Source organism: Streptomyces sp. NPDC029152 (assembly GCF_055564355.1).
The window spans coordinates 1-57,671 of record NZ_JBVHWR010000019.1; the positions used below are offsets into that span (position 1 = coordinate 1).

The following is a 57,671-nucleotide window of genomic DNA, read 5'->3' on the forward strand; positions in this document are numbered from 1 at the left end:
GGCTCAAGCCGGGCCCACTGGCCATTCGTCAGATCCCCACGTCCCACAGGACGTGATCATCAACGAACAAGATCCACTTTCGCAACAGACCCTAGACCTGCTTCCACCGCACCGCCCTCGGCCTGGCCTCCACCACCGGCGTCGACACCGGATTCATCCGCGAACCGGCGGGCACCCTGAACTCCATGAGACCGGGGGAGTCCTCCTACTACCTCACCGACGCCACCGGGAGTGCCCTCGGCCTCGTCGACGACACCGGTGAGCGCACCCGCACCTATGCCTACGGGCCGACCGGTACGTCGAGGATGACGCCGATCGAGAGGGTGTCCCGGGCGTACTGCTACGCGGGCGCCCATGCCGACCCGACGGTCCTGTACAAGATGGGCCACCGTTCCTACGACCACGCTCTCGGCCGCTTCACCCAGCGCGGTCCCTCCGGGTGTTCGGAAAGCACTCGAAGTCCGCAGGTGTCACCGGGCTGGCCTGCTACATCAATCACTCGGTCGGAGAGGGCGACCTGGGGGATCTCACGTGAAGCAACCTCAAGCGTGAGGAGGGACAAACTCTGTCATGCCAGAGCAACTGGACGGCCTGGAAACGGCGGTCTGACACCTGGCAGGCTGTTCTGAACATCTGGTTACGGCCAGGGCCGGACGCCTCCCGTCTCTGACCGCCTTCGTGTCCCGCCTTTCGCACGACAAATGGCTGAAGGGAGCTGAATGAAGAGCGTCATTCGTGAACTCCCCGCGATCATCGGTGTGTCTGTCGGTTGGGGAATGGTCATCTTCTTCGTTGCCTGGTTACTTGCTGACTCCGATGCAAGCCAGTCAGCCACGCGCGGACTCGGTGCGGCCGCAATGTGGCTTGTCATCATTTTCTGCTGGCGGGCTCTGAAGGCAGCGGCTCGAGCGAGCCGTCCGAAGGATTGAGGGCCTTCGCAGGGCCACTCACCTTCTGGGGCAGTCGCTGAAGAAGCTCACTGAGGCTGAACTCGTGATGTCGCCGGGTTGCTCAGGTGGGTCGGATGGCCAGGCCGGTCCCGGCGGGGCTGCCGTCTGCGAGGTCGCTGCGGTACTGGATGTGCCGTAGGCCGCGTCGGATGCGCTGGACGAGGTTTTCGGGGGTGCTGAAGGCGGCGTTGGACAGCCAGGCGCGCCACAGGAGGGACCAGATCCCTACGACGGGATCGAGGCCGGGTGTATGGGGCGGCAGGTAATGGATGGTCAGCCACTCGTGGGTTGCCGCCCACTGCCGCAGGTCGGCGGCCTTGTGGACGTTCAGATCGTCCCGGACTAGCGCGATCGGGCCGCCGGGCCGCACACTGCTCAGGCCGCTGACGTCGGCCAGGGGTGCGGATTGCTGGGGGTGACTTCGTAGGTCGAGCAGCGAGTCGGTGGCGGGCCCGGTGGTTGCGCTGGTGCTCTTGGCCCAGACGGTAGGTCCAGTAGCGGTCGAAGTCGCCGTTGGCGAGCAGTGCGCGGAGTTCCAGGACGGATCCGGCGCTGGCGCTCCGCCCGGCCGTCGACGCGTTCGTCCGACGAATTCGCCACCGGCGGCCGGGGCGCCGTGATAGACAGCCGACGTGCAAAACATCTTGGAGTTCCCCGAGGTCCTGCGGTTGATCGAAGACCGCTCGGCCGCGTTCCGCGCCGCGATCGCGTCCGCCCCCGACCTTGACGTCCAGGTCCCGACCTGCCCGGACTGGACGCTGCGCGAACTGGCGCAGCACCTCGGCGACGGCCGCCGCCGCCAGGCCGCCATCGTCGCGGCGGGACCGGGCGCCGAGCCCCCGGCGAAGACGGACCCGAAGGGCGCCCCTACCGCGCCCCGCGACCGCGAGGCCCTGGACGCCTGGCTCGCCGAGTCGACCGAGCTCATGCTCGAGGCGATGCGCGAGGCCGGCCCGGACCGCGGCTGCTGGACCTGGTGGGGCCGCTCGCAGGCCCCGGGGACCAGCGGAGCCGTGGCCCGGCACCAGATCCAGGAGATCGCCGTCCACACCTACGACGTCCAGCTCACCCAGGGGGCCGCACAGCCGCTGCCGGCGGACGTCGCGGTCGAGGGCGTCGACGAGTTCCTGACGACCGTCTCGGCGACGACCGTCCCCTGGCCGTTCAAGCCGGCGACCATCGACCTGCACGCGACCGAGGGCCGCTCCTGGCGCCTGGCCCTGAACGCCGACGGCGTCCGCTGCGACGACCTCGCCGCCGATGCGGAGCCGGGCGACATGGCGATGCGAGGCGCAGCGAGCGAACTGGTCCTCTACTTCTACGAGCGCGTCCCGCTCGACGTCCTGGAGACCACCGGCGACACCGAGCCGATGGAGCAGCTCGCGGACTGGGACCCGAACGCGTAAAGCGCGCACTTGTGACGCATCTGTCGGTTGTGCGCGCGCTCCTGCGGGCGCCCCCGGGCCCGGGGTTGCGGACATGGCACGGCTGCGGGCCTGCTGTCCAAGGGCGAACGGTGCACCTGCGGGCGGCTGGCGCTCGACCGGGTACGTCGCCCGGCGGGTGCGGATTGCCGGGACTGACCTCGTGGACCAAGCAGCGAGTAGGTCGCGGGCCCGCTCGGCGGGAGGCTTCCGTCTCACGGTCGTCTCATTTCTCATGGCTGCGGGACGGGACGTCTTCCGCCCCGCAGCCATGAGAATCAGCTCCGCCCCGCGGGACTCCGCGTTCAGAGTGTCTTGATGGTGCCACCGTCGATGACGTAGTCGGCGCCAGTGATGTTGCCTGCGACGTCGGAGAGAAGGAACGCGATCAAGGCCGCCACTTCTTCAGGTTCGGTAATACGGCCGGTGGTGATGTCGAAGGCTTCGGGGATCTGCTGAAGGAACGCGGCGTGCTCCGCCCCTGCCCCGGCCGCCACCTTGCCCCCGAATCCGTCGGGGTCCTCCCAGATGGAGGTGCGGACCACTCCGGGGGAGACGGTGTTCACACGCACCCCCTGGGGTCCGAACTCCTCGGCCAGGGATTTGCCGAGTGCGGCCAGCGCCGCCTTGGCCGCGCTGTAGGCGACCGGGCCGGCGGCGGGCAGCCGGGAGTTGATGGACGAGACATTGACGATCGCCCCACGACGCTCCATCAGGCTCGGCAGGGCCGCGCGGGTGGCACGGACGGCACTGAGCAGGTTGAGGTCGAGGACGCGGATCCACTGGGAGTCCCCGGTGTCGAGGAAGCCGACGGGCTCCACGTCGTCCCCGGCTCCGACGTTGTTCACCAGCAGGTCGATCCCGCCCAACTCGGTGAGGGCACTGTCCATGAGGGTGGCGACGCCTTCAGCGGTGCTCAGGTCGGCCGACACCGTGTATGCGCCGGTTTCCTTCAACTCGGGCGTCACGGTGCGGGCAGCTCCGACGACGCGGACGCCCTCTGCCGTGAGAGTCCGGACGGTGGCGAGCCCGATGCCCCGGCTGGCGCCGGTGACGACGGCTGTCTTCGCGGTGAGGTTGAGGTGCACGACACTCCAATTTTTGAACTCGAAGTACAAAATTTGGGCAACAGTCGCATCAGGTGAAGCGAGTGCTGCTGTTCGGGTCAGAGGGAGTCGATCGTCGCGTCGATCACTCGGGCGAGCCGATCAGGGCTTTCGGCGACGCGCGCCATGAGGCGCAGGCCCACAAGCGTGTTCAGCAGCAGGCTTCCCAGGGCTGCGGGATCACGCTCCGGTGCGATCTCTCCCGAGCGTTGCCCTTCTTCGATCAGCGCGCGGAAGGCACCCTCGGTGCGGGCGAACATGTGCTGGACGAGTTCGGTTGCCACCTGGTCCGTGGCGGCGAGTTCTGCCGCCGTGTTCACGGCCATGCAGCCCCGACGGTCCGGGTCGGCGAGGTCCATATCGGCGAGGAACTCCAGCGTCTTGCGCAGACGCGCCTTGACCGGCCCGGGCTCGTCGCACATCTCGATGAGCGCAACGGCCTGGCTGTCGCGATAGCGGCGAAGTGCCCGCTCGAACAGAGCGTGTTTGCTGCCGAAGGCGTTGTAGAGGCTGCCCTTGCCGATGCCGATCGCGTCGACGAGGTCCTGCGGCGTGGTCGCGGCATACCCCTTCCGCCAGAACACCTCCATGGCGTGCTCAACGGCGACATCCGGATCGAACTGTTTGGGCCTTCCCATGGTCAGGACACTAGCATCTTTCTTGACCTCGAAGTCAAGAACTGGGCTTCCACAACTGCTGCACCGCCGTGACAACTCGTGCGCCGAACTGAGTCGCCCGCACGCTGCGGCCGTGCTGGGCGAGCCGAGGAGGTGGTTTGCGAGGTCACGTTCGAGGCGAGCGATCTTGGGCTGTCGGACATGACGACACTGATACGTCCTGAGCTGGGCTGTGCCAGGACGGTGAGACGGCCGTGTCCAGAGTTCTCACCGAAGGTGGCGGTTTCCGGGTCAGGTCGAGAGACAGAGGGCTCGGGCAACCCTGGAGCCGGTCCGGCTACCGGCCGTGCAACCAGACCCGCAGCGGTCCGACCGGCTCGAAGCCATGGCGGACGGCGGCCGCCAGGTCCTCGCCCTGCTCGTAGCCGACCACCGGCAGGGAGGGGAACAGCCTGTGCACCGCGTCCAGTACGACCGGCCAGGCCGCGTCAGGGCCACCGTCCAGCGCGAAGACATGGGAGATTCCGACCGCCTGGTCACTGCAGCTCGCCACCGCTCCGGCGACCACCCGACCGCCGGCGGACCGCCCGGTGAGCACGAAGATAGCCGGATCGTCGAGCAGTTCGGGCCGGAAGAGGTCCGCGTTGCCGTCCCCGTCGTCCCAGGCGAGCGCCCAGGCGCGCAGCGCGTCCGAATCGTCCGCCACACCCCAGGAAAGATCCGGCGCCAGGGCGGGCGCACCTGCCGGGCGGTGTATCCACTGCGCCTCGAACAGCACCTGGAAGCCGGCCTCCGTCAGATCGAGGTCGGCGAAGCTGTCCTTGACGGAGGCGCCGGGTGCGACGGTGTCGATCCGGGACACCAGCGCGTCCGGATCGGCGCCCGGCACCAGCGTCACCGCGTCGGGGTAATACAGCGGAGTACGAGACGGAACGGCCCAGGCATGCGCCCCGAACTCGCCCGCCAAGCCGTGCGATCGGCTCATCGCGGCGCACCACTCGGCATTGTTGCGGGCGGCGGCCCGGACCAGGAACTGCTTCGGAGTCGTCACGAGTGCGGATCATGACGACTCAGGCCCGGCCCGTCGAACGATTTTCCGCTGCCTGCAAGAGGGAGGCTCCGATCGGCATGGGCCAGCGCCGTGGAGGGGCGCCTCGGCGGACGATCCGCTGATGCCGACGGTCGGCCCGGAGAACCTCGGGCAGCCCTGGAAGGCTGTGCTGCTCGTCTCCGAGGAGTCGGCGATGGTGCCGGTAGCAGGCGCCTTCATGGTGCGGGGCACTGCGGACGACGAGACCGCGGATGCGGCGGCGAGCCGTGCGGAGGCGGCAGGCCGGGCGTCGCCGCGGCTCGATGACCTCCTCGGTGGCGGACAGCGGCAGCCGCCGGATCGGGTCGTCGATGCCGTGCGGAGGCATCGCGTGGATCAGGGAGGACGGGCTCCGGCCGGTCAGGGCGGCGAGCCGCACCAGACGGACGGAGACAAGAGCACGACCGGCTCGGAGAACGAGACCCGTGACGGCAGCGATGTGCCTCACGAGACACATCGAACCCGGAGACCGGACAGGGCCTGGCCGGAGGTGACGCCGAAGGTGGCGACGGCGACCGCGATGGCCGGCTCGGAGTCGTTGCCCGCCGCGGTGAACGCCGGCGTCGCGGTGCGGTCGTATACCAGGCCCAGGGCCTTGCCGAGCAGAAAGGTGCCGAAGCCGAGCAGAAAGGTGCCGAAGAGCGCGACCGCGAAGTACACCAGCAGCGGCAGCGCGATCCGGGCGACGTCCAGTGGCTGCGACGTAATCGTCTTGCCCTGCAGGGCGAAGAGGATGCTGATCGTGAACAGCAGTCCGTACGGCGCCCACGGGCCGATCTTCGGCAGGAACTTCTGCTCCTGCTCGGTGCGGCCCAGCTCCTGCTCCCCGATGCGGGGGGCGAGGAAGCCGGCCGGCAGCGGGATGCCGGGGAAGACCACTGGGAATTTCGGCCCGACTGAGTGCCGACCGGGGCAGCGCCTCTTTCCGGTCTCGGGTCCTGGCTGACCAGCCTCGTCGGCGAACTCCTTGCGGCGACACCCCGCGCTGCCTCGAAGCGCCGCCTACGCTGTAGACACGTGGTCGCTCTCGGGAAGCTGGGAGGCGTGTCGTGTCCCGTACTCTCCGTTACCACCTCGATGTGGACGGCCACTCGGTCACGGTGCTGACCCGCCACGCCGCTTCCGAAGCCGAGCTGCTGGTGGACGGCAAGGTGGTGGGCTACCAGCGTTCACCACACCGCAAAGACACGGTCGCGCTCACGGCCGAGCTGCCCGGCGACCCGCCCCGCCCGTTCGAAGTCACTCTCCACACCGGCGGGACCGCTGAGCGTGCCGCCATATGTGTGCTGGACCTCGCCGGACGCAGTCAGTCCGTGGCTGAGATGCCACTGGGCCGATCCGACAGCACCCCGCCCGCAGTGTCCCGGCCCTCACTGCGCTCGGCACGCAGATCCCTCCGCAGCCTCATGCGACACACCCACCGCCACTAGCCACCACCCGGTAGGAGTCCCCGGCCCCCGGAGCGGGCGGTGGACGCAGGAGCGGGGCAGGCCGCACCAGCGATGACGGCGCGGCCCGCGCACGTTGCGTCAGGCGCAGCCGCCGACGTGCGACCGCGCGCCGGTCTCCGCCTGGGCGAGCGGACCGAGCGCGGTTCGGTGTAAGGAGGAGACATGTCGCAAGGTCTCGACGGACTTCGCCGGCCGGGGCGTACGAGCCGGGCGCTGGTCGCCATCCCGATCGCGTGGATCATCGCGGTGTCCGTGATCGACTTTCTTGCGCCGCCTCACATCCACCTGGGGCCGCTGCTCGTCGCCGCCCCGGCGATCACCCCTCTGTTCGGCGGGCCCCGGACGGTGGGATTCGTGGCCGCGCTGGCGGTGATCGCGCAGACGGTCATCGGGGGGCTGCGCGATACCGACGAGTTCCTGTCCGCCAACCACGAGGCACAGCTGATCGCCCTGGTGCTGGTGGGAGCGAGCCTCGTCATCTTCTGCGTGGTGCGGGAGCATCGCGCGAAGGAGCTGACCCAGGTGCGGTACGTGTCCGAGACCGCCCAGCGCGTGGTCCTGCCGCCGCTGCCCAGCCGGCTCGGCCCGCTGCGCGCCGCCTCCCTCTACCTGGCCGCGGAGGCCGAGGCACGGATCGGCGGCGACCTGTACGCGGCGGTGCGCACCACCTCCGGCACCCGGCTGATCGTCGGCGACGTGCGGGGCAAGGGGATGACCGCGGTCAGTGACGCCGCACTGCTGCTCGGTGCGTTCCGCGTCGCGGCTCACCGCGAGACGAGCCTGGGCGAGCTGGTGGCCTACCTCGACCGGAGCGTGTGCTGGGACCTGATGGAGCCGGGCGAGACGGGCCGCTACGGGGAAACGTTCATCACCGCCACCGTCCTCGACATCCCCGACCAGGACGGCAGCGTCCGGATGGTCTCCTGCGGGCACCCTCCGCCCATCGTCCTGCGCGAGGGGAGACCGACGACGATGAACGCCCTCCGTCCCGCACCCCCGCTGGGACTGGGCGAACTGACGGACCCGGGCTACCACGTCGACAGCTTCCCGTTCGTCCCGGGAGACCTCCTGTTGCTGTACACGGACGGTGTCACCGAGGCCCGCGACCCCGGCGGCACCTTCTACCCGCTCGCCGAGCGCATCACCGGCTGGACCGAGAGCGACCCCGACGCCTTCCTCGGCCGCTTCCGCAGCGACCTGCTGCACCACGTCGGCGGACACCTCGACGACGACGCCGCCATGATCGTCCTCGAGCGCCCGGTCGCGTAGAGGGCGGGCGGCATGCCGAGCGGGCCACGAGCCGGCTGAGAGCTTCGAGGACCTGGACGGAACGGGCGTGACGGTACCGGCCGCCGTCAACGACGCGGTGACGGAGTTCGCAGCCAGCGGCAGCGGCGGGACATCGAAGAGGCGGTGCTGGGCGACGTGAGGCGGAGCCCCGGCGGGCAGGACGTCGGCCGGCGTCGCACTCCAGCCGCCGGTCCGGCGCCCACCGGGCGCTGGCTTCACGGACGTCTGAGCCGGTGTACCCCGCGGTCCGAGGAGACGATCTCGAGGCCGTTCAGTCCATGCTGTCCCAGGGCGTCGATGAGCGTGCCGGGTGTTCCGCACGGCCCGAAGCCGCCCACCGCGAGCGAGGCGCCGTCCTCCATGTCGGCCACCGCCTCCGCGGTGCTCGCGACTGTCTCGTCCGGACCCATACGGACCCTTTCCTCCAGGCGACCGGCGTGGCCTCGCTGGTCAGAGCCGATGGCCGATACAACCGATGGGCGGCGAGCCTAGGCACGCGGTTGGGGTGCGGCCATGGTTGCCATCCACCCACCATGTGGCGTCTTCATGTCGGCGAACCACTGTCTTCGGCGAGGCCGGACAGGGGTGAAACGGCACGCGGCCCCGGCGGACGCTATCCGGCCGGGGCCGCGCGGAGGGGGCTCAGGACCTAGCAGCCGGTGTCGGCGACGACGTAGTAGCCGGGTGCGGTCTGCTTCAGGGTGTGAGTGACGAACGTGTTGTACAGGCCCATGGCCTGACCGGAGCCCGTGGCGTAAGTCTGTCCGCCCCTTTGGTAGGCGCGACCGGCAGCGGTGTGCTGGTAATTGCTCGCCGTGTAGCAGGTGGGCGTGTAGCCGGTGGTGGTGGCGGTCACTGAAGAGGAGGACGCCCCCACCGCCCCGGCCGCGTCCACCGCAGCCACCGTGTAGGCGTACGAGGTACCGACGGTCAGGCCCGTGTCGGTGTAGGAGGGCGTCGTCGTGGTGCCCGCTTTCGTGCCGCCGCGATAGACGTTGTAGGAGGCCGCTCCGGGAACAGCGCTCCAGCTCAACGATACGGAGGTGTCGGTGGTGGCGCCGACGGTCAGACCCGTGGGCGCGGGCAGGTTGCCCGGGGCTTCCCCGCCGTTGCCGCCGCCGTCGAGTCCCCAGAAGCGGGCGGTGTGGTAGCTGGAGCAGATGGTGTCGAGGTAGTAGGTTCCGGCGGTGCCGCACTGTTCCGGGCCGCTGCCCGGGTCTACCGCGAGGCCGTGGGCCATGCCGGAGATGGAGTAGACCTGGACGGCGGGGGTGCCGGAGGCGTCGTCGTACTCACTCAGCGTGGTGCCGCCGGAGAGGTTCCCGGTGCGGGAGGGCGTCTGGCCGATGCCCCATGTGTTCGTCCACTGGTCGCGCAGTTCAGTGGCGTTGGCCGGTACGACGGTGGTGTCCGAGGTGCCCTGCCAGATCGCCACTCGGGGCCAGGAGGTGGTGCCGGCGGGTGCCGCGGCGCGGACCAGGTCGCCCCACTGGGCGGGCGTCTTGTTCGGCGGGCTGTACATGCAGGTGTACGCGGCGGACACGCTCGTCGCACAGTACGCGGGAAGACCGGAGTCGATGGAGCCGCCGGCGAAGACGTCCGGATAGGCGGCGAGCATGTTCGCGGTCATGCCGGCACCGGCCGACAGACCGGTGATGTAGACACGGCTGGTGTCGCTGCCGTAGCGGGCGACAGCGGCGTCGACCATCTGCTTGATCGACAGGGCCTCGCCCTTGCCGCGCGCGCTGTCGCCCGAGTCGAACCAGTTGAAACAGGAGTTTGCGTTGTTGGCGCTGGTTGTCTGGGGGAAGACGAGGGCGAACTTGTACTGGTCGGCGAACTTCGGCCAACCGGACTTCGCGTAGTAGTCGCTCGCGCTCTGCGTGCAGCCGTGCAGGGCGATGACGAGTGGCGCGCCCGCGGGGAGGCCGTCCGGCGCGTAGGTGTGCATGGACAGGTTGCCGGGATTGGAGCCGAATCCGGTGACCTGGGTCAGGGCGGCGGCGGACGCCGGCGGACTGACGGCCACCAGACCGGTGGTCAGGGCGAGGGAGCCTGTGGCGGCGGCGAGCCAGCGGCGGAGACCGCCGATGATGCGGCGTCCCCTCGCGGTGGGGAACGGGGAGTGCGGCTGTCCCATGGCTGATGCCTTCCGTGGAGAGGGGAGGGGAAGAGGCACCGTGGCGGCTGCGGCTCGAGCCACCGGTGTGTGGCGTGAATGATGTGGGCTGGATCACTTATGTTGGCATGGCTTGGACAACCAACTTTGACGAACGAGCAGTGTGTTGGCCATCCATGGTCCGACGCACGAAGGGCCCGGTAGCGAGGAGGAGACAGGGGCCGCGATGTCTTCGACCGCCCACTGGGATGGTGGGGAGATCCACCTTGCAGCCGCTGACAGTGGGGCTCAAGCCCATGTCTGGCGGTCGACCGACGTCGTAGCCTCCCGCAGGTCCTCATCCATGAGCCTTGGAGGCGCGCAGATGCGTCGTTCCCTCATCCGTTCCTCACCCCGCCTCTGGCGGCGAAGCGCGCCGGCGGCACTCGCCCTGGCCGCACTGACCCTCACCACCGCCCCGGCGGCCGCGGCGCCTTCGGCCCCCGCCGGACACTGCGCTCGCCTGACCCATCTCCGCGTCCCGGGCGTAGAACACCAGCGGGCGGCGTGTCTGAACGAACTGACCACGGCGGGCACGGTCGCCTCCGGCCACACCGACCCCACCGACTGGGCCGGGCTGACCCCCAAGGACCTGGCCGTCCCCAGCGGGGTCCCCGGCGTCCAGATCGACGGCTACTTCCCCGACACCTCCACCACCAACACCAACCACGGCTGGAACCACGACGCCCAGTTCGTCATCCGCATGCCCGACCGGTGGAACGGCGGCCTGGTCGTGGCCGGCACCCCCGGCAACCGCGAGCAGTACGCCAACGACCGGGCCATCGCGGACTGGGTGCTGGCCCAGGGCTACGCGTACGCCGCCACGGACAAGGGCAACACGGGCCTCGCCTTCTACCGGGACGGAGAGGCACCGGGCGACGCGATCGCGGAGTGGAACGACCGGGTCACCCAGCTCACCCGTGCGGCCCGCGCCACGATCACCCAGCGCTACCACCGACCTCCTTCCCGCACCCTGGTCACCGGCCTGTCCAATGCCGGCTACCTGGTGCGCTGGCAGTTGGAGAACCACCCCGAGCTCTACGACGGGGGAGTCGACTGGGAAGGCACTCTCTGGCGGGCCGATGGTCCCAACCTGCTGGACTTCCTGCCGAAGGCCTTGCGCGCCTATCCCGTGTACGCGGCGGGCGGCGAGGGCGCCGAGGAGGCGCGGCAGCAGATGCACGAGGCCGGCTTCCCGAAAGGGTCGGAGTTCCTGTGGCCGTACCACCACAAGGTCTACTGGGACCTGACCCAGCGCATCTACCGGGAGGAAGTGGACCCCGGCTTCGACGGCGCGACCGAAGCCGGAACCCCGTACTGCACGACAGGTACGCCGGCCTGCGACGCCGACTACGACTACGCCGCCCGGCCGGACGAGGCCCACGAGGCCGTAAGGAAGATCGCGCTGACCGGCCGGATCGGCAAGCCCCTGATCACCCTGCACGGAACCCTGGACGTCCTGCTGCCCATCAGCCAAGACTCCGACGTCTACGCACGGATGGTGCGCGAGGCCGGGCGCGGCTTCCTGCACCGCTACTACCGCATCGAGGGCGGTACCCACACCGACTCGCTCGTCGACGCCTTCCCGGAGCGGCTGCGCCCCCTCACCCCGTGCCACCACACCGCCTTCACGGCCCTGGAGGGCTGGCTGAGGACGGGCCACCGGCCGCCCGCCTCGGGCACCGTCGCTCTGCGCGCCGGCCAGGACACCGAGACCCTGGCCAACACCTGCTCCCTGGACGCGAGAAAGACCGTCGGCCCCTCTTCGTGAGCGTCACGGTGCTCCTTCCGGCGGGATCCCTCTGGCATTTCAATCCGTTGAACTGCCCAACACCATGGTTGATCCATCCGTATGCCGGACGGTAGGCCCTCCCTGACTGTTTCCCGCCATGACGAACACATTTCCTGCACCGGCACCTCTGCCGTCGCCCGTCGCCGACATCGACCTCAGCGGTCGTACGGCCCTGATGACGGGTGGCGGCAGCGGCAGCGGCCGGGCCTGTGTGCTCGCTCCGGCACAGGCGGGAGTCACCGTCCACGTGGTCGACCGGGACGCCTCGGCGGCGAACCGCACTCCGTCTCCACAGGGTTCCGCGCCTGGTGGGCCGAACGGACCGTCGTCGAACGCACCCGGAGCACCAAGCGGTTCACCCCCCCCCGTCGTCGGCCGCCTCGACATCACCCATGAAGCTCTCTCCCTGCCCGGCGTCCCCGACCGGATCCTCTTCGTCTACGCCGGCAAGACCGACGACGACCTCGAAGAGCCGCGCATCCTCGCCGGCTGGTACACCCAGGCCATCCCCCACGACACCGCCGGCAAGGGCACTGCCCAGCCGCAGCGGGGCCAGGCGGGCGAACAGGACTCCCGCCGCGCGCAGGCCCGCCGCGGCGCCCCACCCGGCCCGGCGGCCCCGACTCCCTCCCTCCCTGCAGCTAAGAGCTCAGGGACAAGGAGTCATCCCGTCCGCCACGCCCGCGAACCGACCGCTCGCCTTCCTCACCGGCGCCTCCGACGCCACCGACACCGACCTCGACGACGAACTCGGACTGATCGCCCCCGACGTCAACACGGTCGTCCACCTCGCCGAGCCGTCGAAGGCGAGCCCATGCCCTGAGGCTCTGACCAGCTCAGCAGCGTCTTTCGGCCTTTTCCGGCGAGGCCGCCCGGAGCAGGCTCTCCGCCCGCCCGGACAGCCATATGCTTCTACGCGTTTGTAGAAACAGGCCCGGGCGGCACCGGGCCACGCTCTCGTGGAGACAACTCATGGCTTCGATCGATCTGGACAAGGTGCTGGACAAGGCGTGGGCTGACAAGAGCCTGCCGGAGGTGCTCGCTGCCCCGGTCGCAGCGCTGAAAGGCGTCTCCGACCGTGACGGCGAGCTGCTCCAGGAGGCGTTCGGGGTCAAGACCGTGGCGGACCTGGCCGAATTGAAGTACGTCCGCTGGGCGCAGGCTCTCGCCGCTCTCGAGGCCGCGAAGTAACCCGTCGGCGGAAACGTCTGGTGCCGCCCGTCCGTCACCGGCCGGGCGGCACCGCCTCAAGCACACACGTACGTAAAAGGAGTGGACGCCACGATGGTGTTCAAGCGACTTCTCGGCTCGCTCGGCGTGGGCGCCCCCACGGTCGACACGGTCCTCGACCCGGCGCCCGTCCTGCCCGGCGGCACACTCGGTGGGCAGGTGCATATCAAGGGAGGCCAGGCCGACTTCGACATCGAGCACATCACGCTCGAGCTCGTGGCGCGGGTCGAGGCGGAGCACGAGGACGGGGAGAGCGAGGGCGTCGTCGTCTTCGACCGGTTCACCGTGGGCGGAGGCTTCCGCCTTGCCGCGGAGGAACTTCGCGGTGTGCCGTTCAGCGTCATGCTGCCCTGGGAGACGCCCATCACCGAGCTGCACGGTCAGCCTCTGGGCATCCCGCTCGGCGTGCGCACCGAACTCGCGGTCGCCGGCGCCCGGGACAAGGGCGACCTCGACCAGCTCACGGTCACGGCCCTGCCCTCCCAGGAAGCCGTCCTGGAAGCCTTCGGGCAGCTCGGTTTCGGCTTCAAGTCGGCCGACCTGGAGTACGGCCGCATCGGCGGCACCGGGCAGCAGCTTCCCTTCTACCAGGAGATCGAGCTCACCCCGGCCCCGCAGTACGCCCACCAGGTCAACGAGATCGAGCTGACCTTCCTGGCAAGTCCCGGCGGACTGGAGGTGATCCTGGAAGCCGACAAGCGCGGTGGCCTCTTCTCCCGGGGCCATGACGCGCTGACCCGCTTCACCGTCGGCCATCACGACGCCCGCGACTGGACTGCCGAGGTCGACGGCTGGATCCGTCAGTTGGTCGAGCACCGCGCCTCGTACGGTGGTCACGGCTCGTACGGCCACGGCGCCGTGCACCACGGCGACCACTACGGACGCGACGGCTTCTCCACCGCGTACGGCAGTCACGCCTACAAGGACGACCACAGCCACGGTGGCCATCACCATGGCGACGGCCACGGGCATCGCTCCGGGCCGGGCATGGGCACGGCGATTGCGGCCGGCGCGGCGGGACTTGCCGTCGGCGTGGTCGGCGGCATGGTCGCAGCCGAGGTCGTCGACGAAGTGGGAGACTTCTTCGAAGGCGACGACGAAGAGGGCGGCGAGGACTGAAGCCCGCGCGCTCGTGACGCTCCTGTCGGCTTCTCCGTCCATGTAGGAGTGCGTTTCGTCCGGGCCGCCGCCTTCGTCGGCCCGGACGGCGCCTGAGGCGTACGGAGTCGGCCACGGCCCTGTGGCCCGCATCGCGGACTCACCGATCATTGCAGAACGAGGTTCGAAGCCGTCTCGAGCGGATGGTGCTGCAGGCGAGTGGGAGCAGGCCGAGGCGGAACCCGCGGATGCGGGGGACCGCGTCCAGCGGTGGCACGAGCCGGGTGACGTCATGGCGGTTTCCGCCGGTCAGGGAGACGGCGGGAGCATCTGCTTGCGACGACTGCGAACTCCGTCCTGGAACGATCAGTGAGGACCGTGACCCGCAACCGGCACGGGGGACGGACGTCGGGGTCGCACCGGGCAGTGGTCCTGCTGGAGGCGGGGGCCACTGTGTCGGTCCGGATGCCGGTCGCGCGAGCTTCTGCCGCTCCGGTCACGGTGCCGGAGCTCGTAGTGGGTGACGGCGCTGCCGTCGGTGCGACGGAGGATCCGCCCGTTCGCTGCTCGCGACCGGTCTTGGCGGCTTCGCACTCCCGACGCCGGAAGATGCCTTCGAAGAGTGGGACGAGCCGCTCGGCCAGGACGAACTCGCTGTTGTCGAGAGCGCCTTCAAGCCACTTCCGGCAGGGGCGACATGCTTGGCCGATGCCTCCGGGACGTGCGGTGACGGCGTTCCCGCAACGCCGTCACGCGATGCCCGCCGCTGACGGCAGCCTCGCACGCGGCAAGGGCCCGAGCGGTACGCCGGTGTAATCCACGTCACTTCACGTTCACCTCGAGCCACTCTGGGGATCGTAGTTAGAGATGTCTCGGCGCTCCGACCGGTCCCCAACTGATCTCCGAATGTGCCGCATTGATGTTTCTGAGCACTGTGATACACATGAACGGAGCCGCGAAGCAGAAGAGCTGACCCGACCGCGTACAGGGCACCGCACCACCGCCACTGACCCGCTTACCCGTCCTCCTTCGAACTGGGTGACACCACCGCTTCGCCCCTGGTGACACGACCGTCTCAACCGGGCAGGGCCGGACAGCCCGCGCCTCGCCCGCCCCCACGACGACAGACGCACGCACGCCACGCCGCGAACCACCCCCCACCGAATCTTCGACAGCGAGGGAAGCAACGTGCCGGCACACCAGAAGCTCTACCTCCGCCCGTCCGTGGTTGCGCAGCCCCTGCTGCACCGCTGGTACGCGTGGCCTTATCTCCTGGCTCCCCACACCGGTGCGCTCAACCTGCGGGACCGTCTTCTGCCCATCGTGGACAGCTACTTGAAGGCCCCGCACATCCACGAGCAGGTCACCGCGGACCCCCACCGCTACGGCGCGCCCTTCCTCGACCCCCAGGGTGCCGGTCAGGAGGACGTCCAGGCCGTCCGCGAGACCATGGCGAAGGACGGACGGGCCAAGCTGCAGCTCGCCGACGACATCGACCGGCTCCGTGCCCTGCTGAGGGAGAAGGCGCTCGGCGGATCGATGGAACCCCTGTACTCCGAGGTGCCGGCATCGCTCCGCGGCCGCGTCGAGCTCGTCTACGACACCGCCCACCGGCCGACCTTCCGGTTCTTCGAGTCGCTGATGTACTCGTCGCCGGCCTTCGAGCGGCACGGGCAGTGCGTGTCCCTGATGGCCGCGCCGAAACCACAGCCGTTCGTGTACAGCAGTCCCGTGCTGCCCAGTGCCGACCGCCTGGACATCGGTGTACCGTTCGACTCGCCCCTGTGGGACGAACTGTTCGCGGCCCGCCTTGCCCCCGTCGACGTCCCGGACCTGGCGGAGCGCCTCGGCATCGACGACACCCGCCTCCCCGCCTTCACCGCCCTGTTCCACGCGACCCCGCCGCCGCCCCACACTCCGCCCCCGGCCGGAGACGTGCGGGTGCGCTACCTCAACCACGCCTCGGTGCTCATCGAGACGGGCGGCACCTCCGTGCTCCTGGACCCGCTCATCGGGTACACCGGGGACGGGCACGAGCACTTCACGATCGAGGACCTGCCGCCGCGCATCGACACCGTTGTCATCAGCCACTTCCACTCGGACCACTTCTCGCTGGAGACGCTGCTCCAACTCCGCACCCGCATCGGCACGATCCTCGTTCCGCGTGCCTCCGGCGGCTCGCTCGCGGATCCCAGCCTCAAGACCATGCTCGAGGCACTCGGCTTCCCGAACGTCCAGGAGCTCGCCGAGCTCGACACCCGTTCCGTGGGGGACGAGGTCGAGGTCACCGCCCTCCCCTTCCTCGGTGAGCACGCCGATCTCGACATCCGCACCAAGATGGTTCCGCTCGTCCGGGCGGGCGGCCGCAGGTTCCTCTTCGCCACCGACATCACACCTCTGGAGCCCGCCCTCTACGACAACGTTCCCGGGCTGACCGAGGCGCCGCTCGACGCCCTCTTCATCGGTCTCGAATGTGTCGGAGCGCCCCTCGGCTGGCTGTACGGACCGCTGCTGGAGGAGAAGCTCTCCCGCGAGCACGACAAGGGCCGCCGGCTCAAGGGCAGCGACGCCGCGCAGGCCGACCAGCTCGCCCGGCAGCTCGACGCCCGCCACGTCTACGCCTACGCCATGGGTCTGGAACCCTGGCTCAAGCACCTCACGGGCTCCGAGTACGAGGCGGACGCGGAACCGGTCCAGCAGGCCGCCGTCCTCGGCAGGCTCACCGCCGAACGGGGCGTCACCTCCGAGCTCCTGCGTGACCGGGCCGAGCGCACCTGGCCCGTGACCGTCCCTGCGGACCAGTAGACGCCGCAACGGCACTCCGTCCCGCTGTGCCCGTCATAGAACCTCCTGGTGGTGCGTACATGCAGAGCAACGCCGGGCAGGGCGGCGCGTCGCTGCGCCGCTTGGGCCCGCCGCCCTCGCCTTCGACGTCGACTTCGGATCCGAGCACACCCGACACCGACCCCGTCACGCTGGTCTGCTTCCCGTGCGCAGGCGGTGGAGCGACCGGCTTCGCCCTCTGGCGGCGTCTGCTCCCCGAACGCCTCGTGCTCTACGGCCACGTGGGTCCCGGTCGTGAGGAGCGCGGGGGTCAGGCGCCGCTGTCGTCCGTGGACGAGCTGATCGCCGACGTGCTGCCGGACGTCCTCGCGCTCCCGGACCCCCTGGTCCTGGTCGGGCACAGCTTCGGTGCCTTCCTGGCCTACGAACTGACGCACCGACTCACGCGGGCCGGCCGGCCGCCGCTGCGCCTCGTCGTCCTCGCTGCGGTCGCGCCGGGGGCGACGACCCTGGAGCCGCCCGGCGACGACCACGAAATCGAAGTGCTCTGGAAGCGGCTCGGTGCGAACACCGCGGGCCTGAGCCGGCCCGGTTATCGCGAGTGGCTCTTCCCGGTGCTGCGCGCGGACTTCACCGCGCAGGCGGCCTACCGCCCGCCGAGCGCGCGCTCACACGTCACCACACCGGTCACGGTGATGTACGGCGACGAGGATCCGGTGGTCACTGCCGACGAGGCGGCGAATTGGAGGGCGCTGTGCGCGGGGCCGTTCGACATCGTGCCCATGCCGGGAGGGCACTTCTTTCCGCAGACGGCACGGGACGAAACGACCGGTGCAATCGTCCGAACTCTGGAGCGCGGGGGCCGGACGACCGCCGAAACGGTCTTTCACGGCCGTCCCTTTCGGTAGGTGTCCGGCCGTGAAATGACCTCACAGAAAGGCTAATCGGCCCCCTTGATCATCCGATCGGCGGCGGCTAGGCTACCCGAGTTCAGAATTCGAGTGCTTTTCCTCAGGGGGATGTTTGCCGACGAACCGAGACAACCCGAAGACCCTGACTTCCCTTTTCGAGGAACGCGTACGGGCGGCTCCTGAAAACATCGCCTTGGAATTCGAAGGTGAATTACTGACCTACGGCGAACTGAATCGCAAGGTCAACAGGCTGGCCCACCATCTGCGCGACAACTGCGGAATACGCCCCGATGACCGGGTGGCCATCCTGGTCCGGCGGCCCCCGGACATGATCGTCGCCATGCTCGCCGCCCTCAAGGCCGGAGGCGCCTATGTCCCTCTGGACCCCGACAACCCGCCCGGCGTGACACAGCGGATCATCGACGACGTGGCACCCGCGGCCGTGGTGATCGAGTCGTCGACGGCCGCGGGCGCGGTGTTCTTCGGCGGCGAACTGTTCGTGCTCGACGTGATGGGCCCGCATCTGGCCACACCGGAGTCCGACCCGGCTCCGGCGGCCACGCCCACCGACCTCGCGTACGTGATGTACACATCGGGCACGACCGGCGCCCCCAAGGGCATCGCCGTCGAGCATCGTTCGATCGTCAACACGTTGACCTGGCGCAACGCCTACTACGGTTTCGGCCCCGACGACGTGACCCTGGCGATGCCGCGGCCGTCGTTCGACAGCGCCGTCGCGGACACCTTCTGCGCCCTCACCTCCGGCGCACGCCTGCTCCTGCCGCGCCGGGACCGGATCACCGACCGGTCGTACCTCACCGGCCTGATGGAACACCGCGGTGTCTCCCACTTCCTGATCACGCCCGCGCTGTACCGGCGCCTCCTGGGCGGGATGGTCGCGCGGCGGCTGACGTCCCTGCGCAGCGTCACGATCGCGGGGGAGTGGTTCACGACGAAGGTGACCCAGGAGCACTTCCTCCGGCTTCCCGACGTGCGTCTCTACAACGAGTACGGCCCCGCGGAGAACGCCGTCTGCTCCACGGTGCACGCCCTCGCGGCCACCGACGAGTGCGTGCTCATCGGCAAGCCGATCGACAACACCGAGGCGTTCGTCCTGGACGAGGCCGGCGCCCCCGTGGCCCCCGGCGGTATCGGCGAGCTCCACCTCGCCGGAGCGGGCCTGGCCCGCGGCTACCTCGGCAACCCGGAGCTGACCGCGGAACGGTTCTTCACGCCGGCCACGGCGCCGGCCGCGGGCAAACGCCTCTACCGCACCGGGGACATCGTCCGGCAGCTGGAGGGCGGTGACCTGCAGTTCGTCGAGCGGCGGGACGGGCAGGTCAAGATCCGCGGCCGCCGCGTGGAACTGGGCCATGTCGCCCAGGTCCTCTCGAAGGGGGACGGAGTGCGTCACGTCCACCTCCTGCGCCGTGACACGGATGCCGGCACACCGCTCCTGATCGCTTTCGTGGAGGGGCCCGCTGCCCAAGACGTCCACCGGCTGCGGGCCTTCGCCCAGGACAACCTGCCCGGTTACATGGTTCCTTCGGCGATCGTCCCGGTCGACTCCCTGCCGCTCACCGCTCACGGCAAGGTCGACGAGGCGGCGCTGAGCCTCCGCTACGAGGAGTCCGTCGGCCGCACCGGTCCCGGCCCCGAGCCTGCGACCCGGGTGGAAGCCGTCCTCCTGGAGATCTGGCAGAAGCTCTTCGCCCCCCACCGCATCGACCTCGACGACGACTTCTTCGACCTCGGCGGCGACTCCCTCAGCGTGATGGACCTGGTCGCGGGGGTCGAGGAGCGGCTCGGCGTCCAGCTGGACAACTCGGCTGTCTACACGGACCGGACGATCCGGAGTCTGGCCCGAACCATCGAGAACCGACACAGCGACAAGGCGGGTACATCGTGAGCGGACAACGCGGTACGGAATCCATGTTCACCGGTGTCGACCACGACGTGGTCATCGCGGGCGGCGGACTGGCCGGCCTCTGCCTGGCCAAGCAGCTCAAGGACGCGTACCCGTCGCTCTCGGTCCTCGTGTGCGAGCGTGAGCGCTCACCGATCCCGCTGTCGGCGTTCAAGGTCGGCGAGTCGTCGGTCGAGGTGGGCGCGTACTACTTCGACACCGTCATCGGCCTGCGCGACTACCTCGACGAACACCAGCTGGAGAAGCTGGGCCTGCGCTACTTCTACGGGGACGGCGAAGGGCTGCACCAGGAGACGGAGTTCGGCGTCAACCGGTTCCTGCCCGCGAAGTCCTACCAGCTCAACCGCGGCTCCCTGGAGGAACACCTCAGGGTGGTGGCCCAGGACGCCGGAGCCGTACTGACGCAGGGCGTCAAGGTCCTCGACATCGAACTCGGTGAGCAGGACGCACCGCACCGGGTCGTCTACCGGCCCGACGGCGACGGCGAGGGCGAGCCCACCGGCGTCACCTGCCGCTGGGTGGTCGACGCGACCGGGCGGCACCGGCTGCTGCAGCGCAAGCTCGGCCTCACCAAGCGTTACCCCAAGCCGCACAACTCGGTCTGGTTCCGCCTCGGGGGCCGGCTCGACACCGACGAGGCGGTCGGCGCCGAGCACATCGACTGGCACGACCGGATCACCGAGCCACGATGGCACTCCACCAACCACTTCATGTTCAAGGGAGGGTGGGTCTGGGCGATCCCGCTCGCTCCCGACCACACCAGCGTGGGCATCGTCGTCTCCGACGACCTGCACCCCGTGACGAAGTTCAACCGCATCGAGAAGGCCATCGACTTCGTGGTCGAGCGTGTCCCGGGCTTCGCCCCGGCCATCCACGAGCTGCCCGTCCTGGACTTCCGCGTGCTGAAGAACTACAGCCACTCCTCGCACCAGGTGTTCTCGCAGGACCGCTGGGCGTGCGTCGGTGACGCCGGAGTCTTCGCCGACCCGTACTACTCGGTCGGTTCCAACCTGATCGGCTACGCGAACAGCTTCGTGACCGAGATGGTCGGACGCGACACGAAGGACGCCTTCGACGAGGGCTTCGTGCGCTACGCCAACCGCTGGTTCCTCTCGCTCGCCGAGGGGCTCACCAACAACATCCAGGGCTCGTACGTCTTCCACGACAACCCCGTGATCATGTCGCTGAAGACGATCTGGGACTACTACGTCGGATGGTCCTTCTCCGACCCGCAGTTCTACGGGAAGACCTTCCTGGACGAGTCGGCGAGCACGACGCTCAGCTCCCTCGGGGCGCACGCGATCGCGACCCAGGGGAACATCATGAACCTCTTCCAGAGCTGGGCCCGCGCCTATCGCGGTGCCTTCGAGTTCGACTACATCGACTACTTCGACGACGTGCCGACGCTCGCCCGGCTCTTCGTGCAGAACCTGCCCGGCGCGGGGACGCCCGACTACGGCACGGTCCTCACGAGCGTGCGCGACGGCCTGGAGCGCATCGAGGAACTGGCCCACGTCATCTTCTACCTCGCTCTGGAGGACGCGCTGCCCGAGCGCCTGGAGGAGGTCAGGTCCCGTGGCTGGCTCAACGTCGCGGTACTGAGCCTGGAGCCGGAGCGCTGGGAGAAGGACGGGCTCTTCGCACCGAAGAGCCGGCCGCGCCTGGACCAGGTCAAGGCCCTGGAGGAGGAGATGCGGGCGCTGTACCGCACTCGGCGGTCCGTGCGGGCGTGACGCACGGCAGCAGGGGCGGAGGGGTCATCCCCTCCGCCCCTTCGCGCTGCCCCGCGTCAGGCCGGCTTGTGCCCGGCGCCCACGGTCTTCCCGGCGCCGCCCGGGACACCGCCGGCCTCCTGGTCCCCGGCCGTGCCGCCCTTGGTCCGGATCCTCTGCACCAGGACCAGCAACGGCTGGGTCAGCAGTGTGGTGGCGATGGCCATCAGGACCAGCACGGTGTAGAGCGGACCGCTCAGCAGACCGGCCTCGTGACCCGCGTTGAGAGCGATCAGCTCGGTCAGACCGCGGGTGCTGAGCAGGACCCCGATCGTCATCGACGTCCGGTTGTCCAGCCCGGACATCCGGGCCGCCAGCGCGCCGGGCACCACCTTGACGAGGACCGCGAGCACCGTGACCGCCAGGAGTACGGCGATCGCGGTGCCGTCCAGCGATCCGATGGAGACGCTCCGGCCCGAGACCACGAAGAAGAACGGCAGCAGCAGGGACCCGATGCTGTCCAGCGAGCGCACGAGGTCCGGGCTGAGCGTGCCGTCCGGTTCCCGCGGCGTCACCACTCCGGCGAGCAGCGCGCCGAAGATGACGTGCAGTCCGAGGGCGCTGGTCGCCCAGGCCGCGGCGAACGCGAACCCGGCCAGCACCGAGAGGCGGGCCGCCGAGGACACGCCGGTCGAGCGTACGAGGCGGCGCAGCAGCAGGCGCGCGGGCCAGACCATCACCGCGACCAGCGCGGCGAGCAGGAGCAGACGGACCGGGAGCGCCATGCCCGAACCGCCGCCGTCATCCATCAGGGTGCCCAGCAGGACCGACCAGCCCACCACGTCGATCAGACCGGCGGACGACACGGCGACGACGCCGGGCACGGTACCGGCCAGGCCGTTCTCCCGCACCACGACGATCAGCACCGGAACGGCCGTGATGGACAGGGAGACGGCCAGGAAGACCACGGACCGCGCCGACATGTCCTCGGGGAGCCCCAGCTCGTGCAGGGTCCCGTCGAAGAGCATCGCGGCGCCCGCGCCGAGCACCATCGGCACCAGGAAGCCGGCCAACGCGATGGACAGCGTGGACCGTGAGCGGCCGCGCAGCAGGCCCAGATCCAGCTCGTAGCCGACGAAGTAGAGGAAGAGGACGAGCGACACCTGGCCCAGGGCGGTCAGCATCGGCGCGATCTCGGCCGGGAAGAGCGTGTCGCCGACGGAGGGCGGGAGCTGGGACAGCAGGCTCGGTCCCAGGGCGATCCCGGCTGTCAGCTGGCCCACTATGGAGGGTTGTCCGAGTTTGCGTGCCAGCATGCCCGCTCCGTGGGCGGCCGTCAGGATGAGGGCGGTCGCGCCGATGAGATGGGTGATGGTCTCGTCCGGGCTCAAAGAAATCCCCCTGATATCGGTTGACGCAGGAGTCGAGTCGGGGTCGTGGGACGGGACGCCCGGTGGTCGTCGACGGATCGGGGCGCCCGCATTGATGTGGATGACTGCCCCCGGCGGAGTGGAACTCGACGCACGTGCAACGGGGATGACGGGCACACTATATCCGAGGATGATCTCCGGTCGAGTGAACTCGACTTCGTGAAGGAGAAGTTCAAGCCGTTCACCGTCGGGGGGTGTTGCGGGTCGTCCGGCGCTGCCGTAGCGTCGGCGGCATTGAATGTCCGGTGCGTCGGAGTCGGCCAAGGCCGGGGCGGCCATTTGTCATCGCCATTGCGGCGTCCCTGCAAAGTGGCCCACCCCTCCGTCCGCTTGCCCAGCCGCCGATGTAATCCCGACGTGCGACCACCCGACCGAAATGCCTCTTGAAGGGCTCTCCGCGTTGCGTCATTCATCTTCTTCGGCCGATTCGAACTACCCGCGGCCGCTGGAGGCCTACGGATGGTCCCCTGAGCTCGACGACCACTTCACGTCCGTGGCGGACGCCTCGTGGGTGCCGGGCAGGATCGTCCGCGTCGACCGCGGCCGCTGCGACGTCGTGATCGCCGACGGCGACCGTGAGGTGACCGTGGTGCACGCCGACACCGGCCCGGTGTCGGACCCCGACCCGATGAAGGCGCCGTGCACGGGCGACTGGGCGGCAGTCTCGGTCGGCGCCGCCGGCGCCTACGTCCAGGCACTGTTGCCGCGGCGCACGGCCATGGTCCGCTCGAGTGCCTCCCAGCGTTCGGAGGGTCAGGTGCTCGCCGCCAACGTCGACACCGTCGGCGTCGTCGTGGCACTCGACACCGAGCCGGACCTCGGCAGGATCGAACGGTTCCTCGCCCTCGCCTGGGAGAGTGGCGCCCAACCCCTGATGATCCTCACCAAGTCGGACCTCGCGGAGAACGCGGAGGCCGTCCGCGAGACGGTCGAGCAGGCCTCGCCCGGAGTCGACGTGCTGGTCGTCAGTGCCACCACCGACGACGGGATGGACATCCTCTCGGCCCTCCTGACCGGGACGAGCGTCCTCGTCGGCCAGTCGGGCGCCGGCAAGTCCACCATCGCCAACGTGCTGCTCGGCCGGTCCACGATGGAAACCCGGCAGACCCGCCGCGACGGCAAGGGCCGCCACACCACGACGACCCGCGAGCTGATGCCGCTGCCCGGCGGGGGCGTGCTCATCGACACCCCCGGTATCCGCGGCGTCGGCATGTATGACGCCACCGAGGGTCTGCAGCAGACGTTCTCGGAGATCGAGGAGCTCGCCGAGGAATGCAGGTTCCGCGACTGCGAGCACGTCGCCGAGCCCGGCTGCGCGGTGATCGAGGCCATCGAGGACGGCATGCTGCCTCAGCGCCGCCTGGACAGCTACCGCAAACTGATCCGTGAGAACGAGTGGATCGCCTCGCGCAGCGACGCGCGCCTGCGTCAGGAACGCCTCAAGGCCCTGAAGGCGCACGGCAAGGAGGGCATGGCCAACATGCACGCCAAGCGCGGCTGACGCGCTGCGGGAATCCCGGGCGTCCCCGTGAGGGGACGCCCGCACGCGCCCGTCCCGGCGTGGACAGCGGATCACGGCGGACGCGTCACGAGACCCACGGCGGCGCGCCGCGCGCCGAACGCCGCCGTGCCGAAAGACAGTTGTCCTGATCGATCCCAGAGCAAGGGAAAGCGCCAGTGACGTCTGACTCTGCCGTGTCCGCCACCACGATCCGCCCGCGACGCCGGGGCGCCTCGCAGCCCGCGCGGGCCCATGCCAGGCTCCCGCTCGCCACCGGTGCCTCCGACGGCCTCGCCAGGGTGTCCGGCGGGCGCCCCTTGGAGGAACTGGTCGCCCTCACCGCGGCGAGCGCAGTGGTGGTCGGCCTGGCGGAACACACCGAGGAGCCCACGGTGGCCGTGTCGGGACCGGCCGGCCCGGTGCTGTGCCGCGTCGGTCCGGCCGCGCTGCCCACCGTCGCCCACCTGGTCCGAGCCGTCGATGCCGAACTGCGCTCGGCCCCCGCCCCGGCCGACGTGCCGGCGGCCCTCGCCGGAGCGCTTCTGGTCCGTTCCGGCAGGGTCGGAGAGACCTCCCTGGAACGGTCGTCCGAGTGGGACGCCATTGAACTGACCCTGACTGCTCCCGCCGCCGACGGCAGCCGTGAACTCGTCGCCGAAGCCGGCCCGGAGCGCGCCGAGGCGTGGTTCCTGGAGATCCTCCTGCGGTCCGTCTCCCAGACGCTGGCCGGCTTCACCGAGCCGCACGGCGCCGTCGCGGACCTGGCACCGGGCGTCCCGGCCGACATCGCGACGGCGATCGAATTCGGCCGCAGGACCTTCGCGCCGGACGGGGCCGCCACGACGCTCGTCGCACCGATAGAGGAGGCGGTCCGCGCCCATGCGGACCGACCGGCGGTCGTCGCGGGCTCCGACACCCTCACGTACCGGGAGTTCTGGCAGGCCACCCGGGAGGTGGCCGCCCGACTGCACGCGTCGGGCGTCGGACGGGGCGACCGCGTCGCGGTACTCACCGGCAAGTCGGTCCACGCCGTACCCGCGATCACCGGCACGCTTCTCGCCGGCGCGGCCTATGTGCCGCTCGACCCCCGCTCCCCGGCACCCCGGCTCGCCGAGATCCTCGACGACGCCGGGTGCTCGGCGGTGCTCGCCGCACCCGAGCTGCGCGCGGCACTGCCCGCCGGGCTCACCACCCCGGTCATCGACATCGGCGCCGCGGCCGTGGCCGGCGCCGCCGCGCCGGCCACGGCCGGGCCGGACCCGGACGATCTCGCGTACGTCGTCTACACGTCGGGCTCGACCGGCAAGCCCAAGGGGGTGGAGGTCCGCCACCGTGCCATCGCGAGCTATGTGCGGTGGAAGGTGGTCAACCACCGGTTCGACACCGGCACCCGCCTGCTGCAGCTTCCATCGCTGGCCTTCGACAGCTCGGTGGCCGACCTCTTCCCGGTGCTCGCCTCCGGCGGCCGGCTCGTCCTCGCGGACACCCACAAGCTGCTGCCGCGCCAGCTCGCCGAACTGGCCGAGCAGCACCGCGTCACCCACCTGACGACCGTCCCCAGCCTGTACCGGGTGCTCCTCGACGACCTCGCGGGTGCCGCCGGCTCGCTCCACGCCGTCACCGTCGCGGGCGAGGCCACCACGGCCGACCTGGTGCGGCGGCACCACGAACGGCTGCCCGGCGTCCGGCTCATCAACGAGTACGGCCCGACCGAGAACTCGGTGGGCGCCACCGCCTTCGACCACCGCACGGACGCCGGACCCGGCCTGCCGATCGGCCACGTCATACCCAACACGGTCGCCACCGTGACCGGCGCCGACGGCCGTGCCCTGCCGGTCGGCTTCGTCGGCGAGCTGAGACTGGCGGGCCATGGCCTGGCCGACGGATACCGCAACCGCCCGGACCTGACCGCCGAGGCGTTCGTCGCCGACACCGAGGTGCCCGGCGGACGCAGCTACCGCACGGGCGACCTGGTGTGGTGGCGGCCGGACGGCATGCTCGAGTTCGCCGGGCGGGCCGACGACCAGGTGAAGATCCGTGGCCACCGCGTGGAGCCGGGCGAGGTGGAGAGCGTGCTGGCGCTGCTCCCGGGGGTCTCGCAGGCGGCGGTCGCCGTGGTGCCGGGCCCCGACGGAGCCCCGTCGCTCGCGGCATGGCTGACCGCCACGGACACCACGGTGGAGGAGGTCAGGGCCGGTGCCGCCGCCGCGCTGCCGCCCCCGATGGTGCCCAGCTCGCTCACCCTGATCGACGACCTGCCCCGGATGGTCAGCGGGAAGATCGACCGGGGGGCGCTGGTACGGCTCGCCGGGACGGCGGCGCCCGCGCAGCAGGACGACGGGCCGGTCACCGGACCCCCCGCCCCGGCGGCGTGCGCCGACGACGACGTGTCACTGACGGTCGCGGCCGTCTTCGAGGAGGTGCTCGCCGCCGGGCCCGTCGACTGGGACGCCGACTTCTTCGACGAGGGCGGCCACAGCCTGCTGGCCATCTCCGTCCTGGACGCCATCGAGAAGCGACTGGGGGTCGCTGTGGACCTCGACGACTTCTTCCGCACGCCCACGATCCGCGCGGTCACCGAGCTCGTCCGCGAAGCGGCGACGGCCCCCGGGGGAGTGACCCGCTGAGGAGCGCACACGACGGTGGCCCCGGTCCGCTCGGGACCGGGGCCACCGTCGTGTTGCCGTGACGGCTCTCGCGCCAGCGTCCCCACCTGGGCCGTCGCAGGCGGGTGAGGGGGACGGCCGGACCCGCACGACAGGCCCGGCCGTCCGCACCGCACTCCCCGCCGCACCCCCGGCAGCCGCCGGCGAGGCCAGGACCCGCGGGCCGGCAAGTACGGCTAGCCGATGAGGCGGGAGCCGGACGAGCGGCGCATGGCACCGGACTTGCGCAGATCGTGCGTGACGTTGACGCGCTTCAGCCAGCGGTCCGTTCCGTCGTAGCGCGCCTGGAAGGCGGTACGGCTGTGAACCACCCGGTGGTTGTTCATGAAGACGCAACTGCCCGGCTCGAGCGCGCAGTCGGTGAGGCTGGCGTCCAGCAGCTCGGCGACGGCCGTGAAGGCCCGCACGGCCTCGGCGTCCTCCGGCGGCGCCGACATGTGCGTCGCGTCGAAGCACAGCAGCGGGCGGGACCGTGAGCCGGACAGCACCGGCACCAGGCCGAGACCGTCGACGAGCCGCGCGATGCTCTCGAACACCCGCCGGTCCTCCTCGGTGCGCACGGTGTTGTTCTCCGGCAGATGCGAGGTGTCGGGGATGATGCGGAAGCGGCTCTGGAACAGCACGTCGAGGATGTCGTCGGGCAGCACCGAGAAGTCCGCCTCGGCCACGGTCACCGGCACGGAGTCCGGGTTGCGCAGCGACGACAGCAGGATGTAGTCGGCGCGGTAGGGGTGGAAGGCGTCCTCGGTGTGCAGGGTCAGCGGCGTCCTGCTGCCGGTGCCGAGCAGTGCGTGCTCGTACTCGCGTATCGGAAAGACGTCGTTGACCAGGTGCCCGTCCTGCTGGGTCGCCCAGCCGAACGGCTCGCCGAGCAGTGAACCGTAGAGCAGGACGAGGATCTCCTCGGGCAGTTCGTGGTGGATCCGCCCCTCGTCCTTCCAGTGCGCGGGGGTCGCGCCGATACGCTCGTCGTCCACGACGTGCCCGCTGACCGTGCAGAAGCCGCGCAGCTGGTCCAGGGCGAAGGCGCGCAGGAACCGCCGGACTCGTCCGGGCAGGTCGCCGGCGTGCAACGGCAGCTCCTGCAGGAGCCGTTCGTCGTCGGCAGCGGAATACTTCTCGGCCAGGCGCAGGGTCAGTTCGGACACCTGCCGGGCCTCGTCCGCGGTCAGCCGCAGCTCGGTCACGGTTCCGGTGTCGGGGATGAGGGACTCGGTCATGGTCGTTCTCCTCTGGTGCGGGACTCTGGTGCCCGGCCGGATCAGACGTCGAACTGGAAACCGCCGAAGGCTCGTTGTGCCGGCTCCGCTTCGGGGGCGGGTTCCGCGGGATCCCGCAGCAGGCGCGCCACCTCGTCGACGAGCCGCTGCACCATTCGCTCCGCCGTGTCGGGAGCGTAGCGCCGGGTGTCGTACTGGAGCACCAGCCTCATGCCGTCCGCGTGCTCCACGAACTGGAACGACAGCTCGAACATGCCGACGCGCAGCGGCGTCGGCCCACCGCTCAGGGCGATGCCGCCCGGCGGGCACGGGCCGGTGTCGATGTGCGGGTACAACGCCACCCAGACGTCGAAGAACGGCGTGCGCCCAGGGGGCCGGGGCGGGTCGAGCGCCGCCACGAGGGTGTCGAAGGCCACCTCGCTGTGGTCCACCGCGTCCGCGGTGCGCCGCGCGACGTGGTGGACCAGGTCGTCCGCGGACATCCCGTCCCCGACGTCGAGCCGCAGCGGGACCGTCGCGACGTGGAAGCCGACCGCGTCCTCGGCGCCGAGCAGCGCCCTGCGGTCCACGGGCGTGCCCAGGCAGATGTCCGTGCTGCCGGTGAGCCCTGCCAGGGTGCGCGCGACGGCGGCGGCGAGCGGCGCGAAGGGGCCGGCGTGATGTCGTCCGCCCAGGTGCGTCAGCCGGCGCAGGACGTCCGGGCCGATCTCCTGGGCGGCGATGGCGGTGGCCGCGCCCGCCGGTTCCGTGCGAGGGCCGCTCACCGGCAGGGGCAACGGCGCCGGGGGCGGCACGAGGACGCTCCGCCAGTAGGCGAGCGCGGCCTCGGGATCGGCCGGGCGCACCGCGGACGGCCCCTGGGGCACCGTGTCACCGTTCCGTCGGATGCCGCAGGACGACGGGTCCGCGTAGGCCGTCACGAGCTGTCTCGCGAGGATCTCCAGGCTGCGTCCGTCGCACACCAGATGGTCCGCGAGCAGCAGCAGGGACCAGCGCCCTGCGGTGCGAAGGAACAACGTGGCCCGGACGAGCGGACCCGTGGCCGGGTCGAACGGCACCGAGATCCGGTCGTCGACCAGCGCGTCGAGCCGTGCCTCGCCCAGTTGCCGCGCGCCCAGATCCACCACCTCGAAGGGCGGCTCGTCGTCGGTGAGCACCGCCCGCGGTTCGCCCCAGGCCTCGACGAAACGCGTCCGCAGCGCCGGATGGCGCCGGGCCAGGGCAGCCAGCGCGGCCGACAGCCGGCCGGGGTCGACGGGACCCTCGCCGTGCAGCAGGCAGGGCACGGTGTACGCGCCTGAATCGCCGTCGGCGCGCTGCCGCTCGAGCCACAGCCAGCGCGTGCTGTCGGCGACCGGGGCGCCCGGCAGCGAGGAGTCGGTCGCGGAGACGTCCGGCGGCGCGGCCGCGGGCGGATGCCCGGAAGCGGTGGTCCTCGCCGCGTCGGGGGAGAGCTCGGCCAGCCGGGCGGCGAGGAGCTGCGGGGTGGCCGCTTCGACGACGTCCCGTACGCGGACGCGCACGCCGAAGGACTGCTCCGCGGAGACGGCCAGGGCCAGCGCGGACAGGCTGTGCCCGCCGGCGAGGAAGAAGTCGGTGTCCGGGGTCACGTGGTCGAGTTCGAGCGCCTCGGCGAACAGTGCGCACAGGTGCCGCGTCGGGTCGGGGTCAGCACGGTGGCCCCCTGCCGGGCCCGTGCGGGCGGTGTCAGAAGTCATAGCGTGTGTCGCTCCAAACAGGGCCGGGCACCGACGGGTCATGGCTCGCGGACGGTGACGGGGGGCCGGGCGGCGCGGCGCGGCCGGTGGTCAGAGCGCGTAGCGCGTCGATGACGTGATCGACGTAGACCCCTGCCTCCGCGGCGTCGAGCAAGTGGTCGTCGTAGGTGAGGTCGAGGTGCAGCACGTCGCCCTTGACCTGGGCGTACAGCCACAGGTCGCTGGTGGCGGGCAGATGGTCGGCCAGCAGGTTCTCGACGATCTCGCTGTCGGCGCGCAGGCCCGCGTTCTCCCAGCTCACTCCCAGGTCGAGCAGCAGGCTGCGGCCCGGCCCGGCGCGCAGGGCAAGCCTTTCGGCCATGACGTCGAAGGGCAGCCGGGAGTGCTCGTACGCCTCGACGATCCCGCTCTGCACCTGGGGGAGGAGGTCCTTGCCGGTCACCGTGTCGTCGAAGGTGATCCGCAGCGGAACCGCGTTGACCAGGTAACCGATCACGTCGTCGGCCTCGGGCCGGTGCCGCAGGCCCGCGGCGAAGCCGATGACGAGGTCGGTGGCCCGCGTGTGCTGGTGCAGCGTGACCGAGAACGCGGTCACGACCTGCGCGAACGGCGTGGCGGTGGCGGCACTGAGCAGGGACGCGGGCATGGTCCGGCGGACCAGCCCCGTCCGGCCGCGGCGGTTGCGGCGGCGGGCGGGGTCCACGGGATCGGGGCCGTCGGTGACGCCAAGCAGCCGCTCCCGCCAGAACGCCACCTCGCGCTCGGCCTCGGGCCCGGCCAGCCACTCCTGCTCCTCGCGGATCCACTCCTGGTAGGTGTAGGCCAGCCGGGGCAGCGCGGGCGGTGCGCCCGCCATGACCTGGTCGTACGCGGTGAACAGGTCGCGCATCAGCACGTCGACGCTCGCGCCGTCGTAGATCAGGTGGTGGGCCGTGACGGTGAGCAGATCACCGCCGACGGGCCCCGCGAGCAGCCGCACCTCGAACAGCGGGGCCCGCTCCAGGTCGAAGCTGACCCGCCGGGCGTCCCGCAACGCGGCGGCCACCTCCGGGCCGGCGGGGTCCGCGCCGGGCAGTTCCACGACGACCAGCGGAGGCCCCTTCGGCAACCGGTCGAGAACGGTCAGTTCCGCCTCCGTGCCCCGGGGCAGGACCTGGGCGCGCAGCATGTCCTGCCGCGACACGACGGCCTCGAGGGCGGTGCGCAGCGCGTCTGCGTCGACCCGGCGGCCCAGCCGTACGAGATCGGAGATGAGGAAGGTGTCCGGCCCCGCCCAGCGCGAGGTCAGCCAGACGCGGCGCTGCGCGTGCGACAGCGGCAGGAACCCGCTCTGCGGGGCCGCGCCGGAGGCCGGGCGTCGCGAGCCGGTGCTTCCCTCCGGCCGGTCGGCCCGCCCGGTCCGCTCGGCGAGCGCTGCCGTGAGCGTCGCCACGGTCTGGTACCTGAAGACGGTGGCCACCTTGACGCCGAGAGCGTGCGCGATGCGCGCGGCCGCCAGACTGTGGCCGCCCAGCTCGAACAGGTTCGCCTCAGGGTCGGTGACCGGACGTTCGAGCACCTGCGCCCACACCTCGGCGACAGGCTGTTCGGCCGCGGTGAGGGGACGCGCCGGGGCCGGGGGGTCGACGGCGGCCAGAGCCTCCTCCGGAGAGGGCAACGCCCGCCGGTCGAGTTTGCCTCCCGCGGCCACGGGAAGCGCGGGCAGGTACACGAACGCGGCGGGCACCATGTACGCGGGCAGACGTCCGGCCAGGTGCCGGCGCAGCGCCGCCTGGTCCGCCTCGCCCACGACATAGGCGACGAGGCGGTGTTCGCCGTCCGGCCCCGGCACGGGAAGCACGGCGGCGGTGCGCAGGCCGGGGGCTTCGGCGAGGACCGCGGCCACCTCCCCCGGCTCCACCCGGTTGCCGCGGATCTTGAGCTGGTCGTCGGCCCGCCCCAGGAACTCCAGACGCCCGTCGGGCAGCCGGCGGGCAAGGTCGCCGGTCCGGTAGGCCCGTTCGCCGGGCCGGACCCGGCTCACCACGAAACGGGCGGCGGTCAGCTCCGGGTCGCCCAGGTACCCGCGGGCCAGGCCCGCCCCGCCGACGCAGAGTTCACCCGGAGCACCGAGCGGCACCAGCTCGCCGTGCGCGTCGACCAGGTCCACCCACTTGCCGGGCAGCGGACGACCGATCGAGGCGTCGCCGGACGCGGTCCCGGGCCCGGACGCGGGGAACACCTGCTCCACGGTGGTCAGCACGCTGTCCTCGGCGGGGCCGTACTCGTTGAACAGCCGCACACCGGGCAGGAGATCGGCGTGCCGGGCGACCAGTGCGCGGGTCACCCGCTCGCCGCCGAGCACGACCTCGCGGACCGAGCGGAACGCCGGTCCGACCTCGTCGAGCAGCACCTGGTAGAGGCTCGGCACGAGGAGCACGTGCCGGATCGGGTGGCGGCGGACGACCGCGGCGACATCGGCCGGGGTGAGCAGTTCGTCGCGGGTGACGATCACCATGGGCGCGCCCGATCCGAGCGCGCTGAACACGTCGACGATGCCCGCGTCGGCATGGATCGGGTCGACCTGGAGGACGGCGCCCTCGGCGTCGAGTCCGTAGTGCCCGATACGGAACAGCACGGAGTTGACGATGCTGCCGTGCTCGACCATCACGCCCTTCGGCGTTCCGGTGGAACCGGAGGTGTAGACGACGTACGCGAGGTCGGCGGGGCCCGCGACAGGTGGTTTCCCGTCTGGTTCCGGGGCCGGTTCCGGCGTGGCCCCGTCGCCGAGGACCACCGTGGGCAGGCCCGCCTCCTCCGCCGTGCCGGCGAATCGCGCCGCCGTCACGGCGGCCACCGCGCCGCTGTCCCCGAGTACGGCGGCGAGCCGCGCCGGCGACTGCTGCGGATCGAGGGGCAGGAACGCCGAACCCGTCTTGAGCACGGCGAGCAGCGCCACCGGCATCCACTCGGAGCGGTCGCTGAGCACCGCGACGACGCGGTCGGGCCCGGTCGGCGCGGCGGCCGCGATCCGGGCGGCCAGGGCCTCGGCCCGGTGGTCGAGCTCGCGGTAGGTCAGGACGCGGTCCCCGCAGACGACCGCCCGGCCGGTGGGCGCGCGCCGTACCTGGGCGAGAACGACGTCGAGCAGGGTGCCCGCCGTGTCCGGGGCGGGCAGTGCCGGTCCCGTGCCCGCCGCGACGAGCGCGTCGCGCTGGTCGGCGGGGAGCGCCGGGACCGCGCCGACGGGTGCCGAGGCGTCGGCCACGAGGGCGGACAGCAGGTGGACGAACTGTGCGGCGATCCGCTCCGCGGTCGCCGCGTCGAAGACGTCCTCGCGACAGGTGACGGCCACCTCGATCGGGCGGCCGGGGCCGGGCTCGGTGAAACTGAGTGCGAGGTCGAAGCCTTCCGCGCCGCTGTCCAGCCGGATGTGCTCGGCCGCCGGGCCCTCTTCGGTGCCCAGCGGGTCGGTGCCGGAGACGGCGGCCTCGACCAGCACGTCGAAGAGGGGGTTGCGCCCGGTGAACCGCTCGACCCCCAGCGTCTCCACGAGGGTCTCGAAGGGGAAGTCCTCGTGGGCACGCACCTCTCGGGCGTGCTCCGCCACCGCTGTCACCAGGTCGGCGAAACCACGCTCGGGATCGACCGCGGTGCGCAGGGCCACCGTGTTGACGAACAGCCCGACCGAGTCGGCCAGTTCGGGCCGGTCGCGGCCCGAGACGACGGTGCCGAGCACCACGTCGTCGGCCCCGCTCCAGCGCAGCAGCAGGACTCGGACGGCGGCGACCATCGCCGTGAAGGAGGTGGTGCCGAGGTCCCGGCACAGGTGCTGTACGGCCAGGCTGGTCCTCACGCCGACCGTGCGGCGGGCCGTGGTCGCGGCCGAACTGCGTTCCGCGGGGCGGGTGCGGTCCAGCGGCAGGTCCGTGCCGGGCGCGCCGTCCAGGGCGCGCCGCCAGAACGCGATGGTCTCCGGGGCGTCCGGGAGACCGTGCCGCGCGAGGGCGTACTCGCCGTACTGCACGGGTTCCGGCAGCTCAGGGGCGCCCTTCAGGAACCGCTGGAGGTCGCGCAGGATCACGGCGAACGACCAGCCGTCGCAGACGCTGTGATGGACGGAGAGGAGGAGCGTGCCGCCGGAGCCGGAGCCGGAGCCGGAGCCCTCGCCCGTGGCTGAGTCCTCGGCGAGCCAGTGGGCGCGCAGCAGGGGTCCTTCGGCGGGGTCGAAGACGTGGCGCTGCTCCGCCGCGGCGATCCGCCGCAGGGCTGCGTCCGCACCCTCGGGCCCGACCCGGTGGACCCGGAGTCCGGGCCGGGCGTGGTCGGGCGTGCGCACGACCTGCCGCAGACCGTCGGGTTCCGGGCGGAACACGGTGCGCAGGGCCTGGTGGCGCCGGACCACTCGCTCCAGCGCGGTCGCGACGTCGGCCGCCGTGAAGGAGCCGGGCAGCCGGAACGCCTCCACCATGTTGTACGGGCGCAGTTCACCGCACTCGTACTGCTCGAGGAACCACATCCGGCGCTGGGCGTTGGACGCGTGCACCGGGCCCGGGGTCTCGGGCCAGGAGGCCTGCCGGGCGAGGGCGGCCGGCACCCCGTCCGCGGCGCGGCGCAGCAGAGCGCACAGGCCCTCGGGGGTACGGGCGGTGAACACGTCGCGGACGGTGATGCCACCGCCGCCGGCGGCCCGGCCGAGCCGGCCCGCGAGGACTGCGGCGGTGAGGCTGTGGCCGCCCGCGGCGAAGAGGTCCTGGTCCCCGGCGCTCGGCGGTACGCCCAGCACGTCGGCCCAGATGCGGGCGACGGTCCGCCCGGTCTCGTCGGTCGGCTGCCAGACCTCTGCGTCCCGGCCCGCCAGTTGCGCGAGGAGGGCCACGCGGTCGATCTTGCCGTGCAGCGTGACGGGCAGCTCGTCCAGGCGCAGGACGCGGCCCGGGACCATGTACTCGGGCAGCCCGAGCCGCAGCCGGCTGCGCACGGCGTCCGGTTCGACGTCCTGGTCCGAGGTGTAGACGGCCGCGAGCGCGGGCGGCCCCGAGGAGCCGTTGAGGGGCAGGACCGTGGCGGCGACGACCCCGGGAACGGCACCGAGGGCGGCCTCCACCTCGCCGAGTTCCACCCGGTTGCCGTGGATCTGGATCTGGTTGTCGCGGCGGCCCAGGAAGACCAGCTCGCCCTGGTGGTTCCAGCGGCCGAAGTCGCCGGTGCGGAAGACCCGGACGCCGGGGTGCGCGGGCAGTTCGACGAACCGGCCCGGTCCGGTCGGCTCGTCGTCGAGGTAGCCGCGGGCCACGCCGGGGCCCAGCACGTGGATCTCACCGGGGACGCCGGGCGGCGCGTGGTCCCCGTGCGGGGTCAGGACCAGGACGCCGAAGCCCTCGGAGGGCCTGCCGACCGGGACCGTGGTCAGCTCGGGGAAGGCCGATCCCGGGCAGGTGAAGGTGGCCGCCTCGATGGTGGCCTCGGTGGGCCCGTACAGATTGGCGAAGGTGCCCACGCGCAGCCGGTCCGCCAGCCGGGGCAGCAGCCCCGCCGGGATCTCGTCGCCGCCGAGCAGCAGGATGCGGACGTCCTCGGCGGCACCCGGGGGCAGGCCCTCGGCCATCACGGCGAGCAGGGAGGGCACGCAGTTGAGGACGTTCACGCGCAGGCGCCGCGTCGTGGCCCAGAACTCCGCGGGCGAGAGCGCCTGCGGGTTGCCCATGGGCACGACGCAGCCGCCGGCCGCGAGGGTGGTGAACACCTGGTACGTCAGGGCGTCCGAGGTCACCGCCGAGAGCAGGGCGCACCGGACGTCCTCGTCGAACCCGACGAGCCGCCCCGAGGCGAGCGTCTTGTACGCGAGTTGGCGGTGGGTGAGGGCGACGGGGCGCGGAAGTCCGGTGGATCCCGAGGTGAAGAAGAGGATGGCCTCGTCGTCGGGGCCGGGCGGGGTCGTGACGGCGTCGCCGGCGTCGGGGGCGGCGGCGAGCGTCTGCGGCAGGAGCACCGGGAGGTCCACGTCATCGGGGAGTCCGGTGGACGCGGAGAGGACGCACGAGGCCCCGCTCAGACGCAGCTGGCGGGCGACCCGCGCCGGCGGGTGCGAAGGGTCGAGGGGGACGATCGAGGCGCCCGTGCGCAGCACCGCCAGGATGGCCAGGACCAGGTCCGGTCCCTTGGGCAGCAGCAGCGCGGCCCGACGGCCCGGACCCAGCCCGTGGTCCCGGGCGAGGGCACGGGCGGCGTGCTCCGAGCGCACGGCGAGTTCGCGGTGGCTCCAGGACACGGCGCCGTCGGCGACCGCCTCGCGGTCCGGGAAGCGGGCCGCGGCGGCGTCGACGATCCCGGTGAGGGTGGCCGCGGGGAAGGCGGATGGGACCGGCAGGCCCGACCACCGGTCCAACTCGGCGCGCTGCGCGGGGCCGAGGACGCCGAGGGTGCCGGCCGGCTGCCGGGGAGCGTGGGCGAGGCTCGCGAGGGCCGCCGCCGTGCAGCGTACGAGGGCCGTCGCGGCCACCGGCGGTTCGCCGTCCGCCTCGGCGGCCAGCACCAACCGGTCGCCGCGGCGGCGCAGGGTGAGGCACAGGTCGACGGGGCCGAGGAGCTTGCCGTCCGCCTCTTCGCAGATGACGCCGAGCCGGGAGAGGGCACGGCCCGCGGGCAGTCCGGCGAGCCGCAGGCGCGTGGCGACCGTCTCCCGGTCGGGCCAGGCGAGGGGCAGCGCGGATTCGAGTTCGGTGTGCAGCGCCGTCAGGAAGGCGGCGGCGGGTGCCTCGCGGTCGAGAGGGGCGCAGAGGGCGAGTTCCCGCGGTGCGGTGTCCGCCCCGGCGGTGTCGCCGATCCCGCGTGCGGGGGCCGGTACCAGGATGATGTGCCGGGACGTGTCGTCGAGAGCGGCCAGGGCGAGCCGTGCCGCGGCGACGGTCAGCAGCAGCAGGCCGGTCGCGTCGCCTCCCGCCAGGGCGTCGAGCTGCTTGGTGTCCGCGGGCTCGATGGGGCACTCCGGGATGCCGCTCGCCGGGGACACGACGTCGAGGAAGGGAACTCCGCGGCCGGCCGCCAACCGGGGGAGCCAGGATTCACTCAGTGCTTCGCCAATCAGCATTTCTCGGGCTCACCCAATCCATCGAAGATTCTGACGAACATGATGGCACCGTGAGATTCTGTGCAAGAGAAATAGATCTTGTCAATCCCCGGTCCGGGGCGCAAAATCGATCATTGCCCTTCCAACTGACAGCCGTTACGATTGCCGATCATCGGCGTCCGGTGCCCTGTGCACCCATCAATTGACGGGATCCTGCATGCTCAAGTCGCAAAGGCTCGCCACGCTTCCGATCGACTCCTACGATTTGAGTGAAGAGCTGTCGATCATCGACTCGAACGATGCCGGAGGTGAATACGACGCGTTTACCTTCGGATCCTGGTCGGCGCATGTCCTTGCCAATTCCGGGGGAAGCGACAAGGACACCTCGTTCCGACCCTACGAGGGACAGCTTACCCAGACTGAGCTGGGGCGGAAGCTTCCCGGGATCATGTCGATCGTCACCGACAACTTCCCGCTCGAAAGGCTGCAGTGGGTTCGTGTGTTCAGCCTCGGTGATGGAATTCTCGCACCACACGTCGATTTCCTCGAATTCTCCGAGCCGGGTACACGGCTTCAGATTCCGCTGCGCACGGACGAGGATTCCCTGCACTCCGAGGAAGACATCGTCTATCACCTCCGGCGTGGTGAGGTGTGGAAAATACACACGACTGTTCCGCACTCGGCCCGGAGTATCTCTCCTCTGCCCAGGCTTTCACTGTGTCTCGATTTCTCAGGAGTCGACGAGCCGATCGAGATCAGGAACTCGATTCCGGCCGAGCTGCCCGTCCGTATCATCGAGCGCCCGCCTATCTCGGACGCCGAGGTGGAGGAGCTGCTGTCCTCGGCCGAATTGACCTCGGCCACCCTGCGCGCCGCCTTCCGGCGCTTCGCGGCAGTCCACTTCACGCGGCAGGCCCACGCCACGGCGGCTTTCGACTGGTTCGTCGAGGCCGCCGCACGCACCGGGGACGGCGCGCTGGTCGACAAGGCCAGGGCGTTCCGTACGTACTGCATCGAGAAGCGTGGTTACCGCGAGGCGTTCGAGTGGTGAGGGACGAGGGACAGGGGCTGCGCCCCGGGGCCGGGCAGGACCTTGCGGTCCAGCTTTCCGTTGGGTGACACCGGCAGGCCGTCCGCGAGCCACCAGCGCACCGGCACCATGTAGTCGGGCAGCACGGCGAGCAGCGCGCGGCGCACTTCCGGGGCCGGCGGAGGATCACCGGTGAGCACCGCGTGCAGCTCCACCGCCCCGTCGGCCCGCACCACCGGGAACGCCGCCGCGTCCCGCACCCCCGGAAAGTCCGTGAGGTGCGCCTCCACCTCGCGGGGTTCCACCGCGTTGCCCCGGATCTTGATCAGGTCGTCCATCCGGCCCAGCAGTTGCAGGGTCTGGTCCGCCCGCCAGACCCCGCGGTCGCGGGTGCGGTACAGGCGGGCGCCGGGGCGGAACGGGTCGGGCACGAACGCGGTACGGCTCAGCTCGCTGTCCGTGTAGCCGATGGCCACGCCCACGCCGCCGATGAAGATCTCGCCCACGTCCCCGTCCGGAACGGGCTTGCCCCGCTCGTCCAGCAGGTAGACGTAGGTGTTCCACACCAAGGACCCGACCGGTGGCCGCGGTTCCAGGTTGCCGGACGCACCGCTCACCGAGTGGCTGGCCACCATGTGGTTCTCGGCGGGGCCGTAGTGGTTGTGCAGGGTGATCTCCGGCCGGCGGGTGAGGAGCTCCTCCAGGGCCCCGGTCACCCGTACCGTCTCGCCCGCGCTGATGATGTGGCGCAGATGCGTCGCGTGCGCGAAGTTCGTCGGCAGCGACATGACCACGTCGATGAGCGACTGCGGGAAGTCCACGACCTCGATGCGCTCGTCCACCACGTAGTCGATCAGGTCCCGCGGATCGCGCCGTACCTGCGGCTCCGGCACGTACAGGCACCCGCCCGACGCAAGGGTGTAGAAGATCTCCTGCACCGAGACGTCGAACGTGAGGGGAGCCACCTGGAGGACCCGGCGCCCGCGTCCGAGACCGGAGCCATCCACCTGCCAGGAGACGAAGTTGGCCAGGCAGCGGTGCGTCTGGACGATGCCTTTGGGCACGCCGGTGGACCCCGACGAGAAGATGACGTACGCGGGATCCTCCGGCGCCGGCCGGGCGCGGACGCCGGACGCGGCGGAAGCGCCCCCCGGATCCGGCGCCACCAGCTCCGCGAGACCCGTCGTCCGCGCCGCCCGCGAGCCGGCGCCCGCCACCCTGGCGTCGGCCGTCACCAGCAGCGCCGCGCTGCTCGCGCGCAGGATCTGCGCGACACGCTCGGGCGGGTAGGTCGTGTCCACCGGCAGGTATGCGGCTCCGGCGCGCAGCGTGCCCAGGAGCGCCGCGGTGAAGTCGCCCCCCGCCTGCGCGGCGATGAGCACGACGTCACCGCGGCCGATCCCGAGTTCCCGCACGAGCCGGCCCGCGACGGTGTCCGCGAGCCGGTCCAGTTCCGCGTACGTCACCATGCGGCCCGGCTCGCGGACCGCGGGGGCCTGCGGATGCGCGGCCACCTCACGGTCGATCAGCTCCAGCACCGTGGTGACACCGATGTCAACCACCGGCCCCGCGTGTCCCGGCGGCGTCACGGCCGTCATCGCCGCGCCCCGGACGTGCCGGTCAGGGACCGGGTGACCTCCGCGGGCAGGAACGAGTACGGGTCCTGCGGGTCGTCGGCCGTCGCCTCGATGCAGACGTGGTGTCCGACGTCGAGGTCCCGGGCCAGCTCCTCGAGCACCTCCACCATGACGAGATCCTGCAGCGCGAGGCCCGTCGAGTCGTACACGGTGGTGACCGGCGACAGTCTGCGGTGCGCGTCCGGGTCGCGCAGCAGGTCGGGGAGCGGAGCCCCGATCTCCTCTGGGGCGAGCTGCTGGCAGTCCCCCTCGGCCCGCGCCTGTTCCACGTGGTCCGGACAGACGACCGCCGCGCGCAGGAGGTCCAGCGGCAGCTCCGTCTTGCCCGGCATGTCCGAGCCGATGGTGTTGACGTGCACCCAGGGCTTGAGCGACGTGCCCCGGATGACCGGCCCCTCGTGGGGGCCGACCGAGGTGGCGGTGCACAGCACGTCGGCCCGCTCCTCCACCTCCCAAAGCGGCGCGACGCGCACCAGCCCCTCGGGCATCCGGGCCCTGGCCGCGAAGGAGTTCTCCGCCCGCGCGTCCTTGTCGTGGACGAGCACCTCGGAGAACGAGAAGACGCGTGCCAGGGCGTGCAACTGCGTGACCGCCTGGGCGCCGCAGCCCACCAGGCCGAGCACGGCGGAGTCCGGGCGAGCGAGCACCCGGCTGGCCAGCGCGGACGCCGCGCCCGTACGGACGGCGGTGGCGAACGTGCCGTCGACCACGGCGCGAAGGTGGCCGCTGTCCGTGTCGAAGGCGCACAGGGTCGACAGGATGGTGGGCAGTTGGTTCTTGACCGGATTGTGCGGGTTGTAGGAGACCATCTTGATGGAGACCGTGGCGCCTTGGCGGACCGCCGGCATCCACTCCAGCAGGCCCAACTGCGGCGTCTCCAGCAGGAAGCCGTCCCGCTGCTTCATCTCCGCCGGCGCGCCGGGTCCACCGGTGAGAACCGCCTCCATGCGGGCGATGGTCAGATCGTAGAGTTGCCCCAGTCCCACCTTCGTGACGATGGTGGCGACGGCTTCGGCGTCGACGATGTGCGTGCGCTCAGCTTGCAAGGTCTCTCCCGGAGCTCAGTGTTCGGGCTGGTTCAACGGGGTCGATGAGGCAGCGGAATTCAGGTCGAGGGGCCGCGCCCGTGCCAGGACTCCCACAGGCCCGCGTAGGTGCCGTGGGCCGAGACGAGCTCCGCGTGCGGGCCCTGCTCGGTGATGCGGCCGTCCTCCATCACGACCACGCGGTCCGCGTCGTGTGCCGTGTGCAGCCGGTGGGCGATGGCGATGACGGTGCGCCCGCGCAGAACGCCCGCGAGCGAACGCTCCAGGTCCCGCGCGGCCCGCGGGTCCAGCAGGGAGGTGGCCTCGTCCAGCACCAGGGTGTGCGGGTCGGCCAGCACCAGTCGGGCCAGGGCCAGTTGCTGTGCCTGAGCGGGTGAGACCGACGTCTTGTCGGTGCCCAGCTCGGTGTCGATGCCGTCGGGCAGTGCCTGCACCCACTCGTCGGCCGCCACCGCCGCCAGGGCCGCCCTCACTTCGGCGTCGGTGGCATCCGGCGCGGCCAGCGCGACGTTGTCGCGCACGGTCCCGAGGAACACGTGGTGTTCCTGCGTGACGAGCGCCACATGGCGGCGCAGCTCCTCCAACGGCAGTTCACGGACCGGCACTCCGCCGAGGGTGACCGAGCCGGTGCGCGGCTCGTGGATGCCGGTGAGGATCCGGGCGAGCGTGGACTTGCCGGCGCCCGAGGGACCGACGATGGCGACGCGCTCACCGGCGCCGGTGCTCAAGGACACGTTCTTGAGCACGTCGTGGCCGGGCCGGTATCCGTAGGCGATGCCCTCCGCGATGAGCCGGTCGTCGGCGGGGCGGCGGGCGGTGGTCCTCTCCGGCTCCGCCGCCGACTCCACGCCGATGAGACGGGCGAGCGAGGCGTCGCCCACCTGCAGCTCGTCGAGCCAGCCGAGGAGTTCGTCCAGCGGGTCGATCACGGCCCTGGTGTACAGGGTCGCGGCGGTGACCTCGCCGAGGCTCACCCAGCCCTCGATGTAGAAGAGGCCGCCGAACAGCAGGGTCGCGGCGACCGGCAGGATGTAGCCGAAGTCCATCAGCGGGAACCAGACACTGCGCAGGAACAGCGTGCGCCGCTCGGCGCGGTTGGCCCGCTCGACGTCCTCGTCCGTGCGGCGCACGCGCGGACCGGACCGGCGCAGCGACTCCACGGTGCGGGCACCGGACACGGTCTCGTTGAGCCCTTGGGTCAGGTCGGAGTAGCTCGCCGCTTCGGCGAGGTAGGCGTCCCGGGCCCGCTTCAGGTACCAGCGGGTCGACCAGACGATGACCGGGACGGCGACCAGGCAGGGAAGAACCATGAGGGGACTGGTGATGATCAGCGCCACCAATGTCAGCGCCACGGAGAGGCCCGCGACCAGGATCGAGGGCGCGCCCATGCGCACGGCACGGGACAGCGAGTCCACGTCGCGGGTGCTGCGGGTCAGCAGGTCACCGCCGCCGGCCTTCTCCACGGTGTGCAGGGGCAGCGTCAGGATCCGGCGGACGAATCCCTCGCGGATGTCGGCGAGGACGAGCTCGCCGAGCCGGGCGCCCTCCAGGCGGGCCGTGCGGGTGAACACGCCCTGCAGGAGCAGGAGTCCGGCGATCACCAGCACGGTGACGTCGACCCGGGTGGTGGTGACGCCCTTCTCCACCTGCTCGACCAGTTCACCCAGCAGGGCGGGGACGACCAGACCGCAGGCGGTGGCGAGGACGAACCAGAGCACGGTGCGCGTCAGCAGTCCGGTATGGCTGCGTACGAGACCGCGTACGTGACGGCGCACCGTCTTCGCGTCGGCTACCGGAAGACTCACTGTGCGCTCCTTGGCGTGCGGCTGTCGGAAAGAACGGGGACGATGGCGTTCACGCCTCCTCCCGCATCACCACGGCGGCGTACTGGGGCGAGCCGGAGGCGAGTTCGCGGTGCGTACCGGTCATGACGACCTTGCCGTCCTCGACGAAGGCCACCTCGTCGGCCCGGTCGAGCAGCAGAGGGCTGTTGGTCACCACCACGGTGGTCCGCTCCGACCTGGAGGCGTGGAGCCGTTCGGCGATGACGGACTCGGTATGCGCGTCGACGGCGCTGGTGGGATCGACGAGAACGAGCACCGGGGGCTGCGCGGCCAGGGCGCGCGCGAGCCGCAGCCGCTGCTGCTGGCCGCCCGAGAAGCTGGCTCCGCCCTCCGAGACGACGGTGTCCAGACCGTCGGGCAGCGCCTCCACGATGTCCTCGGCGTTGGCGTCGTGCAGGGCCTGCGCCCGCACCTGTTCGGAGCGTCCACCCAGATCCTCGGCGAGGACGCCGGAGAAGAGGAAGTCGTCGTTGCGGGCCACCAGGACCAGGTCGCGCACCTGATCCGTCGGCAGGGTCTCCAGCGGCACGCCGTCGGCGGTCACCCGGCCCCCGGCGTACCGGCCGAGCCGTTCGGCGATCTCCGCGCCCTCCTCCGGGGTGGCGGCGGCGATCGCCGTCATCACGCCCGGACGCACCCGCAGCCCGGACGCGGCGTCGTACAGGTCGGGCGCCTCGGAGACGACGGCCGGCGCGGTGTCGGCGGTGGGCTCGGGCTCGAGGGACAGGACGCTCACGACCCGCTTGCTCGCCACGTCGGCGCCGACGAACGACTGGAACGCCGAGGTCGCCGTGCGCATCGGCAGCATGAGGAAGGCGGCGTAGCCGTAGGCCGCGACGAGGTCACCGGCGGTCAGGTCGCCGCCGATGGTCTGGCGCGCACCGAACCAGACGACCGCGACCACGAAGATGCCGGGCAGCAGCACCTCGGCGGCGGGCAGCACCGACTCGATCTTCGCCACGTGGACGCCCGCCTGCCGCACGCGCTGCGAGTCCTTGCGGTAGCGCTCGCCGAACGTGGCCTCGCCGCCGATGCCGCGCAGGACGCGCAGGCCGGACACGATGTCGCCGGCGCGGTTGGTCAAGTCGCCCTGCAAATCCCGGTAATTGCCGATCCGCTTGTGCAGGGGGCTGAGCAGCGGGCCGGTTCCCGCGAGCAGGGCGGGGACGCCGATGAGGACGAGCAGGCCGAGGGTGACCGACGTGGAGAGCAGCACCACGGCGACGAGGACGACGGTGACCGCGCTGCCGATGCCCCGGGCGAGGGCCCCGGGCAGTGCGCCGATCCGGGTGATGTCGGCCGTGCCGATGGCGACCACCTCGCCCGTGGAGACCCGCTTGGACAGCGTGGCCCCGAGCCGGGTGGCGTGCGAGGCCACCAGGCGGAACGTGAGGTAGTTGGCCTTGAGCCGGCCGATGGTGTCACAGCGGTGCCGCAGCACACTTCCGACGGTGGTGACCAGGGCGAGCCCGATGATGGCGCCGGTCCAGGCCCACAGACGGCCGGTGTCCTTGTCCGACACCGCGTCGATGGCCCGGCCTATGGCGAAGGGGGTCAGACCCATGCTGGCCATCCACAGGCAGCCCCAGAACACCCCGAGGAACAGCGTGCGCGACTGCCTGCCGATCAGCCATCGGAGATAGCTCCTGGGCGACCGGAGATCCGGGTCTCCCAGTTCGGGCAGCGGATTGTTGCTTGGCAATGCGGTTTCCTTCGGGGTCGTCCCGCCCCGGACGGCCGGGGCGGTCAAGGGGACTTGAGGGGTCTGCGGTGCGAGCGGTGCACGGTGCGCGCGGGCGGCCGAAAGGGGCCGTCAGTTGTGGGTGGACTGCGGGGCCGTGACGAACTTCCTCAGTTCGGCCGTCACCTGACGGGGAACGCCCAGGTGGTAGAAGTGGTTGCCGGGGAACGTCCGCACGGTGGTGGGCCCGGTGGACCACTCGGCCCACCTGCGGATGTGACCGTCGGTCACGCCCTCGTCGTCCTGTCCCCGCCATGCACCGAGAGGGCAGGGGAGGAGCGGATCCGTTCTGGGCGGGGTGTAGGTGTCACAGATGGCGCTGTCACCGCGCAGGGGTCGCGTCACGGCGGCGGCGAGGCGGCTGTTGGCGCCGACGGCTGCGGGCACGACCCCGTCCGCGACGAGTTCCGCCACGAGCTGCTCGTCGGTCAGTCGTTCGATGCCTGACGGTTCGCCCTGATCGTCCGGTGCCCGGCAGGCCGATGCGAGGAAACCGCGCGGCCAGCTGCCCTGTTGGCGCCCCAGGCGGCGGGCGAGTTCGTACCCGATCAGTGCCCCCATGCTGTGGCCGAACACGTAGTAGGGGAGGTCGAGGCGGGCTGCGAGCCGTGGGGTCAGCTCGTCGAGCACCTCGGCCATGCACGTGGCGGGTTCCTCGCGCCAGCGGTTCTCCCGGCCCGGCAGCTGCACGGCGACAAGTGCGATGTCCGGGCCGAGCATCTCCTGCCAGGGACGGAACTGAAAGGCACCGGAACCGGCGTGGGGGAGGCACAGCAGCAGCGCCGTCGCCGTGCGGGGAGGGTCCCACTCGAGCAGGGGGCCTTCGGTCATGGGTGCCGGTCTACGACGGGCAGGTGGAGGTGGCACTTCTGGAGAGCGGACACACTGTTTCCCTTGTCGGTCGAAGGTGACGTGCAGAGGTAGGCGAACGGTCCGTGCTCGGCGGCCGATGCACATCGACGGCGCACGAGGTGTCGGAAGTGGGGGGCGGGGGCCTGCTCGGCGGGTACGACGTGAATGGGGAATACGCATGCCTCCAGCGCGTTGCCAACATTCCTATCACGGGCGGGACTTGAGCTGGCAAGGGTGAAAATCGCTCGTTCGTCGCGTCCGTGCCCCGGTCCCACGGAGGATGCCCCCCGTTGAGCGGCGTCGCACCAGTAAGTGACTCACGTCACATGACGGGTGCGTGTCAGCACGGGCTTCACTGGCTAGGACTTCACGGGTCAGTGGTCATTCCGACCTGGTGCCTCGCCGGCAGAGGATTCGGCCCAAGGAGACGTGCCTCTGGTCGGCCGGCGTGCAAGGAGACCCCATTGCCGCTGAACAGGTGCCCGGAACCCTGCCCTCGACCGGGGCGCTGGGTGAACGCGTCGAGTTCTTGTGTCGATCACAGCGCGACGAGAACGAGGGGATGTGTGCATGGCGCAGGGCGAACGTGGTGTAGCCGTGGTGTCGGGTGCTTCGTCGGGGTTCGGCGAGAGAACCGCACAAGTGCTGGCCCGGCAGGGGTACCTGGTGGTTGCCCTGGCACGCAGGGCGGACCGGCTGCAGGCCCTGGCGGAGCACGACCCCACCGGTGCGATCCTGCCGGTGGTGGCCGACGTCCGGGACCGTGAGGGGCTGGACCGGGCCCTGGACGAGTTGCCCGAGGACTTCCGTGACATCTCGGTGCTCGTCAACAACGCCGGCCATTCCCGCGGATTCGGGCCGCTCCAGTCCGGGCGGGACGACGCCTGGCGCGAAATGATCGACACCAATATCACCGGTCTGCTCAACGTGAGCGGTCTGGTCCTTCCCCGGATCGTCGCCCGCGGGTCGGGCCACGTGGTGAACATCGGCTCGATCGCGGCGCATTACCCCTACCTGGGTGGCAACGTGTACGCCGCCACGAAGGCATTCGTGCATCAGCTCTCGCTGAACATGCGCGTCGACCTCCGGGGCACGGGCGTCCGGGTGAGCTGTGTGGCACCCGGCATGGCGAAGACCGAGTTCGCCAAGGTGCGTTACGACGGTGACGAGGAGCGTGCGGACGCGCTCTACGCGGGACTCGATCCGCTCACCGCCGAGGACGTGGCGGAGGCGGTGTCGTGGTGCCTGGCGCAGCCCGCCCGGGTCAACGTCAACATGATCGAACTGATGCCGTCCGAGCAGCACTTCGGACTCGGCTTCACGGGAAGCCCGCCCGCCTCGCCCGGCGGCACGGATGGCGTCTGAGCCGGTGCGTACCGTTCCCCGGCACATGAGCACGCGAAACGGCCTCGTCGCACGACCGGCGCGCCACGGGGAAGCGGAACACATCGCCTCCCTCTCCGCCCCCTTCGTCGAGAAGGGACTGCTGATAGGCCGCACGGCAGCCGAACTGGACCGGCACATCGAGGAGTTCGTCATCGCCTGTGAAGGGGGCCGGGTCGTCGGGTGCGCGGGGATGGCTCCGCTCGGCGCGAGTCTCGTCGTCTACAACCTCTGCATCGCGGCCGATTGCCAGGGCCGGGGAATCGGCCGGACCCTGGTCGGCCTGGCCGCGGACATCGGCACGGAGCAGGGGTACCAGTCCCTGCTGGCTCTGACCCGATTCGGCGGAGAATGGTTCAAGAAGCTGGGGTTCTCGAACGTCCCGGCGAGCGAGACCCGTGATGAATGGCGCGTTCTTTTCCGCCCCGGCCGCAGGTCGAGCCTCTACCGGCTGAGACTGGCCTTCGACTCGTCCAGAACCCGAAACATGCCCGTGTGCCTGCTCAAGCAGACCTAGGAGTGACACAGTTGATAATCTGCGGGTTGAAACTCACACATGACGGAGCCGTCGCCCTGCTCGACGACGACCGCCTGATTTTCAGTGTCGAGATGGAGAAGCTGGGAAACGGTCTGCGCTACAGCACCGTCGCCGACTTCAGCCTGATCCCTCAGATTCTTTCCGACTTCGGCTACAAGCCCGAGGACGTCGACGAATGGGTGGTCGACGGCTGGGACGGCGACGTGTCCGGCACGGTCTCCCTACTCGACCAGGGTGCGCCCACCGAGATCGTGGTCGGCCCCTACCGTGAGTCGCCGGCCTGCCCGGCACTGGACGTGCCGAGCGTCTCGGGCACCTTTCCCATGGACGGCGCGACCTATCCGTACACCAGCTTCCCGCACGCGGCGGGGCACGTGTCGAGCGCCTACGCCTCCAGCCCCTTCGCCCGGCGCGGCGAGGCGTCCTTCGTCCTCGTCTGGGACGGCGGCCTCTTCCCGCGCCTCTACTGGGTCGACCCACGCGAGGGCGTGCAGAACCTGGGCGAACTCTTCCCGATCCTCGGTCACGCGTACGCCATCGCCGGACACCACTTCGGCCCCTTCCGCAAGACGGTGCAGTCGCCCACCGTCGACGACCTCTCGGTGGCCGGCAAACTCATGGCCTACATCGCGCTGGGACAGCCGGACGACGCCGTGACGGCCGTGCTGCGCGAGGAGTTCCACCGCATCTTCGAGAGCGACGAACCGGCCGCGGTGGAGTACCGGGCGACGGTCGGCGGGTACGGCAGCCTCTTCGAGAGGTCCGTGCCGCCCGTGCACGATTTCTTCTCCGCGGTGCGCGCCCGGGTGTCGGAGAACGGCGTGAGCGACGAGGACGTGCTCGCCTCCGTGCACGTCTTCTTCGAGGAACTCCTCGTCGAGCGGATCACCGCCAAGGTTTCCGCCGCCGCCAAGGGCGAAGCGCCGTGGAACCTCTGCTTCGCCGGCGGCTGCGCCCTCAACATCAAGTGGAACAGCGCGCTGCGCGCCGCGCCCGTCTTCCGCGACGTGTGGGTCCCGCCCTTCCCCAACGACTCGGGATCCGCCATCGGCGCGGCCGTCCTCGGCCGGGCGCAGCACGACGGTCTGGCGGCGCTCGACTGGCATCCGCGGCTCGGCCCGGCGCTGACCCCGTCACCCGGGCTGCCGGCCGGCTGGACGGCGTCGGCCTGCACCCCGGAGGAACTCGCCGGCATCCTCCACGAGACCGGGGAGCCTGTCGTCGTCCTGCACGGCCGTGCCGAACTCGGCCCCCGCGCGCTGGGCGGCCGCAGCATCCTGGCGGCGCCGGTCAGCGCGGCCATGAAGGACGAGCTGAACCGCATCAAGGACCGTGAGCCCTACCGGCCCGTCGCGCCCATCTGCCTGGAGGAGGAGGCCCCGGAGATCTTCTCGCCCGGCACGCCGGACCCGCACATGCTCTTCGACCACGAAGTACGGCCGGACTGGAAGGAGCGCATCCCCGCGGTCGTCCACCTCGACGGGACCGCGCGGCTCCAGACGGTCGGCCGGGGCGACGACGACGTGCTCTTCGCCGTGCTGTCCGCCTATCACCGGCTCAGCGGCGTCCCTGTGCTGTGCAACACCAGCGCCAACCTCAACGGGCACGGCTTCTTCCCCGACGTCGCGTCCGCCGCGCGGTGGGGCCGGGTCTCCCGGATATGGAGCGACGGGACGCTGTACCGGCGGACCGACGAACGTACGGAGGCGTGAGACCCCGCGAACGCCCGGAGGCCGCCCACGGCACGGCCGAGTCGCTCGTCGCCATGCTGCCCCGGCTCAGCGAACTGCACGGACGGACGGTGGTCGTGGTGGCGGGCGATCACGTCCTGGCCGACGAGGAGCTGCGGCACGCGTTCTGCGGCGACATCGCGCTGCTGCGGTACAGCGGGGTGCGGGCCGTGGTCGTGCACGACCACGGCCCGCACCCTCCGGTGAGCCCGGCCGACGACCCGGCCGCGCTGCGCCGCTACGTCGCGGGGTACGTGCAGCGCCGGTTGGTCGGCGGCCTGGGCGACCACACCGTGCCGGCGGTCGGCATCACGGGCGAGGACGCCCGCACCCTGGTGCTGGGGGACGGGGCCGACGTGCAGGCCGATCCGGGGGTGGTCCGGCTGTTCCTCGACACCGGCCACGTTCCCGTGGTGTCGAGCGTGGCGTACGACTCCGGCGGGGGCATCCGGTTCCTGGGCGCGGTCACGGCGGCCGTCGCGCTCGCCGACGCGCTGCAGGCCGATCTGGTGCTCCCGGCGGGAGCCGAGGGCGCGTGTGCCGCGGCCGCGTCCGTCGTCGACATGTCGGTTCCGCACGCCGTGCTGAGGCATCTTCACCGTCTGGACGACGTCGGGGGGTGCGGCCCGGGGACGGCGTTCGGCGGGTGACGTGGACGCGGCCGGCGCGGTGCGCCGGTCGCGGGGAGCGGGGGCGGGCTGTCAGGGCCGGGGCTCCCTGCCCAGGAGCAGGGTGACGAAACCGAGGGTGCCCCGGTAGCCGTGGAGCCAGGCGGCGCGGTGCTGGGCCGCGGCGTCGAGGGCCTGGGTGCGGTCCGGGTGATCAGGGTGGTCCAGGGCCCACCGGGACAGGGAGCCGGTCCAGGACCACTCGTAGTCGTCCCACTCCTGGAGGGTGCTCACGTGCCCGTACAGGGGCACCCAGCCCTCGGACACCACCCGGTCGACGGTCGTGGCGAGGTCGTCGTACTCGTCCGCGGCGAAACCGGAGTCGAGGGTGCGGCGGTCTGGTTCGCGCTCCCAGAAGCAGTCGCCGACGAGCACTGTGCCGCCGGGGACGAGGTGGCTCTCGGCTGCCTTCAAGGTGGGGAGCAGGCCGCCGAAGGCGTGGCTGGCACCGATGCTCAGGACGAGGTCGTAGCCGTGGGGTGGGCTGAACTCGGCGGCGTCTCGCGCGTGAAAGGCGATCCGGTCACCGAGTCCGGCCGCATCGACCGAGGCACGGGCTGCCGCGATGGCGTCGGCGTCGTTGTCGACGCCGTCGGCGCGCAGGTCCGGCCGGCCGGCCTGCGCACGCAGCAGCCAGGTGCCCGATCCGCAGCCGAGATCGAGGAGCCGGGCGGTGCCGTGGGGGAGGGCCCGGTCGAGGAGTGTTCGCACGGACGTGTCGCTCAGCGGCGCGGCGATGGGGTGCAGGGTGTGGGCGATGGAACTGATCTGTCGGCGGTGCATGACCGCAGTCTGCCCGCCGCCCGCGCCGGGGCTGTCCAGGCGCCCCGCGGACGGGGGCCGGTCGACCCGAAGGAGTGGGGTGCGGCCGACAGCCGGTCGCCCCGTCGGCCTGGTCGGCGGACCGGGCGGCTGACGTGTGACGCCGACCGCGATCGACCCGTCGCAGCGGTCCGCCACGCCGGCGCACTCTCAGGGTTCTCACTCTCCTGGGGCGACCTCGTCCGCCTGCCTCGGGAGTGGCTGGAGCGCACGACGAACCTCACCTGCCCGAGCGAGCCGGACCGGGGCGGCCGCTTCGCCCCCTTCGGGCAGCCCCGGCGCCACGCCTCCGGCATCGGCCGAAGGACGGCCGCCGGTGGGCCTGCCGCCCCCCGGCGCCGCACGACCCCGGCGAGCTTGCGGAACCGGCGACCGTCCAGTCCGGCGAACAGGACCGCCCACTGCGGCCCGGCCGCCGTCACCACCACACCCACACCAAGATCATCACATGTCTGACCAGGGCTTACAGGACGTCGTTCAGCCAGCGTGCGGTTCGTAGGAGCTGATGCCGTACAGGGCTTCGTCGTCGATGGCGTTCTTGTCCCAGTCCAGAGAGATCCGCATCGGGTGCCCGTCGGGCGCGTAGTCCGCCTCGGCTGTCTCCGCGTCGTCACAGCGGGCCTGCTGCAGCCTCTTCGACAGTTCGCCGAGGGTGGGGACTTCGACGTGCTGTTCCCGTGCCTGCCGCTGGCTGTCCTTGTCGAGCCCGGTCACCTTCGTCACCGTGCCGTTCCGGACCTCGATCCGGAAGGTTCCCATCAACGTCTGTGTCGTCGATGACAGGGTGTAGGCGTACGAGGCAGGCTCCTCCCAGGCCGTGCCATATGCAGCGCACCTGGGCCCGCCCGCCTCAGCGGACCCCGAGGACGTCAAGCTCTCGGTGTCACAGGCGCTGGTAACACCCACCATGGTCCCGATCAGAGCGGCAGTGGAGACGAAACAGGGACGGGAACGTCCGGCAGCCATGGTGGCCCCCCTCGGGTCGGTTACTGCTGTGACGCCGACTGCTGGGAAAACGTTCATCGAACCGTTCTCGTCCTGTCCTGCAGGGGTGATGGCGCAGGTCGGCGGGGTGGCGTGACAAGGCGGGGCTCCTGGTCGTCGCGGTGGTGTTCTCTACGCACCATGCTTCGTCCGAGGAGGCTCGCCTGGTCCCGTACCGTGCCACGCTCGACGCCCCTCACGAACTGGTCGAGCATGTCTCGTGGCGCATCTGTGCCCGAAGGCGTGAACGCGGCACGCGGTGGCGGAAGCCGGGCTGCTTCCAGCAGGCCCTGCCGGCGCTGGTGCACCTGCGCAAGAACGAGACGCTGCCCCAAGCTCGCGGCGGGGTTCGGGGTCTCCACCGCGACCGCTTGGCGGTACGCCGACGAGCCCCTCGACATCCTGGCCTCCCGGGCCCCCGGTCCGCACGAGGTCCTCGTCGGCCTGGGCGAAGGAGACTTCGTCGTCGACAAAACTCTCATCCCCGTCGACCGCATCGCCGCGGACCGGCCGTACCCCTCCCAGAGGCGCCGGCAGCACGGTATGAACGTCCAGGTCGTCGCCCGTCCGGACGGCACCCCGCTGTGGTTCTCCCGCGCGACGCCGGGGCGCACCCACGACCTGACGGCGGCCCGCGCTCATGGCATCGTCCAGGCCTGCCCGACCCGGCAGATCCTGGTGCCCGCGGACCGCGCCCACCAGGGCGCCGGCGCCACCTTCCGCACCCCGTACTGCCACCACAGCGAACACCCCGAGCATCACCAGCAGTTCAACCGCGGCCATGCCCGGCTCCGGGCACCCGGCGAACGCGCCTTCGCTCAACTCAGGACGTGGCGGCTGCTGCGGCGAGTCCGCTGTTCCCCCCGCCCCATCGGCGCGGTCGTCCAAGGCGTCCACACCCTGCTGACCTGCACCTGTCCAGGATGAAAACGGCTCACTGGGTGGACTCCACCCGATGTCGTGCATCACCACACGCCGCCGACACCCCGGGTCTCACCGCGAGGCCTACGGCATGGTGAGCGCCGAGAACACCGCCGGTCCGGCCCTGTGCCGCCGCCGGGGCTTCCGTCGCGTCCGGGACGTCATCGGCGACGACGGCTCGGTCGCCAAACTGCTCGTCATCCCGACCAAGGACCCGGGGTGAGCGGGGCGGTCGTTTTCCGCCGGCGCTGGTCGGGGCCCCGGGCAGCCCCATTCTCGTTTGTCCTGTTTTCTCGTTTCATTGCCCTGGTCTTCGTCTCGTAGAGTGGCGTCGACCTGTTCTCGAAAACCCGGGATCAACACGGCAGGAAACTCGTTCTGCGCAGCCCAGGGAAAGGGGAATCCCGCAGTGGGGCTCATCAAGACCACCGGCACATTCACGGGGACCAGTGTGGACCTTCCTGGTCTCACGGGTGTGAACACCAGCCAGATCAGGTGGGGGCAGCCTGCCACGCCCGGCGGCGCTGTGAGTGGCTATGACTTCGTGGACTACGAAATGGAGGCGAACCTGGGCGGCCGTGAATTCCCGATAGGCGAATTCACGCACCACAACTACCCGATCCTGCTTTCGGGGCAGTCGCAGTTCTGGGTGTACCTCGCGATAAGGGTGCACTTCGAGAACGGGGACTTCAATCACGACTTCACCGTTCGCCTACGTCACGACGAGACACCCAACCAGGGTTCGCACCCGAACGACGTGGTCAATTGGGAAGCGATCCACGAGCCCGAAACGGTGTTCATCGACGGAAACGAGTACAGCGTGGAGATCACCGGCTTCAGAAAGCCGGGGGAGAAGGAGTCGAAGCCCAACTTCGACGTTCCCGAGGGCGGCAAGGACACCGCGTACCTCTACGCGAGGTTCCAACGGGAGGCCCCGCAGGCGTCCTGATCCGCCACAGGACCGTACCGGACCGCACGTCTCCGCCCGGGTCGTCCCGGTGATCCGTGCGGAGCCGGTCTCCGGGACCGGGCGGGAGGCGGCGGCGACCGGACGAGAATCGAAGGCCTGGAGGACAAGGCCGCAGGGCTGTTGAACGCCGCGAGGCGGCTGGAGGGTGCTGCGTCAGCGATCCGAAGCGCTGTCGCCGACATGCCCCGAGGCCGCTGGTGAGCCGGACCTCGGATTCACAAGGACTTGTCGGGATCAGCCCCACGGGACTGGTCCCGTCGGCGTGGTGATCGGCATGTACACCCTGCGGCACCGCGGCGGCCCACTCCGCCTGTGGCCGCAGACCGCCCGTCGGCTGGAAGGGCCAGCGGACGAGCCGGGGGAGGCCGTCCGTCAACGTACTCGCTGACGAGCAGACCGGGACCGCCGGCGATCCGGTCCACGGACACCTGGGAAGAGGTGAGGCCCCGTGCACCACCGCTCCAGTTGTCGCCGTAGATCTGCGGCAGGGCGTACTCGTGGCCGTGGGCGTGGAACGTCCTCCCGTCCGGCTGCCGCCCGATACCGCGCCCCCGGGTGACCTTGAAGAACCTCCGCAGGCCGAAGACCCTGGTCCCCGTCCTCATGCTGCCCGCCGCCAGGTAGCCGCTGTCGGCGACGGAGCGGCCGGGGCCGGCGCCGTGGCATCCCGCGGCCCGGGGCCGAGCCCCCGGGGCCGCGGGGTGGCGGGCCTCCCGCGCGACCCCTTCGTCCGCCACGGTCGGGTGACCGCCGCTCTCGGCCTGGGTGCGGGTCCGTCTCGACGGGGCGGGCCGGGGCGCCGGACGACCGGTCGCCGGAGAGCCGGCCCCACGGCTGGTGGTCAGCCCGCCGTCAGCACGTCGACCCCGTTCGTCATGAGCTGCTCGACCACCGGGTCCTGCGGGGCCGTGTCCGTGATCAGTCCGCTGATCTCTTCCCAGGGCAGGACGCGGTACCGGGAGGCGGTGCCGATCTTCTCGGAGGAGGCGAGGACGTAGGTGTCCGCGGCCCGTGCTGCGAGGGCGCGTTTCATCGCGGCGTCCTCGGCGTCGCCTGTGGTGAGTCCCGCCTCGGGGTGCACGCCGGTGACGCCAAGGAGGAAGAGGTCGGCGGAGACGTTCTGCGCGGCCTCGACCGCGGCCGCGCCGCAGGTGACCGCCGAGTGCTTGAACAGGCGGCCGCCGAGCACGAAGACCTCGGCCTTCGGATGGTCGAGCAGGGCGGCGGCGATCGGCGGGCTGTGGGTGATCACGGTACAGGCCAGGTCCTTCGGGAGCGCGCGGACGACAGCCAGGGCGGTGGTACCTCCGTCGAGGATCACCACGCCGCCGGGCCGCACCAGCCCGGCGGCCACCGAGGCGACCTTGCGTTTGCCGTCCGGGGCCACGGCCTGCCGGGCACCGTAGTCCGCCACCGCCGGCGAAACGGGAAGCGCCCCGCCGTAGACGCGCTGGCACAACCCCTCGCTTGCCAGGTCGCGCAGGTCGCGCCGCACGGTGTCCTCGGAGATCCGCAGCTCGGCGGCGACGTCCTTGGCGACGATCTTGCCCTCCCGAGCGAGCAGGTCCAGCAAGTGGTCACGCCGTTCAGCAGCCAGCATCCGTATTCTCTCCTGTTGTTGCACGTTTCTGCATGTATCGTAGCGCCCATGACCGACAAGCCCATGCTGATCCTCATCGCCGGGCCCTATCGTTCCGGCACCGACGGCGACCAACAGGCCATGGCCGCCAACCTCGCGCGCCTCGAAGCGGCCGCATGGCCCGTCTTCGCCGCCGGCCACCTTCCCGTCATCGGAGAATGGATCGCCCTGCCCGTTCTGCGCTCGGTCGGCGCGGGCCCCACCGATCCCCTCGCCGACCAGGTGCTGTACCCGACCGCCGAGCGCCTGCTGGCCCGCTGCGACGCCGTGCTGCGTCTGCCCGGTGACTCCACGGGAGCCGACCAGGACGTCGCCCTCGCGCGCCGCCGCGGCCTGCCCGTCTACTACGACACCGCACAGATCCCGCCCCTGAACCGGCGAGGGGTCGCATGAAGCCCCGAGTCGGCGTGAACGTCCCCGACCACCGCGGCCGCACCGGGCTCGACCGAGCGGGACGCGGCCTCGACCGCAACCCGAACGTCGTCATCCGCGACGTCGAACTCACCTCCCAGGGCTGGCACGTCCTGCGACGCACCACCTTCGACTACCGCCGCCGCGACGGACGCTGGGAAACCCAGCAGCGGGAGACCTACGACCGCGGCAACGGCGCCGTTGTCCTGCCCTACGACACCGCACGCGGCCGCGTCCTGCTCACCCGCCAGTTCCGCTACCCGGCCTACGTCAACGACCACCCCGACGGCATGCTCATCGAAGCCGCCGCGGGGCTGCTCGACACGGACGACCCGTCCGTTGCCATCCGCCGGGAGGCGGCCGAAGAACTCGGTGTGACCCTCGGCCCGCTCACCCGCATCCTCGACGCCTACATGAGCCCCGGCTCCGTCACCGAACGGCTCCACTTCTTCTCCGCCCCCTACGCCCCGGCCGACCGCACCGGGACCGGCGGCGGAGTCGAAGAGGAAGGCGAGGACATCGAGGTCCTCGAACTGCCCTTCACCGAAGCCCTGGCCATGACCCGCGACGGACGCATCACCGACGGCAAGACCATCCTGCTCCTGCAATGGGCAGCCCTGGACGGCCCCTTCGCCCCCGCCGCACAGTAGGCACGGGCGACACCGCTCCGCCTCACCGGTAGCGTCCGCAGAAGCCGGGAAGGTCACCCGGTGATCACCGGAGTGGCTTACGCCGGTGCGTGACAGCGGGTGAGCCGTGTTTGCCCGACCGGGGTCGTGGTCAGGCGTCGGCGGTGAGGTCGGAGACGAGGCCGGCGATGGCCCGGCGGGTGTCGGCGAGGGGCTCGCACCGGCGGGTCCACCGGGTCGGTTGCTTCCAGCGTTTGCGGTCGGCGAGGGCGTGTTCGGCGCTGACGCGTCGGGACGCGTGCTGGTGGCGGGCTCGCAGGCGGGCTTCGTGGACTTCGGGCGGGCTGATCCCGTCCGCTCTCCTTGATGGCGTGATCGCCTGGCCGGGGTGGTCGCGTCCGAGGCCGAGACAGTCATCGTCCAGGAGCACTTCCATGTCGGGGAAGTGCCGGAAGCACACGGCGACGCCTTCGTCGCGTATGGCGGTCGCGTCGTGCATCGGTCCTGGCCGCATGGCATCAGCCCAGAGCGTGCGTCCCCGGGCATCGGCGACGACCGTGGCCTTCCTCGTGTCCTGCTTCTTCTTCCGGAGACCAATGCGCGCCTCCCACCGCGGCCGGCCGCAGGCCGGCGACCCGGACCTCGGCGGCGTCCAGCCGCAACTCGACGCCCCCGGCCCGGGCGTAGGCGAACACGCCGGTCAGGGTTCGAAGTCGCAGACCAGGGCGGTCGGGGACCGCGCACCCACGCTCGGCGAGAAGCCCGCGTATCTCACCGAGCGCGCGGGTGGTCGTGGAGCGGTCGACACCGAACAGCAGCCCCAGCACCGCCAGGGCGTATCAGGGAGAGAGCCCCGCCATCCGCGTCCCGTTCCGCGGCAGGAGCCTGCGCGACCGGCGCCGGCGTCACAACCGGGACCATGCCAAGATCCGCAGCCTCGGCGAACGCGCCATGGCGATCCCGAAGGGCCGGCGGACCCTGCGGAAGCTCCGTTGCAGCACCACCCGGATCACGGCCGTCGCCCGAGCCGTCGCCACCCTCGGACCCACCAACCGATCAGGAGGGAGAACCTTCCCCGACCGGCTCGAAGGCGGCCTTCCCGGCGAGCCGGTGGTGCTCGTCGGCCAGACCGCCGGCAACCGCTCGACGCGCCTCGCGGTCGAGCCGCGGTTCGCCGAGGCGAAGCGGTTCGAGGAGTTCGGCGCCGAGCGGTGGTCCGGTGTGTGGTCGAGCTCGGCCCGGCCGCTCCCCGGGCCGGACCGTCAGGGATAGATCTTCTTGTTCTCGGCGAGCATGGCGACGTACTTCTCGATGCGGGCCGCCCGGGTCTCGGGCTTTTTCGCGTCCTGGATCCGGTAGAGGACCGCGTACCGGTTGCGGCTGTCGAGCGTGGAGAAGAAGTCCCGCGCCTTCGGGGACGCGTCCAGAGCCGCTTGGAGGTCGTCGGGCACCGTCGCCTTGCTCTGACTGGCGTACGCCGCCTCCCAGCGGCCGTCCGCCCTGGCCTTCTCCACCTCGCGCAGACCCGCCGCCCGCATCCGGCCCCGCTCGATGAGCTCGGTGGCCTTCTGCCGGTTCACCTTCGACCACTTGCTGCCGGACCGCCGCGGGGTGAAGCGCTGCAGCCAGTGCTGCTCGTCCAGCTTCTTCTTCTGCCCGTCGATCCAGCCGTAGCACAGGGCCGACTCCAGCGCCCCGGCGTA

General features: G+C 71.0%; 42 protein-coding genes and 4 pseudogenes (1 of these 46 running past the window's edge). 24 read left to right on the forward strand and 22 right to left on the reverse strand.

Annotated elements, in window-relative coordinates; all coding sequences use genetic code 11:
* Positions 1-719: 719 nt before the first annotated feature.
* Positions 720-929 carry a hypothetical protein gene (locus ACZ4V6_RS30045; RefSeq protein ID WP_467833558.1) on the forward strand — a complete coding sequence of 70 codons (210 nt, stop codon included), beginning with the start codon at positions 720-722 and terminating at the stop codon, positions 927-929.
* A gap of 82 nt (positions 930-1,011) precedes the next feature.
* Here ACZ4V6_RS30045 and ACZ4V6_RS30050 read toward each other — a convergent pair.
* Positions 1,012-1,311 (reverse strand): annotated as a pseudogene (locus ACZ4V6_RS30050) (transposase); the annotation flags it as partial.
* A gap of 271 nt (positions 1,312-1,582) precedes the next feature.
* Between ACZ4V6_RS30050 and ACZ4V6_RS30055 the strand changes: the two are divergent.
* A complete protein-coding gene (locus tag ACZ4V6_RS30055) occupies positions 1,583-2,356 on the forward strand; it encodes a maleylpyruvate isomerase family mycothiol-dependent enzyme (RefSeq protein WP_467833560.1) in 774 nt (257 codons plus the stop codon).
* Between the two features lie 323 nt (positions 2,357-2,679).
* On the opposite strand, the gene ACZ4V6_RS30060 is transcribed toward ACZ4V6_RS30055, so the two are convergent.
* The 4 genes and pseudogenes from ACZ4V6_RS30060 to ACZ4V6_RS30075 all read right to left on the reverse strand — a co-directional run.
* Positions 2,680-3,462: an oxidoreductase gene (locus tag ACZ4V6_RS30060; protein ID WP_467833668.1), complete on the reverse strand. Its 783-nt coding sequence runs from the start codon at positions 3,460-3,462 to the stop codon at positions 2,680-2,682.
* Between the two features lie 77 nt (positions 3,463-3,539).
* Positions 3,540-4,118 carry a TetR/AcrR family transcriptional regulator gene (locus ACZ4V6_RS30065; RefSeq protein WP_467833562.1) on the reverse strand — a complete coding sequence of 193 codons (579 nt, stop codon included), beginning with the start codon at positions 4,116-4,118 and terminating at the stop codon, positions 3,540-3,542.
* Positions 4,119-4,434: 316 nt separating this feature from the next.
* On the reverse strand, positions 4,435-5,148 hold the full coding sequence (locus ACZ4V6_RS30070) for a hypothetical protein (RefSeq protein WP_467833563.1): 714 nt from the start codon (positions 5,146-5,148) through the stop codon (positions 4,435-4,437).
* 504 nt (positions 5,149-5,652) lie between these two features.
* Positions 5,653-6,066 (reverse strand): annotated as a pseudogene (locus tag ACZ4V6_RS30075) (arsenic resistance protein); the annotation flags it as partial.
* A 170-nt stretch (positions 6,067-6,236) separates the two neighbouring features.
* Here ACZ4V6_RS30075 and ACZ4V6_RS30080 point away from each other — a divergent pair.
* Together ACZ4V6_RS30080 and ACZ4V6_RS30085 are read left to right on the forward strand one after the other, a co-directional pair.
* On the forward strand, positions 6,237-6,617 hold the full coding sequence (locus tag ACZ4V6_RS30080) for a hypothetical protein (protein ID WP_467833564.1): 381 nt from the start codon (positions 6,237-6,239) through the stop codon (positions 6,615-6,617).
* A gap of 183 nt (positions 6,618-6,800) precedes the next feature.
* A complete protein-coding gene (locus tag ACZ4V6_RS30085; protein ID WP_467833566.1) occupies positions 6,801-7,907 on the forward strand; it encodes a PP2C family protein-serine/threonine phosphatase in 1,107 nt (368 codons plus the stop codon).
* Positions 7,908-8,143: 236 nt separating this feature from the next.
* On the opposite strand, the gene ACZ4V6_RS30090 is transcribed toward ACZ4V6_RS30085, so the two are convergent.
* Together ACZ4V6_RS30090 and ACZ4V6_RS30095 are read right to left on the reverse strand one after the other, a co-directional pair.
* Entirely contained in the window at positions 8,144-8,338 is a 195-nt protein-coding gene (locus tag ACZ4V6_RS30090; protein WP_467833567.1) for a CoA-transferase, read from the reverse strand.
* 239 nt (positions 8,339-8,577) lie between these two features.
* Positions 8,578-10,068 (reverse strand): extracellular catalytic domain type 1 short-chain-length polyhydroxyalkanoate depolymerase, encoded by a 1,491-nt coding sequence (locus ACZ4V6_RS30095; protein ID WP_467833568.1) that lies wholly within the window; start codon positions 10,066-10,068, stop codon positions 8,578-8,580.
* Positions 10,069-10,411: 343 nt separating this feature from the next.
* Here ACZ4V6_RS30095 and ACZ4V6_RS30100 point away from each other — a divergent pair, with 343 nt between their 5' ends.
* Positions 10,412-11,857, forward strand: coding sequence for a 3-hydroxybutyrate oligomer hydrolase family protein (locus ACZ4V6_RS30100; RefSeq protein ID WP_467833569.1), 1,446 nt, complete (start codon positions 10,412-10,414; stop codon positions 11,855-11,857).
* Positions 11,858-12,233: 376 nt separating this feature from the next.
* Here the strand turns inward: ACZ4V6_RS30100 and ACZ4V6_RS30105 are convergent, their stop codons facing one another.
* On the reverse strand, positions 12,234-12,392 hold the full coding sequence (locus ACZ4V6_RS30105; RefSeq protein WP_467833570.1) for a hypothetical protein: 159 nt from the start codon (positions 12,390-12,392) through the stop codon (positions 12,234-12,236).
* Between the two features lie 458 nt (positions 12,393-12,850).
* Between ACZ4V6_RS30105 and ACZ4V6_RS30110 the strand changes: the two genes are divergently transcribed.
* From ACZ4V6_RS30110 to ACZ4V6_RS30135, 6 genes are all read left to right on the forward strand, one after another.
* Entirely contained in the window at positions 12,851-13,069 is a 219-nt protein-coding gene (locus tag ACZ4V6_RS30110) for a hypothetical protein (protein WP_467833571.1), read from the forward strand.
* A gap of 93 nt (positions 13,070-13,162) precedes the next feature.
* Entirely contained in the window at positions 13,163-14,227 is a 1,065-nt protein-coding gene (locus ACZ4V6_RS30115; protein WP_467833572.1) for a sporulation protein, read from the forward strand.
* A gap of 1,167 nt (positions 14,228-15,394) precedes the next feature.
* Complete coding sequence (locus ACZ4V6_RS30120; protein WP_467833573.1) at positions 15,395-17,011, forward strand: MBL fold metallo-hydrolase; 1,617 nt, start codon at positions 15,395-15,397, stop codon at positions 17,009-17,011.
* A 59-nt stretch (positions 17,012-17,070) separates the two neighbouring features.
* The gene (locus ACZ4V6_RS30125; RefSeq protein ID WP_467833575.1) at positions 17,071-17,898 is read left to right on the forward strand and encodes a thioesterase II family protein; all 828 of its coding nucleotides are present in this window, start codon (positions 17,071-17,073) and stop codon (positions 17,896-17,898) included.
* Positions 17,899-18,013: 115 nt separating this feature from the next.
* Entirely contained in the window at positions 18,014-19,810 is a 1,797-nt protein-coding gene (locus tag ACZ4V6_RS30130) for a non-ribosomal peptide synthetase (protein ID WP_467833576.1), read from the forward strand.
* The gene (locus tag ACZ4V6_RS30135) at positions 19,807-21,561 is read left to right on the forward strand and encodes an NAD(P)/FAD-dependent oxidoreductase (RefSeq protein WP_467833578.1); all 1,755 of its coding nucleotides are present in this window, start codon (positions 19,807-19,809) and stop codon (positions 21,559-21,561) included. Before ACZ4V6_RS30130 ends, ACZ4V6_RS30135 begins: the two co-directional genes overlap by 4 nt.
* A gap of 56 nt (positions 21,562-21,617) precedes the next feature.
* Here ACZ4V6_RS30135 and ACZ4V6_RS30140 read toward each other — a convergent pair whose 3' ends face one another.
* Positions 21,618-22,931, reverse strand: a complete 1,314-nt coding sequence (locus tag ACZ4V6_RS30140) for a cation:proton antiporter (protein ID WP_467833579.1) — start codon at positions 22,929-22,931, stop codon at positions 21,618-21,620.
* 415 nt (positions 22,932-23,346) lie between these two features.
* Here ACZ4V6_RS30140 and rsgA point away from each other — a divergent pair, with 415 nt between their 5' ends.
* Both rsgA and ACZ4V6_RS30150 read left to right on the forward strand, forming a co-directional pair.
* A complete protein-coding gene (gene rsgA / locus ACZ4V6_RS30145; RefSeq protein ID WP_467833581.1) occupies positions 23,347-24,471 on the forward strand; it encodes a ribosome small subunit-dependent GTPase A in 1,125 nt (374 codons plus the stop codon).
* 176 nt (positions 24,472-24,647) lie between these two features.
* Entirely contained in the window at positions 24,648-27,098 is a 2,451-nt protein-coding gene (locus tag ACZ4V6_RS30150) for a non-ribosomal peptide synthetase (RefSeq protein WP_467833583.1), read from the forward strand.
* A 215-nt stretch (positions 27,099-27,313) separates the two neighbouring features.
* Here the strand turns inward: ACZ4V6_RS30150 and gntD are convergent, their stop codons facing one another.
* From gntD to ACZ4V6_RS30165, 3 genes are read right to left on the reverse strand one after another with little or no spacing between them, the layout of a single operon-like run.
* Positions 27,314-28,357, reverse strand: a complete 1,044-nt coding sequence (gene gntD, locus ACZ4V6_RS30155) for a guanitoxin biosynthesis L-enduracididine beta-hydroxylase GntD (RefSeq protein WP_467833584.1) — start codon at positions 28,355-28,357, stop codon at positions 27,314-27,316.
* Positions 28,358-28,398: 41 nt separating this feature from the next.
* Positions 28,399-30,075 carry a condensation domain-containing protein gene (locus tag ACZ4V6_RS30160; protein ID WP_467833586.1) on the reverse strand — a complete coding sequence of 559 codons (1,677 nt, stop codon included), beginning with the start codon at positions 30,073-30,075 and terminating at the stop codon, positions 28,399-28,401.
* Positions 30,065-37,066 carry an amino acid adenylation domain-containing protein gene (locus ACZ4V6_RS30165; RefSeq protein WP_467833588.1) on the reverse strand — a complete coding sequence of 2,334 codons (7,002 nt, stop codon included), beginning with the start codon at positions 37,064-37,066 and terminating at the stop codon, positions 30,065-30,067. Before ACZ4V6_RS30165 ends, ACZ4V6_RS30160 begins: the two co-directional genes overlap by 11 nt.
* 274 nt (positions 37,067-37,340) lie before the next feature.
* On the opposite strand from ACZ4V6_RS30165, the gene ACZ4V6_RS30170 reads away from it, so the two are divergent.
* The gene (locus ACZ4V6_RS30170; RefSeq protein ID WP_467833589.1) at positions 37,341-38,174 is read left to right on the forward strand and encodes a putative nonproteinogenic amino acid hydroxylase; all 834 of its coding nucleotides are present in this window, start codon (positions 37,341-37,343) and stop codon (positions 38,172-38,174) included.
* Here the strand turns inward: ACZ4V6_RS30170 and ACZ4V6_RS30175 are convergent.
* The 5 genes from ACZ4V6_RS30175 to ACZ4V6_RS30195 all read right to left on the reverse strand — a co-directional run bounded on the left by ACZ4V6_RS30175 (position 38,150) and on the right by ACZ4V6_RS30195 (position 45,252).
* Positions 38,150-39,715 carry an amino acid adenylation domain-containing protein gene (locus ACZ4V6_RS30175; protein ID WP_467833591.1) on the reverse strand — a complete coding sequence of 522 codons (1,566 nt, stop codon included), beginning with the start codon at positions 39,713-39,715 and terminating at the stop codon, positions 38,150-38,152. The genes ACZ4V6_RS30170 and ACZ4V6_RS30175 overlap by 25 nt on opposite strands.
* A 32-nt stretch (positions 39,716-39,747) precedes the next feature.
* Positions 39,748-40,836 carry an ornithine cyclodeaminase family protein gene (locus ACZ4V6_RS30180; protein WP_467833592.1) on the reverse strand — a complete coding sequence of 363 codons (1,089 nt, stop codon included), beginning with the start codon at positions 40,834-40,836 and terminating at the stop codon, positions 39,748-39,750.
* A gap of 59 nt (positions 40,837-40,895) precedes the next feature.
* Positions 40,896-42,641, reverse strand: coding sequence for an ABC transporter ATP-binding protein (locus tag ACZ4V6_RS30185; RefSeq protein ID WP_467833593.1), 1,746 nt, complete (start codon positions 42,639-42,641; stop codon positions 40,896-40,898).
* Between the two features lie 49 nt (positions 42,642-42,690).
* On the reverse strand, positions 42,691-44,382 hold the full coding sequence (locus tag ACZ4V6_RS30190) for an ABC transporter transmembrane domain-containing protein (protein WP_467833594.1): 1,692 nt from the start codon (positions 44,380-44,382) through the stop codon (positions 42,691-42,693).
* A 111-nt stretch (positions 44,383-44,493) separates the two neighbouring features.
* Positions 44,494-45,252 carry a thioesterase II family protein gene (locus ACZ4V6_RS30195; protein ID WP_467833596.1) on the reverse strand — a complete coding sequence of 253 codons (759 nt, stop codon included), beginning with the start codon at positions 45,250-45,252 and terminating at the stop codon, positions 44,494-44,496.
* Between the two features lie 552 nt (positions 45,253-45,804).
* On the opposite strand from ACZ4V6_RS30195, the gene ACZ4V6_RS30200 reads away from it, so the two are divergent.
* From ACZ4V6_RS30200 to ACZ4V6_RS30215, 4 genes are read left to right on the forward strand one after another with little or no spacing between them, the layout of a single operon-like run.
* On the forward strand, positions 45,805-46,638 hold the full coding sequence (locus tag ACZ4V6_RS30200) for an SDR family NAD(P)-dependent oxidoreductase (protein WP_467833597.1): 834 nt from the start codon (positions 45,805-45,807) through the stop codon (positions 46,636-46,638).
* 25 nt (positions 46,639-46,663) lie between these two features.
* Positions 46,664-47,173 carry a GNAT family N-acetyltransferase gene (locus ACZ4V6_RS30205; RefSeq protein ID WP_467833599.1) on the forward strand — a complete coding sequence of 170 codons (510 nt, stop codon included), beginning with the start codon at positions 46,664-46,666 and terminating at the stop codon, positions 47,171-47,173.
* A 26-nt stretch (positions 47,174-47,199) separates the two neighbouring features.
* Positions 47,200-48,906, forward strand: a complete 1,707-nt coding sequence (locus ACZ4V6_RS30210; protein WP_467833601.1) for a carbamoyltransferase N-terminal domain-containing protein — start codon at positions 47,200-47,202, stop codon at positions 48,904-48,906.
* The gene (locus ACZ4V6_RS30215; RefSeq protein WP_467833603.1) at positions 48,903-49,574 is read left to right on the forward strand and encodes an amino acid kinase family protein; all 672 of its coding nucleotides are present in this window, start codon (positions 48,903-48,905) and stop codon (positions 49,572-49,574) included. The genes ACZ4V6_RS30210 and ACZ4V6_RS30215 overlap by 4 nt, the downstream gene beginning before the upstream one ends.
* A 51-nt stretch (positions 49,575-49,625) precedes the next feature.
* Here ACZ4V6_RS30215 and ACZ4V6_RS30220 read toward each other — a convergent pair whose 3' ends face one another.
* Positions 49,626-50,375: an SAM-dependent methyltransferase gene (locus tag ACZ4V6_RS30220; RefSeq protein WP_467833605.1), complete on the reverse strand. Its 750-nt coding sequence runs from the start codon at positions 50,373-50,375 to the stop codon at positions 49,626-49,628.
* Positions 50,376-50,891: 516 nt separating this feature from the next.
* The gene (locus ACZ4V6_RS30225; protein ID WP_467833606.1) at positions 50,892-51,437 is read right to left on the reverse strand and encodes a DUF6174 domain-containing protein; all 546 of its coding nucleotides are present in this window, start codon (positions 51,435-51,437) and stop codon (positions 50,892-50,894) included.
* 83 nt (positions 51,438-51,520) lie between these two features.
* Here ACZ4V6_RS30225 and ACZ4V6_RS30230 point away from each other — a divergent pair.
* From ACZ4V6_RS30230 to ACZ4V6_RS30240, 3 genes and pseudogenes are all read left to right on the forward strand, one after another.
* Positions 51,521-52,325: pseudogene (locus ACZ4V6_RS30230) on the forward strand (transposase family protein).
* An 85-nt stretch (positions 52,326-52,410) separates the two neighbouring features.
* Positions 52,411-52,542, forward strand: coding sequence for a hypothetical protein (locus ACZ4V6_RS30235; protein WP_467833608.1), 132 nt, complete (start codon positions 52,411-52,413; stop codon positions 52,540-52,542).
* Positions 52,543-52,728: 186 nt separating this feature from the next.
* Entirely contained in the window at positions 52,729-53,268 is a 540-nt protein-coding gene (locus ACZ4V6_RS30240) for a choice-of-anchor K domain-containing protein (protein ID WP_467833610.1), read from the forward strand.
* A gap of 862 nt (positions 53,269-54,130) precedes the next feature.
* Here ACZ4V6_RS30240 and ACZ4V6_RS30245 read toward each other — a convergent pair.
* Positions 54,131-54,889: a DeoR/GlpR family DNA-binding transcription regulator gene (locus ACZ4V6_RS30245; protein ID WP_467833611.1), complete on the reverse strand. Its 759-nt coding sequence runs from the start codon at positions 54,887-54,889 to the stop codon at positions 54,131-54,133.
* Positions 54,890-54,937: 48 nt separating this feature from the next.
* Between ACZ4V6_RS30245 and ACZ4V6_RS30250 the strand changes: the two genes are divergently transcribed.
* Both ACZ4V6_RS30250 and ACZ4V6_RS30255 read left to right on the forward strand, forming a co-directional pair.
* Positions 54,938-55,321: a DUF4406 domain-containing protein gene (locus ACZ4V6_RS30250; protein WP_467833613.1), complete on the forward strand. Its 384-nt coding sequence runs from the start codon at positions 54,938-54,940 to the stop codon at positions 55,319-55,321.
* A complete protein-coding gene (locus tag ACZ4V6_RS30255) occupies positions 55,318-55,989 on the forward strand; it encodes an NUDIX domain-containing protein (protein WP_467833615.1) in 672 nt (223 codons plus the stop codon). Before ACZ4V6_RS30250 ends, ACZ4V6_RS30255 begins: the two co-directional genes overlap by 4 nt.
* A gap of 130 nt (positions 55,990-56,119) precedes the next feature.
* Here the strand turns inward: ACZ4V6_RS30255 and ACZ4V6_RS30260 are convergent.
* Positions 56,120-56,798 (reverse strand): annotated as a pseudogene (locus ACZ4V6_RS30260) (transposase family protein); the annotation flags it as partial.
* Between the two features lie 121 nt (positions 56,799-56,919).
* Here ACZ4V6_RS30260 and ACZ4V6_RS30265 point away from each other — a divergent pair.
* On the forward strand, positions 56,920-57,240 hold the full coding sequence (locus tag ACZ4V6_RS30265; protein ID WP_467833617.1) for a hypothetical protein: 321 nt from the start codon (positions 56,920-56,922) through the stop codon (positions 57,238-57,240).
* Here ACZ4V6_RS30265 and ACZ4V6_RS30270 read toward each other — a convergent pair.
* Positions 57,231-57,671: the 3' portion of a YdeI/OmpD-associated family protein gene (locus ACZ4V6_RS30270; RefSeq protein WP_467833618.1), read on the reverse strand. The gene runs 159 nt beyond the window's last position; the window shows 441 of its 600 coding nt (coding positions 160-600); the start codon falls outside the window, past its right edge; the stop codon is at positions 57,231-57,233. The genes ACZ4V6_RS30265 and ACZ4V6_RS30270 overlap by 10 nt on opposite strands.

Coding starts and splice junctions, on each gene's coding strand:
- ACZ4V6_RS30045 (WP_467833558.1), top strand. CDS start 720: ATGAAGAGCGTCATTCGTGAACTCCCCGCGATCATCGGTGTGTCTGTC.
- ACZ4V6_RS30065 (WP_467833562.1), bottom strand. CDS start 4,118: ATGGGAAGGCCCAAACAGTTCGATCCGGATGTCGCCGTTGAGCACGCC.
- ACZ4V6_RS30085 (WP_467833566.1), top strand. CDS start 6,801: ATGTCGCAAGGTCTCGACGGACTTCGCCGGCCGGGGCGTACGAGCCGG.
- ACZ4V6_RS30090 (WP_467833567.1), bottom strand. CDS start 8,338: ATGGGTCCGGACGAGACAGTCGCGAGCACCGCGGAGGCGGTGGCCGAC.
- ACZ4V6_RS30095 (WP_467833568.1), bottom strand. CDS start 10,068: ATGGGACAGCCGCACTCCCCGTTCCCCACCGCGAGGGGACGCCGCATC.
- ACZ4V6_RS30100 (WP_467833569.1), top strand. CDS start 10,412: ATGCGTCGTTCCCTCATCCGTTCCTCACCCCGCCTCTGGCGGCGAAGC.
- ACZ4V6_RS30110 (WP_467833571.1), top strand. CDS start 12,851: ATGGCTTCGATCGATCTGGACAAGGTGCTGGACAAGGCGTGGGCTGAC.
- ACZ4V6_RS30115 (WP_467833572.1), top strand. CDS start 13,163: ATGGTGTTCAAGCGACTTCTCGGCTCGCTCGGCGTGGGCGCCCCCACG.
- ACZ4V6_RS30125 (WP_467833575.1), top strand. CDS start 17,071: ATGCAGAGCAACGCCGGGCAGGGCGGCGCGTCGCTGCGCCGCTTGGGC.
- rsgA (WP_467833581.1), top strand. CDS start 23,347: ATGCCTCTTGAAGGGCTCTCCGCGTTGCGTCATTCATCTTCTTCGGCC.
- gntD (WP_467833584.1), bottom strand. CDS start 28,357: ATGACCGAGTCCCTCATCCCCGACACCGGAACCGTGACCGAGCTGCGG.
- ACZ4V6_RS30160 (WP_467833586.1), bottom strand. CDS start 30,075: ATGACTTCTGACACCGCCCGCACGGGCCCGGCAGGGGGCCACCGTGCT.
- ACZ4V6_RS30170 (WP_467833589.1), top strand. CDS start 37,341: ATGCTCAAGTCGCAAAGGCTCGCCACGCTTCCGATCGACTCCTACGAT.
- ACZ4V6_RS30195 (WP_467833596.1), bottom strand. CDS start 45,252: ATGACCGAAGGCCCCCTGCTCGAGTGGGACCCTCCCCGCACGGCGACG.
- ACZ4V6_RS30205 (WP_467833599.1), top strand. CDS start 46,664: ATGAGCACGCGAAACGGCCTCGTCGCACGACCGGCGCGCCACGGGGAA.
- ACZ4V6_RS30220 (WP_467833605.1), bottom strand. CDS start 50,375: ATGCACCGCCGACAGATCAGTTCCATCGCCCACACCCTGCACCCCATC.
- ACZ4V6_RS30225 (WP_467833606.1), bottom strand. CDS start 51,437: ATGAACGTTTTCCCAGCAGTCGGCGTCACAGCAGTAACCGACCCGAGG.
- ACZ4V6_RS30235 (WP_467833608.1), top strand. CDS start 52,411: ATGGTGAGCGCCGAGAACACCGCCGGTCCGGCCCTGTGCCGCCGCCGG.
- ACZ4V6_RS30245 (WP_467833611.1), bottom strand. CDS start 54,889: ATGCTGGCTGCTGAACGGCGTGACCACTTGCTGGACCTGCTCGCTCGG.
- ACZ4V6_RS30250 (WP_467833613.1), top strand. CDS start 54,938: ATGACCGACAAGCCCATGCTGATCCTCATCGCCGGGCCCTATCGTTCC.
- ACZ4V6_RS30255 (WP_467833615.1), top strand. CDS start 55,318: ATGAAGCCCCGAGTCGGCGTGAACGTCCCCGACCACCGCGGCCGCACC.
- ACZ4V6_RS30265 (WP_467833617.1), top strand. CDS start 56,920: ATGGCGATCCCGAAGGGCCGGCGGACCCTGCGGAAGCTCCGTTGCAGC.